This is a genomic window from Pseudomonas sp. HMSC066A08 (genome assembly GCF_001813025.1).
GTDB classification, from domain to species: domain Bacteria; phylum Pseudomonadota; class Gammaproteobacteria; order Pseudomonadales; family Pseudomonadaceae; genus Pseudomonas; species Pseudomonas aeruginosa.
Genome location: NZ_KV811281.1, coordinates 1 through 55,670, shown reverse-complemented (window position 1 = coordinate 55,670; position 55,670 = coordinate 1). Strand labels below are relative to the sequence as shown.

The following is a 55,670-nucleotide window of genomic DNA, read 5'->3' as shown; positions in this document are numbered from 1 at the left end:
CAGCATCACCCAGCCGATCGGCGAGGCGCTGCGAGTGGCCGAGGTGATCGCTTCCGGCGACCTCACCAGCCGCATCGACACCTCTGGCCGCGACGAACCGGCCAAGCTGCTGGTCGCCCTCCAGGGCATGCAGGCACAACTGCGCCAGACCATCCAGCAGATCGGCAGCTCGGCGACCCAACTGGCCTCCGCCGCGGAGGAACTCAGCGCCGTCACCGAGCAGGGCAACCGCTCGCTGACCCAGCAGAACGACGAAATCCAGATGGCCGCCACCGCGGTCAACGAGATGACCGCCGCCGTCGAGGAAGTGGCGCGCAACGCCAGCTCCACCTCGGACGCCTCGTCCGCCTCCGAGCAATCGGCGCAGAACGGACGCCAGCGGGTACTGGAGACGGTCCAGGCGATCCGCCTGATGAGCGAAGAAGTGGACAATACCTCGGCGCTGGTCGGCGGCCTGGCGGAAAAGGCCCAGGACATTTCCAAGGTCCTCGACGTGATCCGCGGTATCGCCGAACAGACCAATCTCCTGGCACTCAACGCGGCCATCGAGGCGGCTCGCGCCGGCGAGCAGGGCCGCGGTTTCGCCGTGGTCGCCGACGAGGTTCGCGCCCTCGCCCATCGCACCCAGGAATCCACCCGCGAGATCGAGCAGATGATCGCCAACATCCAGGAAGGCACCGGCGCCGCGGTCGGCGCCATGGACAGCAGCAGCGTACGCGCCCGCAACATGCTGGAGATCGCCGAAGCCGCCGGCCTGGCGCTGAACGAGATCGCGGAGCGGGTCGGCCAGATCAACGAGCGTACCCTGGTGATCGCCAGCGCCTCCGAGCAGCAGGCCCAGGTGGCCCGCGAGGTCGACCGCAACCTGGTGAACATCCGCGACATCTCGCTGCAGACGTCCGCCGGCTCCAACCAGACCGCCGCCGCCAGCCAGGAACTGTCGCAACTGGCCATCGACCTGAACAACATGGTCACCCGCTTCGTCGTCTGAGCATGCCGTGCGCCGTCTCACGGCGGCGCACTTGCTCCGGTTGCCCAGCGTGGAGCCCGGGTTTTACCATGAAACCCGATCCTCTCCCCTCCGGAGCCGCGCAGATGGTCAAGCGTACCAGCCACAAGCAAGCCAGTTGTCCAGTCGCCCGCCCGCTGGACGTGATCGGCGACGGCTGGTCGATGCTCATCGTGCGCGATGCCTTCGAAGGACTGGCGCGCTTCGGCGAATTCCAGAAGAGCCTCGGCCTGGCCAAGAACATCCTGGCGGCGCGCCTGCGCAACCTGGTGGAGCACGGCGTGATGGTGGCGGTCCCGGCCGAAAGCGGCAGTCACCAGGAATACCGCCTGACTGACAAGGGACGCGCGCTCTTCCCCCTGCTGGTGGCGCTTCGGCAGTGGGGCGAGGACTATTTCTTCGACCCGGACGAATCCCATGTCCGCCTGGTCGAGCGCAGCAGCGGCCAACCGGTGCCGCGCCTGCAGGTACGCGCCGGCGACGGCAGTCCGCTCGCCGCGGAAGATACCCGGGTCAGCAGGGACTGATCGAAGGACGAACAGGCTACCGTCGGCATCCGCGCGCACGCCGCCAAAACGGCGGATAACCGCAGGCGGTTATCCGCCCTAGCGCACGCAGGCAACCCTGCCCGGTAGAGCGAATGGCGCCCCCGCGTTATCCACGCCACACAAGAAAACCAGCGCCTTGCATGGCTCGCGCTCAGCGCACGTCGAAGGATTTCTCCGCCAGCAGGCGATCGCCCTGGAACACCATCAACCGCCATTCGCCCTTCACCACTTCGTGCGGCTCGGTGAATTCGTAGGCCATGACATCGGTCGGCGCACCCGGCACCAGCTTCTGCACCACTTCGAACTTGTCATGCCGCTGGCCATCCGGAGTGACCACGCCCGGGGTGAGGTAGAGCAGCGTCAAAGGCGTATCGCCTTCCTGCTTGCCGCTGAGTTGATAACGCATGCCGAACTTGGTGCCGAGCTTGGCCGGGACTTCGGTGGTCCGCTGGATGTTCTGCTCGCTACGGGTCAATACCCGTTCGCCGGGCTGGAAATCCTGGTAGCGGCTTTCGAACACGCCATATTCGATGGGGCCGTCGATACGCACCTCGGCCTGCGCCGCCACGGCGACGCCGGCGCCGAGCAGGAAGACGGAACGACTGATGCAAGAACGGATGAAGGACATGACTCACTCCTGGATGGGACTGGCGCGAGCCTATGACACCGGCATGACAGACTGATGACGAATCCGGGTTATTCGCCTCGCGGATCGGCGGGCTGGCGCGGCAGCACCGCCAGGAAGTTGTCCCGCGCCACCTGGCGAGCGACCTGCTCGGGCAAGGCATCGAGGAACGGGTCGAAACTCGCCATCAGCTCGGGCAGGCTGTCGAACTGGCCGACCACATCGGAACCGAGCATGAAGCGTTGCGGAAACCGCTCGACCAGTGCCAGCCACTGCGGGTCGGGTTTGCCCTGCTCGTCCAGCAGGTACGGGCGCAACACCGACCAGGACAGGTCGATGTAGAGGTTCGGGTAGCGCTGCAGCAGACGCCGAAGGGTCGGCAGGAGGAAGTCCAGTTTCTTCTGGTGGCGATGGATCTCCATGCTGGTCCCGGCATGGGCCCAGATGAACCGTACATGCGGGTGATTGCGCAGGGGCTCCTCGATTTCCGCCAGGTACAGCGGGTTGCGTTCGCGCTTGGAAGTGACGTTGGCGTGCAGCAACACCGGCAGGTCGAATTCGGCGGCCAGGTGATAGACCCGCGCCAGCGCCTCGTTGTTGGCCCTCGGCACGTCGCCGTAGGTCAGCGCGGTGAGGTCGTCGTGACGGGTAAATATCTCGCCGATGCCCTGCCAGAGTCCCGGGTCCAGCTCCAGCATGCGACGGATGTGCGCGTCGGCGTTCTTGTCGGTCGGGTTGAAACCGCTCAGGAACGGATGCACGCGCCGCCGCTGCTCGGCTGGCAGGGATTTCACCGCCGCCGCCACGATCACGTCGGTGGCGCTGTACCAATAGGCTCCGGCATCGTCGCCAGCATAGTAGCGCGGCCGCTTCGGCTCGTCCTCGTGCCATTTCTTGGCGACCGCGACGCCGCTGAGCATCACGTGGTCGACCCGGCCTTTGTCCATTGCCTCCAGCAGGCGCGGCATGCCTTCGCTTTCCTGGAAGAAATCCACATAGTGCACGTGAGCGTCGCTGTAGCGATAATCCCTGGCATGGGTCAAGGATGTCACCAGGGACAGGGCGAACAATGTCGAAAACAGGGCACGAGTACGGGGGCCAGCCATGGCATTCCTCCTGATAGGCCTGAGTGAACATAGACCGCTGCCGCTCGGCCAGGGTTCGCCGCTCCGCTGGCTGGCCCTGCTGTTCGGCCTGCTGGCCTGGCATGCCGGGGCTGGCGAACGGGTGATCTATCCGCGCCATTCCGAAGGGCGCAACCCCGAACCCTACGTCGTCGAGCTGCTGCAACTGGCGCTGGCCAGGAGCGGCGGCGACTACCGCCTGGAGCCCAGCGCGCAGCCCATGCCGCAGTCCCGTGCGCAGCTGCGCCTGGAGCAGGACGATCCGGGCCTGCAGGTGATGTGGGCGCAGACCCGCGACGACCTGGAAGACACCCTGCTGCCGATCCGCATTCCGATCTATCGCGGCCTGATCGGCTGGCGCATTCCCCTGGTCAGCGCGGCCAACAAGGATCTCCTGGCCTCGGTGCGGACCCTCGACGATCTCCGCCGCCTGCGCTTCGGCCAGCGTCAGGACTGGGCCGACACACCGATCCTGCGCGCCAACGGCCTGGAGGTGAAGACCAGCCAGAACTACGAGAGCCTGTTCCGCATGCTCGATGCCGGCCGCTTCGAGGTCTTCCCCCGCGAGGTCGTAGTGATCGACGGAGAACTGGAGGACGCCTCCCGCGCCGGGCTGCACCTGGCGATCGACCAGCACGTGGCCCTGCACTACCCCGCGGCCTTCTATTTCTTCGTTTCGCGTCAACGCCCGGAACTGGCCGAGGCCATTCGCCAGGGCCTGGAGAAGGCGATTGCCGACGGTAGCTTCGAACGGCTGTTCGAGCGACATTTCAAGACGCGGCTGGGCAAGCTTGCCCTTCGGCAGCGGAGAATAATCGAGCTGAAAAACCCCTATCTTCCAGGAAAAACTCCTTTTCAGCGCGAGGCACTCTGGTACCGGCCGTGAGCTAGAATGAAGCCCTCACGCCACCATCGATGTCCAGCATGTCCCGTACCGCCCCGTACCGCCTCGACGACCAGATCGGCTTCATCCTGCGCCAAGCCAACCAGCGCTATGCGGCGTTGTTCGCCAATGGCATCGGCAACGGCCTGACACCCACCCAGTGGGCCGCCCTGGTCCGCCTCGGCGAGACCGGACCCTGCCCGCAGAACCAGCTCGGCCGGCTCACCGCCATGGACGCCGCGACCATCAAGGGCGTCGTCGAGCGCCTGGACAAACGGGGACTGATCCAGCGCAGCGCCGATCCGGACGACGGCCGGCGCCTGCTGGTCAGCCTCAGTCCTGCCGGACGCGCCGAACTCGAGGCCGGCCTGGCGGCCGCTCGCGAGATCAACCGGCAGGCCTTGGCCCCCCTCTCCCCGCCAGAACAGGAAACCCTGCGCGCGTTGCTCGCTCGCCTGATCTGAGGCCTTTGCGGTCTATCCTTTTGTCCGCGTTGCGTCGCCCGTAGCTGCGCCTTTCGTCGTAGCGGCCTGCCATTGACAGTTCGCCGCAGGCGTCCATAACATGTTTGTATACAAACAAACTCCCGCATAGCCGCACGCTACCAGGCACGGCCGACGGGATATCCGCCTGATGAACAGCCATGCCGCCGGCATGGGGAGAAACCGCCATGAGCGATGCCCTTGCCCTGACCGTCAACGGTCAGTCCCTGCGCCTCGATGTCGCCCCCGATACCCCCCTGCTCTATGTTCTGCGCAACGACCTGCAACTGAACGGTCCCAAGTTCGGCTGCGGCCTCGGCGAGTGCGGCGCCTGCACCGTGGTGATGGACGGCGTCGCCACCCGCTCCTGCATCACCCCGGTGGAAGCCGCCGTGGGCCGCCGGGTGGTTACCCTCGAAGGACTCGGCGATGCCGCCCATCCCCATCCGCTGCAACAGGCCTTCATCGACGAACAGGCCGCCCAATGCGGCTACTGCATCAACGGCATGGTGATGACCGCCAAGGCGCTGCTGGATCGCAACCCGAACCCCAGCGACGGCGAGATCCGCCAGGAACTGGCCTACAACCTGTGTCGCTGCGGCACCCATGTGGAAATTCTCAAGGCCGTGCGGCGTGCCGCCGAGAGCCTGAAGGAGCGTCAGGAGGAGCATCCGGCATGAGCCTGGCCAATCCCTCGCGACGCGGCTTCCTCAAGACCGGCGGCCTGCTGCTGGTCACCGTCAACCTGCCCGCCCCGCTGCTCGCCCTCGCCGAGCAGGGCGCCACCGACCTGCCGCTGGACCAGGTCGACTCGTTCATCGCCATCGCCGCGGACGGCAAGGTCACCGCCTTCTGCGGCCACGTCGACCTTGGTACCGGCATCCGCACGGCACTGGCGCAGATCGTCGCCGAAGAGTTGGACGTCGCGTTCGAACAGGTCGAGATGATCCTCGGCGACACCCGTCGCACGCCGGACCAGGGGCCGACCATCGCCAGCGCCAGCATCCAGGTCAGCGCCGTGCCGCTGCGCCAGGCCGCCGCCGAAGCCCGGCGTTTCCTCCTGCGCCAGGCCGCAAGCCATTTCCCGGTGCATCCGGACAGCCTGCGCAGCGAAAACGGCCAGGTCTTCGCCGCCGCCAATCCGCAGCGGCGGATCGGCTACGGCGAGTTGCTGCGAGGCCAGCGCTTCAACCTGAACATCGACGGCAAGGCGCCGCTCAAGCCGCGCAGCGAGTACCGCCTGGTCGGCAAGCCGGTGCGTCGGGTGGACATTCCGGCGAAGCTGACCGGCCAACTGACCTATGTCCACGACATGCGCTTGCCCGGCATGCTGCATGGGCGAGTGGTACGCCCGCCCTATACCGGCGCGGATGTCAGCGCCCCGCTCGGCAGCGGCCTGCTGGCGGTGGACGAAAGCTCGGTGGCCGGGCTGCCGGGGCTGGTCAAGGTGGTCGTGATCGGCGACTTCGTCGGCGTGGTCTGCGAACGCGAGGAGCAGGCGATCCGCGCCGCGCGCCAGCTCAAGGTGCGCTGGAAGGACTGGCAGGGCCTGCCGCCACTGCAGCCCGACCGGCTCGAGGACACGCTTCGCCGGCACCCGAAGAAGCCACGCACGCTGCACGACTCGCCCGGTCTCGAGCAGCACCTCGCGGGCATCGCCCGGCCGCTGTCGGCCACTTATGTCTGGCCCTACCAGTTGCACGCATCCATCGGCCCTTCCTGCGCCCTCGCCGAGGTCGATGCGCAGCGCGCTCGCGTCTGGTCCGGCACGCAGAACCCGCACGACCTGCGCAACGACCTGGCCAGGCTGCTGCAGCGCGAGACCGGGGACATCGAGGTGATCCGCATGGAAGCCGCCGGCTGCTACGGACGCAACGGCGCCGACGACGTCAGCGCCGACGCCGTGCTCCTGGCGCAGGCGGTGGGCCGGCCGGTGCGGGTACAACTGATGCGCGAACAGGAACATGGCTGGGAACCGAAAGGCACCGCGCAACTGATCGAGGTCCGCGGTGGCCTCGACGAGCAAGGCCAGGTGGCGGCCTACGACTTCGCCACCTGCTACCCCTCCAACGGCGCGCCGACCCTGGCCCTGCTCCTCACCGGGCGGATCCAGGCCACCCCACAGGTGGCCGACATGGGCGACCGCACCGCGATCCCGCAATACCGCTACCCGCGGATGCGGGTGGTGGCCAACGACGCCGCCCCCATCGTCCGCGCGTCCTGGATGCGCGGCGTCTCGGCGCTGCCGAACGTGTTCGCCCATGAGTCCTACGCCGACGAACTGGCGCACCTGGCCGGCATCGACCCCATCGTCTTCCGCCGCCGCTACCTGGACGACCAGCGCGCCCTGGCGCTGATCGACGCCCTGGTCGCCCGCGCCGGCTGGCAGCCACGCACCTCCCCCAACCCAGAGGCGCGCCGGGACGGCTTGCTGAAGGGACGCGGCTTCGCCTATGCGCGCTACTTCCACAGCAAGTTTCCCGGTTTCGGCGCCGCCTGGGCCGCCTGGATCGTCGACGTCGAGGTGAACCCGGAGAACGGCGCGGTGCGCGTCGCCAAGGTCTGGGTCGCCCATGACTGCGGGCAGATGGTCAATCCCGATGGGGTCAGGCACCAGGTCCATGGCAACGTCATCCAGTCCACCAGCCGGGTACTCAAGGAGTTCGCCACCTTCGACCGCCGCGGCGTCACCAGCCTGGAATGGGGCGGCTACCCGATCCTCGGGTTCCCCGAACTGCCGGAGATCGACGTGCTGCTGCTCGACCGACCCGAGCAGCCGCCGATGGGCGCTGGCGAGTCAGCCTCGGTGCCCAGCGCCGCGGCCATCGCCAATGCGATCTTCGACGCTACCGGGGCGCGCCTGCGACAGGTGCCGTTCACTCCGGAACGCGTACTCGCGGCGCTGCGCAGCGCGCAGGCCTGATCCTTTTCCCCGGGGCGCCGCGGCGCCCCGCGCAGTGGATGACTGACAGATGAAAAAGGCAACACGCATCGGCCTCTGGGCCTCCGGCAGCCTCGTCGCGCTCGCCGCCCTCGCCCTCGGCTACGCCTGGCAACCGGCCATCGCGCCACTGGAAGGCACACCCGGTCCCTTCAGCGCCGAGCAGATCGCCCGCGGCGAACGCCTCGCCGCCCTCGGCGACTGCGCGGTCTGCCACACTCGCGAAGGCGGCCCGCGCAACGCCGGCGGACGGGCCTTGCCGACGCCGTTCGGGACGATCTACAGCAGCAACCTCACGCCGGACCGCGCGAGCGGCATCGGCAGCTGGCCCTACCCCGCCTTCGAGCGGGCCATGCGGCACGGCGTGGCCCGCGACGGCAGCTACCTGTATCCGGCGTTTCCTTACACCGCCTTCACCAGGACTCGCGACGAAGACCTGAAGGCCCTGTACGCCTACCTGATGAGCCAGCCGGCGGTGCACAGCGAAACGCCTGCCAACCAGCTGCCGTTCCCCTTCGACCAACGCCAATTGATGGCCGGCTGGAACCTACTGTTCCTGAAGCCCGGCGCCTACCGCGACGAGCCAACGCGCAACCGGCAATGGAACCGCGGCGCCTATCTCGCCGAAGCCCTTGGCCATTGCAGCGCCTGCCACTCGCCGCGCAATGCGCTCGGCGCGGAAAAGTCCGGCAGCGCGCACTTCGCCGGCGGCGAGGCGGAGGGCTGGACCGCGCCAGCCTTGAACGCCAGTTCGCCGGCACCCATCGCCTGGAGCGAGGAGGCCCTCTACGCCTACCTCCGCCACGGCTATTCGGCCTACCACGGCGTCGCCAGTGGGCCGATGGCGCCAGTGGTCGGCGAAGGTCTGGCCAAGCAGTCGGACGAGGACTTGCGGGCCCTGGCCCATTATCTTGCCTCCTACGCCGCTGCCCCGGCCGGGGAAACCGATCAGCAACAGGCGCAACGCCTCGACCGGCAGGGCTACGGCCGCGTGCAGCCGCCCAGCGGCAGCGGCGCGCGCCTGTTCGCCGGGGCCTGCCTGGCCTGCCACCATGACGGCGACGGACCGCGGTTCTTCGGCGTGCGCCCATCCCTGGCGCTGAACAGCAATGTGCATGCGGATAGCCCGGACAACCTGCTGCGGATCATCCTCGACGGCATCCACAGCCCGGCCACCGGCGACCTCGGCTATATGCCCGGCTTCCGCCACAGCCTCGACGACCAGCAAGTCGCCGCCCTGGCCAACTACCTGCGCGAGCGTTTCGCCGGCAAGCCCGCCTGGCCGGACCTCGCGGCCAAGGCGGCAAGCCTGCGCCGACAGGCGGCACCCTGAAGCATGCGGCTCAGTTGGGCAAGCGCAGGGAGCGGGCGAAGCAACCGGGGGTCTGGCCGAAATGACGCTGGAACAGGCTGATGAACGCCGAGGTGGAGTCGTAGCCAAGGTCGCTGGCCACCCGCGTCACGCTGGCGCCCTCCTCCAGCGCGGCCACCGCGTTGAGCAGACGCAGGCGCTGGCGCCACTCGCGAAAAGACAACTGGGTCTGCTCGCGGAACAGCCGCGCCAGGGTCCGCCGGGAAGCCCCCACCAGTCCCGCCCAATCCTCGATGCCACGCGGATCGGCGGGATCCGCCTGTAGCGCGTCGGTGATCCGGCGCAAGCGCGGGTCGCCAGGCAACGGCAGGTTCAGCGGCGCCTCGCGAAGGCGTCCGACCTCATCGGCGACCACCTGCATGAGACGCTCGGCCTCGCCACCCGGCGGATATTCACGGGGAAACTCCGCCGCCCGCAGCAACAGTTCGCGCAGCAGGCCGGACACCTCCAGTACCCGGCAACCGCCGGGCAGCGAACGATCCAGGTAGAGACTGCGGAACAGCACAGGGTTGCAAGCCTCCGCGGCGTGCCGGACGCCCGGCGGAATCCACAGCGCCCGCTGCGCCGGCACCAGATAGCTGTGCCGCTCGGTGCTGGCGCGCAAGGTGCCGCTGGCGGCGTACATCAGTTGGCCCCAGGGGTGGTCGTGCATCTCCACCCGGTGCCCGGCGGGCATCTCGAAGGCGCGCAGGTACACCGCGCAGGGCAGGCTGCGGAATCGCGGCAGGTCGCGTTCTTGTCCCGTTTGCGGCATCGGTTGTCCCCATCCGTCGAGTGAGCGGTGCGCGGCCGATGGTAGCGTGTGGCTCCCCATAGACAAACCGGAGCCACGCCATGAGCAGTCATCGCCCGCAACATCGCCTGTCCGTTCCCGATATCCAGCGCCGCAAGGGTGCCGGCAGCCTGGTGGCGCTGACCGCCTACAGCACGCCCATGGCCCGCCTCCTCGATCCGCACGCCGACCTGCTGCTGGTCGGCGATTCGCTGGGCATGGTGCTCTATGGCATGCCCAGCACCCTGGGAGTGAGCCTGGAGATGATGGTCGCCCACACCCTGGCGGTGATGCGCGGCAGCCGGCGCGCCTGCGTGGTGGCCGACTTGCCGTTCGCCAGCTACCAGGAATCGCCCCGACAGGCGTTCCGCAACGCCGCACGCCTGCTGGCCGACAGCGGCGCCCAGGCGGTGAAGCTGGAAGGCGGTGAGGAAATGGAAGAAACCGTGGACTTCCTGGTACGCCGTGGCATACCGGTGCTCGCCCACATCGGCCTGATGCCGCAGCAGGTCAACGCCATGGGCGGCTTCAAGGCCCAGGGGCGTGACCCGGAAAGCGCCGAACGGGTACGCCGCGACGGCCTCGCCATGCAGCGCGGCGGCGCCTTCGCGGTGGTCATCGAAGGCGTAGGCGAACCGCTGGCCCGTCGCCTTAGCGAAGAACTGGCGATCCCCTGCATCGGTATCGGCGCCTCGCCGGCCTGCGACGGCCAGGTACTGGTCAGCGAGGACCTGCTCGGGCTAAGCGGCGAACAGGTACCGCGCTTCGTCGAACGCTACGCGCGCCTCGACCGGGAAATCGACGAGGCGGCCCGGCGCTTCGCCGAGGACGTGCGCGAAAGGCGCTTCCCCGAGGCCAGGCATTGCTTCGCCATGCGCGAGTGAGCCGGCGGTCTCAGGCGAAGACTTCCGCCAGCAGGTCGTCCATCGCCTGGAAGGCACGCCGGGAGGTCCTGGCGTCATAGTGCATCTTGCCCGGCAGCTTGGCGTTCGGATCGGTGAAGGAATGCACCGCGCCGCCGTAGCTGGTCAGTTGCCAGTCGACGCCGGCATCGGTCATCTCCCTGGCGAAGGCCGGCAACTGCTCGCGCGGCACCAGCGGATCGGAGGCGCCGTCGAGGACCAGGACCGCGCCCTTGATGTTCCTGGCATGCGCCGGGTCCGGCGTATCCAGGGTGCCATGGAAGGACACGAAGGCCTTCAGCTCGGCGCCGTCGCGAGCCAGCTCCAGCGCGCAGCAACCGCCGAAGCAGAAACCGAAGGCGGCCTGGCGGGTCGTATCGACCGCCGCGAGCGCCTGTCCGCGCAAGGCCGCCAGCGCTGCCTGCATGCGCTTGCGCAGCAGGGCCCGGTCGTTCTTCAGCGGCATCATCGCCGCGCCCGCCTCGTCGCCGTTCTGCGGACGCACGTCCCTGCCGTAGAGGTCCGCGACCAGCACCACGTGCCCACGGCCGGCGACCTGCCGGGCGATGTCCAGCGCGGCGGCGCTCACGCCCATCCAGTTCGGCGCCATCAGCAGGCCCGGGCGCGGCCCCGCGTGGCTGGCGTCGTACACCAGTTGACCTTCGTACGGCTGCCCATCGATGTCGTAGGCGACCGGCTCTACACGAATCTCACTCATGGGTACTGCTCCTGCGAGAGTTGGAAAAGACAAAGCCCGCCGAAGCGGGCTTTGTCGGGGCTACTGCTTAAGCGGACAGCTCCACCAGCAGCTTGTTCAGTCGGCGTACGTAGGCGCCCGGATCCTTGAGGCTGTCCCCCGCGGCCAGGGCGGCCTGGTCGAAGAGAATATGCGACAGCTCGCCGAAGCGGTCCTCGTCCGGCTCCGCATCCAGCTTCTCGATCAGCGGATGCTGCGGGTTGATCTCGAAGATCGGCTTCGAGTCCGGCACTTTCTGCCCGCTGGCCTCGAGGATCTGGCGCATCTGCAGGCCAAGGTCCTGTTCGCCGATGGCGAGGATCGCCGGCGAATCGGTCAGGCGGTGGGAAACGCGGACTTCGCTGACCTGCTCGTCGAGCACCTTCTTCAGGCGCTCGATCAGGCCTTCCTTGCTCTTGGCGACTTCTTCCTGGGCCTTCTTGTCCTCTTCCGAGTCCAGGCTGCCCAGGTCCAGGTCGCCGCGGGCGACATCGACGAACTGCTTGCCGTCGAACTCCGGCAGGTAGCTCATCAGCCACTCGTCGATGCGGTCGGTGAGCAGCAGCACCTCGATGCCCTTCTTGCGGAAGACTTCCAGGTGCGGGCTGTTCTTCACCTGCGAATAGCTCTCGCCGGTGAGGTAGTAGATCTTGTCCTGGCCTTCCTTCATCCGACCGATGTAGTCGGCCAGCGCTACGCTCTGCTCGCCCGAATCGTCGCCAGTGGAGGCGAAGCGCAGCAGTCCGGCGATCTTCTCCTTGTTGCCGAAGTCCTCCGCCGGACCTTCCTTGAGAACCTGACCGAAGTTCTTCCAGAAGGTCTTGTACTGCTCCGGCTCGTTCTTCGCCAGCTTCTCCAGCATGTCCAGCACGCGCTTGGTCAACGCCGACTTCATGGAGTCGATCACCGGATCCTTCTGCAGGATTTCCCGGGAGACGTTCAGCGACAGGTCATTGGAGTCGACCACACCCTTGATGAAGCGCAGGTACAGCGGCAGGAACTCGTCGGCCTGGTCCATGATGAACACGCGCTGTACGTACAGCTTCAGGCCCCGTGGCGCTTCGCGATGGTACAGGTCGAACGGCGCGCGGCCCGGCACATAGAGCAGCGAGGTGTATTCCAGCTTGCCTTCGACCTTGTTGTGGCTCCAGCTCAGCGGGTTCTCGAAGTCATGGGCGACGTGCTTGTAGAACTCCTGGTATTCCTCGTCCTTCACCTCGGCGCGCGGACGGGTCCACAGCGCGCTGGCGCGGTTGACCGTTTCCCATTCCGGCTCGGCGGGCTTGTCGGCCTCTTCGCCATGGAATTCCTTGGGCAGTTCGATCGGCAGGGCGATGTGATCGGAGTATTTCTTGATTACGTTGCGCAGGCGCCAGCCATCGGCGAACTCCTCCTCGCCCTTTTTCAGGTGGAGGACGATGCGGGTGCCGCGCTCGGGCTTGTCGATGGTGGCGACGTCGAACTCGCCCTCGCCCTTCGACGACCAGTGCACCCCTTCGCTGGCCGGCTGGCCGGCGCGACGGGAGTAGACATCGACCTTGTCGGCGACGATGAAGGCGCTGTAGAAACCGACGCCGAACTGGCCGATCAGGTGCGAATCCTTCTTCTGGTCGCCAGACAAGTTCTTCAGGAAGTCGGCGGTCCCGGACTTGGCGATGGTGCCCAGGTGGGTCACCACATCCTCGCGGCTCATGCCGATGCCGTTGTCTTCCAGGGTGACGGTGTTGGCTTCCTTGTCGAAGCTGACGCGGATCTTCAGCTCGGCACCGCCCTCGAGCAGCTCGGGATTGGCCAGGGCTTCGAAACGCAGCTTGTCGGCGGCGTCCGAGGCGTTGGAAATCAGTTCGCGGAGGAAGATTTCCTTGTTCGAATAGAGAGAATGAATCATCAGGTGAAGCAGTTGCTTCACTTCAGTCTGAAAGCCCAGTGTCTCTTTTTGGGTTTCCACGCTCATCGCTCCAAGCTCCATCAATGACATAAGCCGCGTACCACGGCGGATGTCCCCTAGGTGGGGCCTTCTCCCGGCTTTTCAAGCGCTTATGCGAAAAAACCGCACACCGTCGTGCGACGACTAGCGTTCGAGCAGTTCGAGACGGGCGATCTCCGCCGGGCGCAACAGGTAGCTCGCCTCCCCCGCACCGGGCATTTCCCGGCGGATCACCAGGCGTCCCTCGCTGTCGAGGCCGGTGAAACGGCCCTCGGCGATACGCCCGCGTACCGTAGTGGCCTTGACCAGGCGCTGGCTGTAGCGCTGCGGTTCGACCTGGACCAGCTCCAGGTCGAGGGTGGCGTTGCCCGGCGCCGGCAGCGCCTGCGGCTCGGGCGGCGCCGCCGCGGCCACGGTCGCAGGCTCCGCCGGCAAGGCGGGGAACGCGTCGCCGCGCACCGTCCACTCCCGCCGGGCGTTCTTCTCCAGCGTCAGCTCCAGCACCTGAGCCTGGCCGGCCACCAGGGCCTCGATACGCAGCGGCCGCGCATGGCTGGCCGCGCGCCAGGACGGCGCCCGCACGAGGCTGACGTCGCGGCTGGCGAAACGTCGCTGCAGATAGTCGCGCAAGACCAGGGCCAGGGTATCGTCGGAGTCGTAGCCCAGGTCGACCTTGCCGTGCCGATAGCGCAGCCGGTCGGTATACAGCTCGACGTGACCGCTGAGGGTGGTCCGGTAGTCGCTCGGCAGGCTCAGGTGGAACTCGCCCTCCAGGCGGTTCGGCGCCTTGGGCCGCAGGTCCAGGTGCAAGGTATAGCCACGCAGGAGACGACGCGCCTCGGGCAGGTCCTGCTCCGGTTGCAGCCAGCTCAGCTCGACTTCTGGCAACGCGCCGCCGTCCTCGGGCAGCACGTCCAGGCGCAGCGCCCCGAGCGGCTGTGCCGGAAGGCGGATCTGCAGCTCGCGCTGGGCGTAGAAATCGTGCCCCTGGCGCAGGCTCAGCACGCCGCCGATCAACTCGCCGCTCTGCGGTGCGAAAGGCTTGCCGTTGAACTCCCCGCTGAGCGCGATGGCCAGTTCCGCCGGCGGCCTGGCCTCCGGCTTCAGCCAGCGCAGGCTGAGGATCGCCTCCAGTCGTGCAGCATCGTGGCTGGCCAGCAGCGCCAGGCCGACCACCAGCGGGATGCAACCCAGCGCGGCCAGTCCGACGCCCTTGCGCGCCGTACGCCAGTGCACGCCGATGTAGGCCAGCGCCACCGGCGGGAAAAGGCTGCCGTAACCCCACAGCAGACCGGTACCGAAGGCCAGGACGATGACCCAGATATAGCCGGCGACCATCAGCAACAGGCCGCCCAGAATCAGCAAGGCATCCATCGCGATATCCTCAGCCCCCTTTCCGCAGCGTACGACTCACGGCTCGTCCACCTTGAAATGCGCCCGCGCGGTGGCGATGGGCTCGCCCTGGGTGGTCTGCCAGGCGTTGATCGCGACGTTCGCCACCCGCCGCCCCTGGCGCCAGACCTGGCATTGCGCATAGGTATCGCGGAAGTGCCCGGCACGCAGGTAATCGATGGAGAAATCGATGATCTTCGGCAGGTGCGGAATGCTCATGAAGGTCAGCAGGTGCAACATCGCCGCATGCTCCATGAAGCCGGCGATCACGCCGCCATGGATGGCCGGCAGGGTCGGGTTGCCGATGTTGTCCTTGTTCGCCGGCAGGCGGAAGACCATGTCGTCGCCCAGGCGCAGGCATTCGATGCCGAGCAGCTTGGCGTACGGGATCAGCTCCACCAGCGGGCTGTAGTCGTTGTTCCGGCGCGCGTCGCGGACCAGTTGCTCGAGGCTGGTCGGGCTCATGCCGCACCTCCCTGCGCGGTCGGCCTGGCCGCCCCGGCACGGGCCGAACCGCCCATGCGCATGAAGGCGCCGACGACATGGGCGATGGGCTGGCCCGGATCATCCTGGTAGGCGAAACCGCGGGTGAAGATCACGTTCGGCGTGACCCGGTAGCACTCGGCGAAGCCATAGACATCCTTGTGCGGTTCGGCGGGATGCATGTAGTCGATGCGCAGGTCGAGCGTCGGGCAGATCTCGAATTCCGGCAGCACGCAGACCGTGGAAATACCGCAGGTGGTGTCCATCAGGGTGGTGATCGCGCCGCCGTGGACGACCCCGCTTTCCGGGTTGCCGATGATCGCCTGGCTGTAGGGCAGGCGCAGGGTCAGTCCTTTCTCGTCGGCGGCCTCGACCGTCAACCCCAGCACCTGGCAATGACGCAAGGCCGAGAGAAAGCGCCGGGCGCGCTCGAGCAGAGGATTTTCCGACATGACGGCGACCTTGCTGGGAGTTTTCTGGAGGGCGAATCATACCTTGCCGCCAAAGCCCCGGCAGCCGGGGTTTTGGACATAACGATCGAAATAGTCGAAGTGTGTGGAACTTCACGCCAGCGCAAATGTTCAAAGGGCTACAACGAGGAAAGCCGCACATGGAGGCTAAACGATGAAAAAGACCGTAACTCTTGCCCTGCTGCTCGCTGCCAGCCTTGGCCTGGCCGCTTGCGACAAGAAAGAGGAAGACAAGGCAGCGGCCCCGGCAGCTCCGGCTACCGAGACCCAGCCGAGCGCTCCGGCTACTCCCCCTGCCGAGCCCAGCGCCCCGGCGCCGTCGAGCGACACTCCGGCAACCCCGCAGACTCCGGCACCGACTCCGGAGCAACCGCAACAGAACCAGCAATAAGTTCTCGTTGACGTACCCTGAAAGAGCCCGCGCAAGCGGGCTTTTTCATGCCCAGGTTCAGCCCCTGGGCACCTCGCCCTCGCCTTCCCGCGGACTTTCGGCGATTGCGGTCTCGGTGTAGACCATCACCTCCAGCACGTCCGAATGGAATTCGCGGCGATACAGGACCAGTACCACGCCGGCCGTCACCAGCATGAAGAACCAAGAATTGATGAACCAGGCGAGCATGGCCAGGCCGAAATAGTACGAGCGCAAGCCGAAGTTGAACTGGTTGGCCGCCAGCGAGATGACCCGGGCGGCACGCTCGGCAAAGGATTTGCGCTCCAGCTCGCCGACGTTGCGCTCGCCGATCATCGGTGCCGAGCCGACCAGGATCGCCGCGAAGTTGTATTGGCGCATGCACCAGCTGAAGGTGAAGAAGGCATAGACGAAGACCACTGCCAGGCACAGCAGCTTCAGTTCCGACAGTCCCCGGCTGGCCTCCTCCACGAACGGCAGGTCGGCCAGTACCGAGACGGCGCGATCGGTGGAGCCCAGCAGGGTGAGGATGCCGGCGAGGATGATCAGCGTGCTGGAGGCGAAGAACGACGCGTTACGCTCCAGGTTGCCGATCACGCTGGCGTCGGCGATACGGTTGTCGCGCAGCAGCAACCGGCGCATCCAGTCCTCCCGGTAGAGGTGCAGGACGCTGGCCAGGCAGGCGGTGTCGCGGCCCTTCCAGGTTGCGTAGCGGGTGTAGCCCACCCAGCAGAACAGGAACCAGAGCGCCGCCAGCAGGTGTTGCAGCAGGTGCCCGTTAAAAATGCCGAGTTCGGCGGTCATGAAAACTCCCTCTTGAGCCGGCCGGGAATCGCCCCGCCGTTGTTTCGCGCCGTTGGGACGCCGCTCGCCGCGGCCAGGACACGACTTTCGTCGGCTCATGAAAAAGGCCGCCCGGAGGCGGCCTTCCTGGGGTTCGCCTGACGTCTCAGGCGACCGCTTCGCGCGGCTTGCCCAGTAGCCGATCGCAAACGACTGCCAGGACCAGCGCAATGGATACCGGCAGCAGCCAGCCAAGGCTCTGATCGGCGAGCGGAAGCTTGGCGAAGACGTCCGGCACCCACCCGTTCAGCTTGGCCGCCCCCAGCCCGTCGACGATGCCGAAGACCAGCGCGACGATCATCACCGGCACGAATACCCGTGGGGCCGACACCCAGAGCCGGTCGAACAGGCTCAGGGCGATCAGCACGATGGCGAGCGGATAAAGTCCCACCAGAACCGGTACCGAAAGGCTGATCAACTGGGTCAGTCCCTGGTTGGCGACCAGCAGGCTGAACAGCGAGAACACGATCACCACTGTCTTGTACGAAACCGGCAGCAGGTCGCTGAAGAACTCGCCGCACGCCGTGATCAGCCCTACCGCCGTGGTCAGGCAGGCCAGGGTGATGACCACCGCCAGCAACAGACTGCCGGAAACGCCAAAGGTCTGCTGCACATAGGCGGTGAGGATCTGTACGCCATTCTGGGCGTCGCCGGCGATGCCCTGGCTGGTGGCGCCAAGATAGAACAGCGCCAGGTAGACCAGCGACAGGCCGGTGGCGGCGATGACCCCGGCGATCATGGAATAGCGCGTGACCAGCCGGCTGTCGCTGATGCCGCGGTCGCGAATGGCGGTGGCGATGACGATACCGAAGACCAGGGCGCCGAGGGTATCCATGGTCAGGTAGCCCTGCAGGAAGCCCTGCACCAGGGGCGCGCTCTGGTACTCGCCGGAACTGCTGCCGATCTCTCCCGCCGGCGCGAAGATCGCCGCGCCGCCAAGGACCAGCAGGGCCGACAGCAGCACCGGCGTGATGACCTTTCCGACCCGGTCGACAAGGCGACCCGGGTTCAGCACCAGGAACAGAACCACGGAGAAGTAAGCGACGGTATAGACGAGCAACGGCGCGCCGCCGTCCCCGGTGAAAGGCGCGACGCCCATCTCGAAGGACACCACGGCTGTACGCGGGGTGGCGAACAGCGGGCCGATGGCAAGATAGACGGCGATGGCGAACGCCACTCCCGCGCGCCGCCCGATCGGCTGGGTCAGGCGGCCAATACCGCCTCCGACCCGGGCCAGGGCGACCACCGTCAGCAACGGCAGGCCGACACCGGTAAGGAGGAAGCCGAAAGCCGCGCTCCATACGTGTTCGCCCGCCGCCATGCCGGCACTGGGAGGAAAGATGATGTTACCCGCGCCGAGAAAAAGCGCGAACGTCATGAAGCCAAGGGCGAGCAGGTCGAACCCTTTCAAATGAGTCATAGGAGGATGTACCACTGGCAGAAGTCTCGGTTGTTCGGGGTTTCCCTTTGGGGGTGTTAGGAAACATCGTCCTTCCGGATGAGGAGGACCGGTCAAGCCGCCCGACCCCTTTTGAGGGCCATGTGGCGTTATAGCTGCAGGCGCGCTGGCCTGCGGGATGATGCTTGGCGCGCCCGGGGTTTTGTCGGACACGAACCGCTGGCAATGATAGCGCATCGCGGCAACATTCGTTTGACGGATGCGATAGAACGACGAAGGCCACCGCTGTGAGGCGGTGGCCTTCGTCCTGGAACTCAGAAAACCCGGGAAATCAGGCCTTCTTCACTTCCCAACCGGTCAGCTCGGCCAGGGCCTTGCCGATGTCGGCCAGGGAACGCACGGTCTTCACACCGGCGTCCTGCAGGGCGGCGAACTTCTCGTCCGCGGTGCCCTTGCCGCCGGAGATGATGGCGCCGGCGTGGCCCATGCGCTTGCCCGGAGGGGCAGTCACGCCAGCGATGTAGGACACCACCGGCTTGGTCACGTTGGCCTTGATGAAGGCCGCGGCTTCTTCTTCGGCGGAACCGCCGATCTCGCCGATCATGACGATGGCTTCGGTCTGCGGGTCTTCCTGGAACAGCTTCAGGATGTCGATGAAGTTGGAGCCCGGGATCGGGTCACCGCCGATGCCCACGCAGGTGGACTGGCCGAAGCCGGCATCGGTGGTCTGCTTCACGGCTTCGTAGGTCAGGGTGCCGGAACGCGACACGATGCCTACCTTGCCCGGCAGGTGGATGTGGCCCGGCATGATGCCGATCTTGCACTCGCCGGGAGTGATCACGCCCGGGCAGTTCGGGCCGATCAGGCGTACGCCCAGTTCATCGCACTTGACCTTGGCGTCCAGCATGTCGAGGGTCGGGATGCCTTCGGTGATGCAGACGATCAGCTTGATGCCGCCGAATGCCGCTTCCAGGATCGAGTCCTTGCAGAACGGAGCCGGAACGTAGATGACCGAGGCTTCGGCGCCGGTGGCTTCCACGGCTTCCTTGACGGTGTTGAACACCGGCAGGCCGAGGTGGGTGGTGCCGCCCTTGCCGGGGGTCACGCCGCCGACCATCTTGGTGCCGTAGGCGATGGCCTGTTCGGAGTGGAAGGTGCCCTGGCTACCGGTGAAGCCTTGGCAGATGACTTTGGTGTCTTTGTTGATCAGGACGCTCATTACTTACCCTCCGCGGCCTTGACGACTTGCTGGGCAGCGTCGGTCAGGCTGGTTGCCGCGATGATGTTCAGGCCGCTTTCGGCCAGGACCTTGGCACCCAGTTCAGCGTTGTTGCCTTCCAGGCGGACGACAACCGGAACCTTCACGCCGACTTCTTTGACGGCGCCGATGATGCCTTCGGCGATCATGTCGCAACGCACGATGCCGCCGAAGATGTTCACCAGGACAGCCTTCACGTTGCTGTCGGACAGGATGATCTTGAACGCTTCGGTCACGCGCTCCTTGGTCGCCCCGCCGCCAACGTCGAGGAAGTTGGCCGGCTTGCCGCCGTGCAGGTTGACGATGTCCATGGTACCCATGGCCAGGCCGGCGCCGTTGACCATGCAGCCGATGTTGCCTTCCAGCGCGACGTAGTTCAGCTCCCACTTCTGCGCATGGGCTTCACGGGCGTCGTCCTGGGACGGGTCGTGCATGGCGCGCAGCTTCGGCTGACGGTACAGGGCGTTGCTGTCGATGTTGATCTTGGCATCCAGGCAGTGCAGGTTGCCGTCTTTCTTGATCACCAGCGGGTTCACTTCCAGCAGGGCCAGGTCGTAGTCCTGGAACAGCTTCGCCAGGCCGACGAAGATATGGGTGAACTGCTTGATCTGGTCGCCCTTCAGGCCCAGCTGGAAGGCCAGTTCGCGGCCCTGGTACGGCTGTGCGCCGACCAGCGGGTCGATGGTGGCCTTGAGAATCTTCTCGGGAGTGTCGTGGGCGACCTTCTCGATGTCCACGCCACCTTCGGTGGAAGCCATGAACACGATGCGGCGGCTGGAACGATCGACGACGGCGCCGAGGTACAGCTCCTTGTCGATGTCGGTGCAGGACTCCACCAGGATCTTGCTGACCGGCTGGCCGTTGGCGTCGGTCTGGTAGGTCACCAGGTTCTTGCCCAGCCACTGCTGGGCGAACGCCTTGGCGTCCTCTTTGCTCTTCACCAGCTTCACACCGCCCGCTTTGCCGCGGCCGCCGGCGTGCACCTGAGCTTTGACGACCCACTCGCTGCCGCCGATCTTGTCGCAGGCTTCTGCGGCCTCTTCGGGGGTGTCTACGGCAAAGCCCTTGGATACAGGCAGGCCGTATTCAGCGAACAGCTGCTTACCCTGATATTCGTGGAGATTCATGCTTGTCTACCGTTATTCGTCTAGGTATTGCGCATTTCGGCGGAGCGCTCGTGGCGCCCCACCACCTGTGACCGTCGTTTCGCGAACCACCCGGCTCGCGAAAAAACAGTCCGGCGGCATACGCCCGCGGCCACCTCGCAACGGTCGCCGGCGCTCACCCGCCGTGGTTCTTCTGAAAGTCTGCCGCCTGCGGCATCCCGACGCAGGCGGCAAACCGTGGATTCTACAGAACCCGGACCCGACAAGGCCAGGAACCTGTCCTGGCCTGACGGACGACGCGTCCCGCGTCGCTGTGACGCCCCTGGCGTGAACCGGGGCGTCGGATCACTCAGCGCTTCTTGCGGTTGGCGATGTGGATGGCATGGCCATTCACCGCCAGGGCAGCTTCGTGCAGGGCTTCGGACAGCGTCGGGTGGGAGAAGACCATCATGCCCAGGTCTTCGGCGCTGGTGCCGAATTCCATGCCGATCGCGCCTTGCTGTACCAGCTCGGCGGCGCTCGGGCCGATCACGTGGACGCCCAGCACGCGGTCGGTCTTCGCATCGGCGATGACCTTGACCAGGCCGGTGGTGTCGTTGGCAGCCATCGCGCGACCGCTGGCGGCGAACGGGAAGGTGCCGACGTTGACTTCGACGCCCTCGGCCTTGAGGGTCTGCTCGGTCTTGCCGACCCAGGCAATTTCCGGGTGGGTGTAGATGACCGACGGAATCAGGTCGTAGTTCATCTGCGCCTTGTGGCCGGCGATGCGCTCGGCGACCATCACGCCCTCTTCCGAGGCCTTGTGCGCAAGCATCGCGCCGCGAACCACGTCACCGATGGCGAAGACGCCCGGAACGCTGGTCTTGCAGTGGTCGTCGACGTAGATGAAGCCACGCTCGTCCAGGGTCACGCCGCTGTCGGCGGCCAGCAGGTCGGTGGTCACCGGGCGACGGCCGACCGCGACGATCAGCTTGTCGAAGGTTTCCTTCTGCTCGCCGTTGGCGTCGGTGAAGGTCACGGTGACCTGCTTCTTCTTCACTTCCGAAGCGGTCACGCGGGCACCCAGGCGAATGTTCAGGCCTTGCTTGGTCAGGACCTTCAGGGCTTCCTTGGCGATCTGCTCGTCGGCAGCCGGGAGGAACTTGTCCAGGGCTTCCAGCACGGTCACCTCGGCACCCAGGCGGGCCCATACCGAACCCAGCTCCAGGCCGATGACGCCGGCGCCGATCACACCCAGCTTCTTCGGCACGGCCTGGAATTCCAGGGCGCCGGTGGAATCGACGATGATGTCGTCGGTCAGCGGGGCCGGCGGGATCTCCACCGGGCGGGAGCCGGAAGCGATGATCACGTTCTCGGCTTCCAGGACCTGGGTCTTGCCGTCCAGGCCGGTCACTTCCACCTGCTTGTTGGCCAGCAGCTTGCCGTGGCCTTCGAAGGAGGTCACGCCGTTGGCCTTGAACAGGGTGGCGATGCCACCGGTCAGGTTCTTGACGATGTTGGCCTTGCGCGCAACCATCGCCGGAACGTCGATGGTGACGCCCTTGGCTTCGATACCATGGACTTTGAAGGCCTCTTTGGCCTCATGGTACTTGTAGGAGCTGTCCAGCAGCGCCTTGGACGGGATGCAGCCAACGTTCAGGCAGGTACCGCCGAGCGCCACCTTGCCTTCCTTGCCGATGTACTTCTCGATGCAGGCGGTCTTCAGGCCCAACTGGGCAGCGCGGATGGCGGCAACGTAACCGCCGGGGCCGGCACCAATCACTACCACGTCGAATTTCTGGCTCATATCTCAATCCTTATTCGGGTGAAACCGGACGGCCCCACGAGGGGGCCGCCGTGAAGAGAAACGCTAAATCAGACGTCCAGCAGCAGGCGAGCCGGATCTTCCAGCAGGTCCTTGATCGCCACCAGGAAGCTCACCGCTTCCTTGCCGTCGATCAGACGGTGGTCGTAGGACAGCGCCAGGTACATCATCGGCAGGATCACCACCTGGCCGTTCACGGCCATCGGGCGCTCCTGGATCTTGTGCATGCCGAGGATGGCGGTCTGCGGCGGGTTGACGATCGGAGTCGACAGCAGGGAACCGAACACGCCACCGTTGGAGATGGTGAAGGTGCCGCCGGTCATGTCTTCGATGGTCAGCTTGCCTTCCTTCGCCTTCTTGCCGAAGTTGGCGATGCCGCCTTCGATCTCGGCCAGGCTCATGAACTCGGCGTTACGCAGTACCGGGACCACCAGGCCACGGTCGCTGGAAACGGCAACGCCAATGTCCTGGTAGCCGTGGTAGACGATGTCGTTGCCGTCGATGGAAGCGTTGACCCCCGGGAAGCGCTTCAGCGCCTCGGTGGCGGCCTTGACGAAGAAGGACATGAAGCCCAGGCGCACACCGTTGTGCTTCTTCTCGAACAGGTCCTTGTACTTCGAACGCAGGTCCATGATCGGCTTCATGTTGACCTCGTTGAAGGTGGTCAGCATGGCCATGGCGGACTGCGCCTCGACCAGGCGCTCGGCGACCTTGGCTCGCAGGCGGGTCATCGGCACGCGCTTCTCGACACGGTCGCCGGCGGCGAAGATCGGCGCCTCGGCAGCCGGGGCGGCAGGCTTGGCCGGGGCGGCCGGGGCGTTCTTCTTCGCTTCGACCGCAGCGACCACGTCTTCCTTGGTCACGCGACCGCCCTTGCCGGTGCCGGCGATGCTGTTCGGATCGATGCCGGCTTCCTCGGCCAGCTTGCGTGCGGCCGGGGACAGGATGGCGTCGTCGCCGCCAGCGGCGGCCGGAGCGGCGGCCTGGGCAGCCGGAGCGGCAGCGGGTGCAGCGGCAGCCGGAGCGGCCGGAGCGGCGGCGCCGCCTTCGTTCAGCTTGCCGAGCAGCTCGTTGCTCAGAACGGTGTCGCCTTCGTTCTTGATGATCTCGGCCAGCACGCCGTCAGCCTCGGCGAGAACCTCGATGACCACCTTGTCGGTCTCGATGTCGACGATCAGTTCGTCGCGCTTGACTGCTTCGCCCGGCTTCTTGTGCCAGGTGGCGACGGTGCCGTCGGCGACCGATTCCGGGAAGGTTGGGGCTTTGATTTCGATAGCCATTGTGTGCGTTTCCTTAAATTCGGTTTCTTCAGCGCGTAGGCGTTAAACAGTAAAGGCGTCTTGCAGCAGTTTTTCCTGCTGCTCGGCGTGCATCGAGGCGTAGCCGCAAGCCGGAGCAGCGGAGCCTTCGCGGCCGGCGTACTCGAGATTGAGACCCTTCTTGTGCGCGGCGATGACACGACGCATGTGATGCTGGCTGCAGAACCAGGCGCCCTGGTTCATCGGCTCTTCCTGGCACCAGACGATGTGCTTGAGGTTCTTGTACGGAGCCAGAACTTCCGCCAGGTCGTCTTCCGGGAACGGATACAGCTGCTCGATACGGACGATCGCGGTATCTTCGCGCCCTTCCGCACGACGCTTCTCCAGCAGGTCGTAGTACACCTTGCCGCTGCACAGCACGACGCGGTCGACCTTCTTCGGATCCAGGCTGTCGATTTCCGGGATCACGGTCTGGAAGGAACCGTTGGCCAGATCTTCCAGGGTCGAGATGGCGAGCTTGTGACGCAGCAGGGACTTCGGCGTCATCACCACCAGCGGCTTGCGCAGCGGGCGGATCACCTGACGGCGGAGCATGTGGTAGACCTGGGCCGGGGTGGTCGGCACGCAGACCTGGATGTTCTGCTCGGCGCAGAGCTGCAGGTAGCGCTCCAGGCGCGCGGAGGAGTGTTCCGGACCCTGCCCCTCGTAGCCGTGCGGCAGCAGCATGGTCAGGCCGCAGAGTCGGCCCCATTTGCTTTCGCCACTGGTGATGAACTGGTCGATGACTACCTGGGCGCCGTTGGCGAAGTCGCCGAACTGGGCTTCCCAGATCACCAGCGAATTCGGCGTGGTGGTGGCGAAACCGTATTCGAACGCCAGCACGGCCTCTTCCGAAAGGAAGGAATCGTAGATATCCAGGCGCGGCTGGCCGTCGAACAGATTGGCCAGCGGTACGTAGACCGAGTCGTCCTTCTGGTTGTGCAGCACCGCGTGACGGTGCGAGAAGGTGCCACGGCCGACGTCCTGGCCGGTCATCCGTACCGGATGGCCTTCGAACAGCAGGGTCGCGTAGGCCAGGGTCTCGGCGAAGCCCCAGTTGATCGGCAGGCCACCGGCCGCCATCTTCTGGCGATCTTCGTAGATCTTCGAAACCTGGCGCTGAACCACGAAGCCTTCCGGCACTTCCAGCATCTTGCTGGACAGCTCCTGCAGAGTCTTCAGGTCGAAGCGGGTGTCGTGACGCGCGGTCCAGGCATGGCCTAGGTACGGACGCCAGTCGACGAACAGTTCCTTGTTGGGCTCCTTGACCAGGCTCTTCACCACGTGCAGGCCGTTGTCCAGGGCGTCGCGGTAGTCGTCGATCTTCGACTGAACCTGCTCGGCGCTGAGCACGCCGGCGCTCACCAGGGCATCGGCGTACAGCTCGCGGGTAGTACGCTGCTTGGCGATCTGCTGGTACATCAGCGGCTGGGTGCCGCTCGGCTCATCCGCCTCGTTGTGGCCGCGGCGACGGTAGCAGACTAGGTCGATGACCACGTCACGCTTGAACTGCATGCGGTAGTCGACGGCCAACTGGGTGACGAACAGCACGGCTTCGGGATCGTCGCCGTTGACGTGGAAGATCGGCGCCTGAATCATCTTCGCCACGTCGGTGGCGTACTCGGTGGAACGCGCATCGTCCTGGCGGCTGGTGGTGAAACCGACCTGGTTGTTGATCACTAGGTGGATGGTGCCACCGGTCTTGTAGGCGCGGGTCTGCGACATCTGGAAGGTTTCCATGACCACGCCCTGCCCCGCGAAGGCGGCATCGCCGTGGATGGAAATCGGTACCACCTTGTCGCCGGAGCTGTCCTTGCGGCGGTCCTGGCGGGCACGAACGGAACCCTCGACCACCGGGGAAACGATTTCCAGGTGGGACGGGTTGAACGCCAGCGCCAGGTGGACTTCGCCGCCGCTGGTCATCACGTTCGAGGAGAAGCCCTGGTGGTACTTCACGTCACCGGAGCCCAGCTCGACGATCTTCTTGCCTTCGAACTCGTCGAACAGGTCGCGCGGGTTCTTGCCCAGGGTGTTGACCAGGACGTTCAGGCGACCGCGGTGGGCCATGCCGATGACGATTTCCTTGGCGCCGTAGGAACCGCAGCGCTGGATGATCTCGTCGACCATCGGGATCAGGCTTTCGCCGCCTTCCAGACCGAAACGCTTGGTACCCGGGTACTTGGTGCCCAGGTACTTCTCCAGGCCTTCGGCCGCGGTCAGGCGCTCGAGCAGGTGCGCACGCGCCTCGGCGGAGAAGCCGGGACGGCCACGCACGCTTTCCAGGCGCTGGAGGAACCACTTGCGCTGCTCGGAATCGACGATGTGCATGAACTCGGCGCCGAAGGTACCGCAATAGGTGCTCTTCAGGCTGTCGACGATTTCACGCAGGGTCGCCTCTTCCTTGCCGATGTAAAGCTCACCGGTGCGGAAAGTGGTATCCAGGTCGGCACCCGTCAGACCGTAGTGGTCGATCGACAGGTCGGCAGGCGCGGGACGCTGCCACAGGCCGAGCGGGTCGAGGGTGGAAGCCTGGTGGCCGCGGAGACGGTAAGCGTGAATGAGACGAAGGACTTCGACCTGCTTCTTCTCGTGCTCGCTGCTCACGCTACCGGCGGAAACCGGCTGGGCACGGCGCTGGTTCTTGGCCAGCAGGACGAAATGATCGCGCACCGTGGAGTGCGAGACGTCGGGGGCGGGATTGCCATCGGCGGGAAGCTTCTGGAAATACGTGCGCCACTCTTCTGGCACAGCGTTAGGGTCGTGCAGGTAGAGCTCGTAGAGCTCTTCGACGTAGGCAGCGTTACCACCGGATAGATGGGCACTGTTCCACATCCGCTGCATTACGCTTTCGTGCATGCTAGGTCACCCTCGGTAAGGGGACAACCACCTGGCGAAACCTTGAAGGCTCCGAAGTCCTCAGGCAGCGACATCGGTATGGCCACTACAGATCCCGCAGATAGTCCGGGTACCAGCCCGGATGCCCCTGCTGGTCATATTTTTCAAATCTGGGCCATGGCTTTGTGAGCTTGGCCCGCTTAGTTGCTGCGACGCCGGAAGAACTCCGGCGCCACAGGTGTTGCTAGGTACAACTCATATAACAACTGCGAGAAGATCAGGTTCCGCTCTGCAGCAGCATATTACGCACGTGGCCGATCGCCTTGGTCGGGTTCAGACCTTTCGGGCAAACGTTCACGCAGTTCATGATTCCGCGGCAGCGGAACACACTGAACGGGTCGTCCAGCGAAGCCAGGCGCTCTTCGGTCTTGGTGTCACGGCTGTCGGCCAGGAAGCGATAGGCTTGCAGCAGTGCGGCCGGACCGAGGAACTTGTCGGGGTTCCACCAGAAGGACGGGCAGGAGGTCGAGCAGCAGGCGCACAGGATGCACTCGTACAGGCCGTCCAGCTTCTCGCGCTCTTCCGGGGTCTGCAGACGCTCGATGGCAGGGGCCGGCGTATCGTTCTGCAGGAACGGTTTCACCTTCTCGTATTGCTTGTAGAAGATGCTCATGTCCACGACCAGGTCACGAATGACCGGCAGGCCGGGCAGCGGACGGATCACCAGCTTGCCGCCCTTCAGGCCGGCGGCCGACAGCGGGGTGATGCAGGCCAGGCCGTTCTTGCCGTTGATGTTCATGCCATCGGAGCCGCAGACGCCTTCACGGCAGGAACGACGGTAGGAGAAGCCCTCGTCCTGTTCCTTGATCAACGCCAGCACGTCGAGGACCATCACGTCCTTGCCGTTGGTGTCGACCTGGAAATCCTGCATGTACGGCGCAGCATCTTTGTCGGGGTTGTAACGATAAACACTCACTTGCAACATGGCGGGCACCCTTAGTAAGTCCGAACCTTGGGTTCGAATGCCGGAACGGTCTTCGGCGCGAAGTTGACGGAACGCTTGGATACGCGCTTCTCACCCGGGAAGTACAGGGTGTGGCACAGCCAGTTCTCGTCGTCGCGCTCCTCGAAGTCTTCACGGGCGTGGGCGCCACGGGACTCCTTGCGGTGCTCGGCCGCGATCGCGGTGGCCTCGGCCACCTCGAGGAGGTTTTGCAGTTCCAGCGCTTCGATGCGCGCGGTGTTGAATGCCTGGCTCTTGTCGTTGATCTTGACGTTGGCGATACGCTCGCGCAGGTCCGCCAGCTGGGCGATACCCTTCTGCATGTACTCGCCGGTGCGGAACACACCGAAGTAGTTCTGCATGCAGCTTTGCAGCTCGCGCTTGAGCGGAGCGACTTCTTCGCCGCTGGTGCGCTCGTTCACGCCGTTCAGGCGCTTGAAGGAGGCTTCCAGGTCGCTCTCGGAAGCGCCGCGGGCGTCGATGCCCTCTTTCAGCGCTTTTTCCAGGTGCAGACCGGCGGCACGGCCGAATACCACCAGGTCGAGCAGCGAGTTGCCGCCCAGGCGGTTGGCGCCGTGTACCGATACGCAGGCCACTTCGCCTACGGCGAACAGGCCTTCGACGATCTGGTCGTTGCCGTTGGCGTCCTGGGTGATGGCCTGGCCATGGATATTGGTGGCAACGCCACCCATCATGTAGTGGCAGGTCGGGATCACCGGGATCGGCGCGACGACCGGGTCGACGTGGGCGAAGGTCTTGGACAGTTCGCAGATGCCGGGCAGGCGGCTGTGCAGGACTTCCTCGCCGAGGTGGTCGAGCTTCAGCAGCACGTGGTCCTTGTTCGGGCCCACGCCGTTGCCGGCCAGGACTTCCTTGACCATGGAACGGGCGACCACGTCGCGGCCGGCCAGGTCCTTCGCGTTCGGCGCATAACGCTCCATGAAGCGCTCGCCGTGGGCGTTGATCAGGTAACCGCCTTCGCCGCGGCAACCTTCGGTGACCAGTACACCGGCGCCGGCGATGCCGGTCGGGTGGAACTGCCACATCTCGATGTCCTGCACCGGCACGCCGGCACGCAGGGCCATGCCCACGCCGTCACCGGTGTTGATCAGCGCGTTGGTGGTGGAGGCGTAGATACGGCCGGCACCGCCAGTGGCCAGGACCACGGCCTTGGAACGGATATAGACGGTCTCGCCGGTCTCGATGCAGATGGCGATGATGCCGACCACCGCGCCGTCCTGGTTCTTCACCAGGTCGACCGCGTACCACTCGTTGAGGAACGAGGTGCCATTCTTCAGGTTGGCCTGGTACAGGGTGTGCAGCAGCGCGTGGCCGGTACGGTCGGCGGCGGCGCAGGTACGGGCGGCCTGGCCACCCTTGCCGAAGTCCTTGGACTGGCCGCCGAACGGACGCTGGTAGATGCGGCCGGTTTCGGTACGGGAGAACGGCAGGCCCATGTGCTCGAGCTCGAACACGGCCTCGGGGCCGACGGAACACATGTATTCGATCGCGTCCTGGTCACCGATGTAGTCGGAGCCCTTGACGGTGTCGTACATGTGCCAACGCCAATCGTCGTTCGGATCGGCCGAAGCGATGGCGCAGGTGATGCCACCCTGTGCGGATACGGTGTGGGAACGGGTCGGGAAGACCTTGGTCACCACGGCGGTCTTGTGGCCGCCCTGGGCCAGTTGCAGCGCGGCACGCATGCCGGCGCCACCGCCACCGACGATGATGGCGTCAAAGGAAAGTGTACGAATGCTAGCCATGGATCACATACCCCAAAGAATCTGCACACCCCAGACGAAGAATGCGAACATCGCCATGCCGCAAACCGCCTGGAAGAGGAAACGCACGACTGTCGCCGCCTTGCCGAGAGCCATCGACGTCAGGTAGTCGGTGGAGATGGTCCACATACCGACCCACGCATGGACGCTCAGGGCAACCAGGGTCAACAGGCTGAAGATGCGCATCCAACCCTGCGAGAACAGGCCGTGCCAGTCCGCGTAGGAAATGTTGGGGTGAGCAATGAGGTAGCCCAGCAGGAAAATGACATAAGCCGCGAGAACGACCGCGGAAACGCGCTGAGCCATCCAGTCGTAGAGGCCGGAGCGCGAGAAGTTTGTGACGTTAGTTACCATACCCATACCCCCGCCAGAACGATCAGCACCACCGCGATGGCGATGACGATTTTGGAGCCACGCTTACCGCCTTCCAGCGTCTCGCCGACGCCAGCGTCCATGACCAGGTGGCGAACACCGGCCACCAGGTGGTACAGCAGCGCAGACAGCAGGCCCCAGATCACCAGCTTGGCCAGGGGACTGGTCAGGCACGCCTTCACCTGCTCGAAGCCTTCTTCCGAACTCAGCGACTTGTCGAGCGCGAACAGCAGCACGGCAATACCGAGGAACAGGATGACGCCAGAGATACGGTGGAGAATGGACGTGTAAGCGGTGACAGGGAGTTTGATGGTCCTTAGGTCTAGGTTTACAGGTCGTTTGCTATTCACGGCTTTTTTCACACTGAGAGCCCTAACGAACAGGGCTAGTTGTCGGGAAGTGCACTTGTCAGGTACCCATCACCAGGGAGTGGCGACCGTCTATGAAAGCGGGCCAGGAATACCCCTTGCGGTCGGACGCCGAGTATAGACAGTTAGGCTACTAATGACAACGAAAACACCCATCGCCAAATGGTTGATTGCGGGCCTTTTATAAAAGGCGTAAATAGCCCCCTTTTTCTGCGAAAACCCCGCAACGGAAGGCTCTACGGCATGGATTCGCGCAAATTGACTTTCGAATTTATCCCTCTATAGTGGTGCGGGCCCTGCGTGGGGGGTACTGATGATTTCAAGCATAAATAGGAGGCCATCATGGCTGACAAAAAAGCGCAGTTGATCATCGAGGGCTCAGCCCCCGTCGAACTGCCCGTCCTATCCGGTACCATGGGTCCCGATGTAGTGGATGTACGGGGCCTCACCGCCACGGGCCACTTCACCTTCGATCCTGGCTTCATGTCGACCGCCTCCTGCGAGTCGAAGATCACCTATATCGACGGCGACAAAGGCGTCCTCCTCCATCGCGGCTACCCCATCGAACAACTGGCGGAGAAATCCGACTACCTGGAAACCTGCTACCTGCTGCTGAACGGCGAGCTGCCCACCGCCGCGCAGAAGGAACAGTTCGTCGGCACCATCAAGAACCACACCATGGTTCACGAGCAGCTGAAGACCTTCTTCAACGGCTTCCGCCGCGACGCCCATCCGATGGCCGTGATGTGCGGCGTGATCGGCGCCCTCTCGGCCTTCTACCACGACTCCCTGGACATCAATAACCCGAAGCATCGCGAAGTCTCCGCGCATCGCCTGATCGCCAAGATGCCGACCATCGCCGCCATGGTGTACAAGTACTCCAAGGGCGAGCCGATGATGTATCCGCGTAACGACCTGAACTACGCGGAAAACTTCCTGCACATGATGTTCAACACCCCCTGCGAGACCAAGCCGATCAGCCCCGTGCTGGCCAAGGCCATGGACCGCATCTTCATTCTCCACGCCGACCACGAGCAGAACGCCTCCACCTCCACGGTGCGTCTGGCCGGCTCCTCCGGCGCCAATCCGTTCGCCTGCATCGCCTCCGGCATCGCCGCCCTGTGGGGACCGGCCCATGGCGGCGCGAACGAAGCGGTGCTGCGCATGCTCGACGAGATCGGCGACGTGTCCAACATCGACAAGTTCGTCGAGAAGGCCAAGGACAAGAACGATCCGTTCAAGCTGATGGGCTTCGGCCATCGCGTCTACAAGAACTTCGACCCGCGCGCCAAGGTCATGAAGCAGACCTGCGACGAGGTCCTCCAGGAACTGGGCATCAACGACCCGCAACTGGAACTGGCGATGAAGCTGGAAGAAATCGCCCGCCACGATCCCTACTTCGTGGAACGCAACCTGTACCCGAACGTCGACTTCTACTCGGGGATCATCCTCAAGGCGATCGGCATTCCGACCAGCATGTTCACCGTGATCTTCGCCCTGGCGCGTACCGTCGGCTGGATCTCGCACTGGCAGGAAATGCTCTCCGGCCCCTACAAGATCGGTCGCCCGCGCCAACTCTATACCGGCCACACCCAGCGCGACTTCACCGCCCTCAAGGATCGCGGCTGAAACCCGTCACGCCCGGCGAGAAAGGCTGCCTCGGCAGCCTTTTTTGTGTCCGCCCCATTTCCGCCGGACACAAAAAAACCGCCCTGGAGGCGGTCTTTTTGCAAGGAAGGCGCGCTCAGCGCTTCTCGGCGGCGCTACGCAGTCCCTTGAGGGTGTTCAGCGGCGCGTCGACCACGAAGCTGTTGGCCAACCAGGAAGGAATGCTGCCACCCGGCTCGGTTTCCACCTGGTAGGTCACTTCCGTCACGCCCTGCCCCTTCGGTTGCAACTTCCACTCGCCGACCAGCTTGGGCACGCGGATCTGGCCCTTTTCCTCGGGGATATAGGTCGGATCGGCCTTCAGGTGACGGATCACAGTGCCATCCGCAGTCTTCTCGGTGGTGACATGGATGACCACGTCGCGACCGGTGACCGGCCAAGGCATGTCGATCTTCGAGTAGGTCCAGGCGTCGGCGCCTTCCTGCTTCAGGAGCTTCATCTCGGCGCAGGCGTGGATCCACTTGCAGGAACCCTTGACGTCCTCCTGCAGCGCCTCGATGGTCGCCACGTCGGCCTTGATGTCGGTAACGCCGCGATAAGCCTTGTACTTGGAGCCCTGGACACTGCTGAGGTAGACCTTCACGCCATCCTCGTCCTTGGCCAGCTTCCAGTCTTCGGCCAGCACATTGCCGGCCACCCCGAGCACTGCGGCAGCCAGCACGGTCATACGCAAAATGCCACGCATCGTTCCTGTTCCTCTCTTTATGGTTATTTTCGGTTCGCCGGCCGGGCGGTCGACGCCCTGCAAGCCGCGATCCTGAGCCTTCGGCGCAGGATGCGCAGCAGTATGGCGTGAGACAGCCAGACTTCCAACCCGTTCACGCGGCAGTGATGACTTCCCACTCCGCGATCAGGGCCAGCGCCTGCTCACGGCTGTCGCCGCAGATTTCCGGATCGGCGCCGAACTGGCCGCATACGGCCGGTCGCTCCGGTCGGCCGAACAGCCCGCAGAGATGGTTTTCGTCCAGGTGCAGGCAGCGTACGCCCGCGGGCTTGCCGGCCGGCATGCCCGGCAGCGGAGAGGAAATCGACGGTGCTATGCAGCAGGCGCCGCAGCCGGCTCTACATTGCATGGGAAGGATCTCGCCCGAAAGTTGACAGCGGAGCGGCCAGGACAGCCGTCCAGAACGGGCGCAAAGAATACGGAGCGGCCAGGCCGCCGCCAAGCCCGGCGGATCAGCGGCGCGTTTCCGCCTCGAGACGCGCGCTGCGAAGCTGCCACTGCTCGCGGTTGCCGGCAGCGAACAGCCAGGCCCTGGCCGACTCCGTCGCAGCCCGCCATTGCACGCGGCCCGGCTCGCGCAGGTCGAGGGATTGCGCCGCCGTCGAGTAGCCGAGGAAGGCGTTGCCAGCGGAGCTCCAGTAGCCGGCGACCCCGCCCGGCAAGCCCCAGGAGCGACCTTCCGCCTGGTCATCGACGATACCGGACAAGCGCTCCCCCGCTCCACGCCGCCAGGACAGGGCGACCCGGTTCAGCTCGCTGTCCGCCAGCGCGACGCGCACCTCCACGCCGCCCTGGCGCGGCTCGAACGACAGCTCGTAGGCGCTGAGCCGGCCATCGGCGCAGCGCAGGTGCCCCTTCAGGGACAAGCGTCGACCGACCAGTTCGAAGCTCTCCAGGCTCTGCTCCTGGCAGCGCAACTGCAGGCGACCGGCGCTTTCCCGCCCGGCCCCGAGAAAACCGCCCTCGCTCTCCCACAACGGCGGCCGAGCGCTACCCGCCACTGACAGGGCGAGGCTCTTGCCGCCCCAGCTCAAGCGGTATTCGCCCAGGTCGAAATCGCGCGGGATGGCAAACGCCGGCGGCACCCGCAGCTCGCTCCACAGAGCCGGCTCCCGCGACGCCCGGCTCGCCCACCAGGCGGCCGCCAGCACGACGGCCAGCCCGCTCAAGGCGAGCCCCCAGACCAGCGAGCGTTTGTGCAACCGCATACCTTTCATCCTTTTCCGAGCACCTGCCCCTACCGGTCGATGCCTGCCCACTTGGATTTATCGCCGCAGCCAATTAGGCTGCGGCGCCGTCCCAATCCCCCGGAGCCCACCCATCATGCCCGTCTGGCTGCAAACCGCCTTGTTGCTAGCCTGTTCCAACCTGTTCATGACCTTCGCCTGGTATGGTCATCTGAAGACTCTCAACAGCAAGCCCTGGATCATCGCCGCCCTGATCAGTTGGGGTATCGCGCTGTTCGAATACCTGCTGCAGGTACCGGCCAACCGCATCGGCTACACCGAACTCTCGGTCGGCCAACTGAAGATCATGCAGGAAGTCATCACCTTGGCGATCTTCGTCCCGTTCAGCGTCTACTTCATGCAGCAGCCGCTGAAACTGGACTACCTCTGGGCCGGCCTGTGCCTGCTCGGCGCGGTGTACTTCATCTTCCGCGCCTGAGCTGCGTCACGAACGCAGCCGGGCGATCAGGCTGGAGGTATCCCAACGACCGCCGCCCATCGCCTGCACTTCGGCGTAGAACTGGTCGACCAGCGCCGTGACCGGCAACTGCGCGCCGTTGCGCCGCGCCTCGGCGAGCAGGATCGACAGGTCCTTGCGCATCCAGTCCACGGCGAAACCGAAGTCGAACTCTCCGGCCAGCATGCTCTGGTGGCGGTTTTCCAGTTGCCAGGACTGGGCCGCGCCCTTGCCGATCACCTGCATCGCCGCCTCGCCATCGAGACCGGCGCACCGGGCGAAGTGCAGCGCCTCGGCCAGGCCCTGGAGCAGCCCCGCGACGCAGATCTGGTTGACCATCTTGGTCAATTGCCCGCTACCCACGTCGCCCATTCTCCGGACCATCCGCGCATAGCTGCGCAACAGCGGTTCGGCGCGTCGATAGAAGGCCTCCTCGCCACCGACCATCACCGTCAGGGCGCCGTTGACCGCGCCCGCCTGGCCGCCGGAGACCGGCGCGTCGAGAAAGCCCAGCTCACGCTCGGCAGCCAGCAGCGACAGCTCGCGGGCGACTTCCGCCGAAGCGGTGGTATGGTCGACGAACAGGCTGCCCGGCGCCATTCCGGCGAAGGCGCCCTGCTCGCCCAGCGCCACGGCACGCAGGTCGTCGTCGTTACCGACGCAACAGAACACCAGCTCGGCGCCAGCACAGGCCTCGCGCGGCGTATCGGCGCGCCGTCCGGCGTACTCCTCGACCCAGCGCAGCGCCTTGGCCGACGAGCGATTGTAGACACAGACGTCGTAGCCCTCTCGTTGCAGGTGCCCGGCCATCGGGTAACCCATCGTGCCCAGGCCGAGAAATGCGACCGCAGTCATTCCGTCATCTCCTCGAAATCCGACCCCGCAGCCTAGCACAGCGGTTTGCCGAGGTCCGGAAGCCCCGCCATACTCAGCGCGGACCCTGATATGGATAGCTCCGATGCCTCACTGGCTGGTAATCGACCTGGAGGCCACCACCGCGGAAGGCGGCTGGCCCCTGGAGGAAATGGAAATCATCGAGATTGGCGCCACCCTGGTCGCCGCCGCGGACGCCCGCGAACTGGACCATTTCCAGCGTTTCGTACGGCCGGTCAGGCGGCCGCTGCTGACCCACTTCTGCCGCGACCTCACGCATATCAGCCAGGCCAGCGTCGATGGCGCAGCCCATCTCGATACGGTCTGGGAAGCCTTCGAGCGCTGGCTCGCCCAGCATCGTCCGCGACTGGCCGGCTGGGCCAGCTGGGGCGACTACGACCGCCGCCAGCTGGAGCAGGAATGGCGCCAGCACGGGCTGACCAGCCAGCTCAGCGAAGTGCCGCACGTCAATCTCAAGCAACGCTTCGGCGAAGTCCGCCAGTTGCCCCGCCCAGTCGGCCTGAACGCGGCCCTGCAACTGGCCGGGATGAGTTTCCAGGGCCAGCAGCACCGCGCCCTGGAGGATGCCCGCAATACCGCACGGCTGCTGCCGCTGGTACTGCCGGTGGAGCATTGAAGGAGGCCCGCGCCGCCTAGTGACGCCTTTCCGAGGCTTGGGCATACTGGCGGGCCTTTTCAAACCCGCCTGTTCACCCCTTCAGGAGAAGCCCATGTTCAAGGTCAACGAATACTTCGACGGCACCGTCAAATCCATCGCCTTCGACATGACCGCCGGCCCGGCCACCATCGGCGTGATGGCGGCAGGCGAATACGAGTTCGGCACCAGCCAGCTGGAGATCATGCATGTGGTCGCCGGCGCGCTGACGGTCAAGCTGCCGGGCAGCGACGAGTGGCAGGAATACGCCAGCGGCAGCCAGTTCACCGTCCCGGCGAACAGCAAGTTCCAGCTCAAGGTCGCCCAGGACACCGCCTACCTCTGCGAATACCGCTGAGCCCGGGCAGACAGGAAAACCGGCCGCAGGCCGGTTTTTTCTTGCCCGTCGTCCAGCGGCTGTGGCGGAGGAATCGAGCTGCGCTCATCCGCCGCTGGAGCGGCTTGCCCAGCCCATTCAGCCCTGCGGGAAGCGGTAGTGGCCGATGACCTGGTAGCGGAACAGCAGGTCTTCTTCCCGCACGCCGGCACCGATGTTGTGCAACACCAGCGGCCTGCCATCCAGCCTGCGATCGGAAAGCACGCCGATATGCAGCAGGCCGTTGTCCAGGCGCCAGGCGACTATGTCTCCGGCCCGGTAGGCGGAAGCGTCGCGGCTCGGCGCCAGGGCCAGGCCCTGGCGGCCGAACCAGGTCATCAGGTTCGGTACGCGGCGGTGATCGATGTTGCGGTCGGTACCTTTCATCCCCCATTGCTGCGGGTAGGCCGCGAAGTGGCGACGCATGTCCTCGTGCACCGCCTTCTGTAGATCCAGCCCCTGTCCGCGCAGCGCACGGATCACCACGTCGGTGCAGACCCCGGTCTGCAGCGGCACGTCGCCGCCCGGATAGTCCAGTTGCCGGTAGGCCGGGTCGTAGCCCAGGGTCACGCCCACCTGGGCACGCGCCGCATCCACCAGTCGCTGCGGTTCGACCGCAGCGGCCGCCGCCAGCGGCAGTCCGAGCATAGCGAGCAGCAACAGGCGGCGCAGCGCGCCGGATACGTCCTTGTCCATCCTTCTCCTCCTAGGCGCCCGCGGGCGCGTCCTGATCCTTCGCGTATCCCAGCGGATACAGCAGTTCTTCCTTGTAGCCGGCCCAGACCCGGATGGCGTCCGGGAAGCTGTCGTCCAGCACCGGGTCGCCGCTGTCGACCAGCAACGGCCGGCCCCCGAGGGTCCCCAGCTTGCGCTTGGTGGCGACCACCCGCATGCGCTCCAGGCCGATGGCGCGCAACACCCGGGGACTGATCTGCTGGTTGCCGCGACCGATCACGTGGCCCTGGCCGCCGATGGCGGTGACCAACAGGAACGCCGGATGACCGTCCACCAGTTCGAACAGCCGCGCCTCGTCGACGTCGCGGGCGATCACCGCGCCATTCTCCAGCACGTCGACGCCCAGCAGGGTGGTTTCCAGGCCGAGGTTGCGCGCCAGGCCGTGCAGGGTCGAGCCCGGTCCGAGCACATAGCGCACGCCGTCTTCCCAGCTTTCCGCCAGCCAGTCGGCGAGATCCACCAGCACCAGCTCCTCGGACTCCATCCCTGCCTGCTTCACGTGCTGCATGAAGTGGCCCTCCTCCGGCACCGTCATCTCGCCGTACCAACGCGCGGCGACGCGGCCGGCGCGCAGCGCCTCTTCGTCGAGGTCGCGCACCTCGCCGCTGGCCAGGCGCACCAGGCCGCCCTCCACCAGGCGCCTGGCCAATTCGCCGGCCGCGCGTGGACTGATGGCGTAGACCCCGGAGTGGATCTTCACCCCGGCCGGAATGCCGAGTACCGGCTGTTGCTCGCACACCACTCCGGCAACATCCCGTGCTGTGCCATCACCACCGGCGAACAGGATCAGGGCGACGCCGGCCTCCTGCAGGCGCTCGATCGCCAACCGGGTATCAGCCGCGCTGCTGACCGCTCCCTGCAATTCGCCGAGCAAGCGATGGCGGAAGCCCATGCGCTCGAGCAACTCGCCGCCCATGGCCCCGGGAAAGGTCAGGAACTCGATCTTCTCGACCAGCGGCAACAGGCACTCCAGGGCTACCCGGGTGCGCTCCAGCGCACGTGGCTCGGCGCCTCTGGCCAGGGCCTCGGCGGCCACCCCGTCGCTACCCTTCAAGGCGACCGGGCCACCCAGCCCGGCCAGGGGGTTGACCACCAACCCCAGGCGAAACATGTCCATACTCATCCTCGGGCGAACTCCAGGGCGCCCATACCGGTCGGACCACTATAACCAGAAAAACCCAGCGGTAGCCGGCAAGCTGGCACGCCGGCTGCAAGATTGCTATGGTCCATGGCTTTCGCGTTGGAGCGACACGACATTCGCCGTTTGTCACGGCGGTTTCATCTGCGCTCCCTAGACTGCCGATAAACCTGATGAGGAGACGGGCAATGAATTCGCAACACACCGATACCGCCAAGCGCCGCGTGATCCCCTTCAATACGCAGCAGCACACCGGTGGCGCCATCATCGACGCCCAGGGCCGGGAAATCCCGATCACCGAGGTGATGATCCAGCGCGCCTGCCGCGAGCTGGACAGGTCCCTGGAGCAGGAACAGAAGCAGGCCTGAGCGCCCGCCAGCACGACTTCGAAGCCCGGCCTCCGCCGGGCTTTTTTTCGCTTGCGCGAAGCCGCGCCCTAGCGGGGCGCCGGCAGGTCCTCGCCGACCAGGTCGAGGAAGGTCTCGACGATCCGCCGCGAACGCTGTTCGCGCAGGCACACCAGGGTCTCGGTCAGGCGTCGCTGGCAATCGACGATGGGTAGCGCATGGACCCGCGCGTCGGCGCCGAACTCCGCGGCCGACACCACCCCCACGCCGATCCCCGCCACCACCGCCTCGCGCGAGGCCTCGCGGCCCTCGACCTGGATCGCCGGACGGATCCGCAGGCCGGCGCGGCTCATCTCCTCCTCCAGGGTCTGGCGGGTCACCGAGCCCTGCTCGCGCAGCACCAGCGGCATGTCGTCGAGATCGGCGAGCCGGATCGACTCGCGCCCGGCCCACGGATGGCTGAGCGAAACGAAGGCGACGATCGGGTCGTTGCGCAGGGTCAGCGAAAGCAACCGCTCGTCGCTGACATCCCGGCCCAACAGGGCCAGGTCGGCCTGGTAGCTGAACAGTCGCTGCAGAGACTCGTCGGTATTGCCGGTCTCCACCCGCACCGCAATGCCCGGATAGCGCTCGCAGAAACGCGCGATCTGCGGCAATACGTGCACCGGCGCATCCACCGCCAGGGTCAGGGTGCCGGTCTGCAGGGCGCTGGAGGCGGACAACAGCTCCTCCGCCTCGGACTCGATGGCGAACAGCCGCTGGGTCACCGCGAGCAGGCGCTCGCCCAGTTCGCTCAGGCGCACCGAGCGCTTGTTACGGTGGAACAGCAGCACGCCGTAACGCTCCTCCAGCTTGCGCACCTGGTCGGAAACCGCCGGCTGGGTGAGAAACAGGCGCTCGGCGGCGCGCGTGAAGCTGCCGTACACGGCGACCGCATGGAAAGCCTTCAACTGCGCATGGGATACCGACATGGACCTTCACCATTCCAGACAGGACAAGGGGTTTCGCGCCATGGGCGGCGCACACGGGAATGACCGTTCGGTCAACTTCCTCGACCCACGCCGCGCCAGGCTTACGGATAAACAAGTAAAACTTATATTTAAAATTTGATAAATCGATTTCATTTATTTATCCGGAATTGTTTCCATCGCTTCACCACAGCGCGCCAGCGCCTCGGCAGCCAGCCCCTGCCAGGGCAGCCGCAACCCTTACCCAGGAGGTGAAGCCGACTCCAGACCCCTCTGACCAGGCACCGCGACATGGCGGTGCGGAAGTGCTCATCAGAACAACAACAAGGCGTGTTCCCCTCACACCTGCCGGCACCGATAACAAGATCGAGGTCAGAACCATGAATCAACGTCCCGGGACGGCGCTGCCGTCCTCTCCCGTGTCCAGCTTCCAGCGCTGGCGCCTGCAGATATTCGCGATCACCTGGCTGGCCTACGCCGCCTTCTATTTCACCCGCAAGGCCTTTTCCGTCGCCAAGCTCGGCATCGCCGAAGACCCGGGCTTCCAGTTGGACAAGATGGCGATGGCCGACCTCGACGCCATCTACCTCGCCGCCTATGCCGTCGGCCAGTTCACCTGGGGCGTGCTGGCCGACCGCTTCGGCCCGCGCATCGTGGTGTCCGGCGGCCTGCTGATCTCCGCACTGGCCGCGCTGGTCATGGGCACCTTCGCCACCCTGCCGATCTTCGCCACCTGCATGGTGGTCCAGGGACTGGCGCAGTCCACCGGCTGGTCGGGGCTGTGCAAGAACATCGGCAGTTTCTTCGCCACCCACGAACGCGGTCGGGTGCTCGGCCTGTGGAGCACCTGCTACGCCTTCGGCGGCCTGGTCGCCTCGCCGTTCGCCGGCTGGTGGGCGTACAGCGTGTTCGGTACCTGGCACGCGGCGTTCTACTCCAGCGCCGCGGTGGTCGGCGGCGTGGCCCTGCTGTTCCTGTTGTTGCAGCGCAACCGCCCGGAGGACGTCGGCCATCCACCCGTCGAACCGCAGGTCGCGAGCGAGGCCGTGCGCTATGCCGGCTTCAGGCCGGAAGGCGGCAACGGCGGCAGCCTGCAGGTGCTCGCCAAGGTGGTGCGCAACCGCACGGTGCTCTGCCTCGGTCTGGCCTACTTCCTGCTCAAGCCGGCGCGCTACGCGATCCTCCTGTGGGGCCCGGTGATCGTCTACGAACGCATGCCGGCGCTCGGCAAGGTCGGCGCGGCGATCGTTCCGACCGCCTTCGAGGTAGCCGGCCTGCTCGGCCCGATCCTGATCGGTTTCGCCTCGGACAAGCTGTTCGGCGCACGGCGCATGCCGGCCTGCGTCATCAGCCTGCTGGCGCTGACCGTCTGCCTGGCGCTGTTCGTCCCGGCGATGGCCACCGGCAGCATTCCGGTGGTGGTCGGCCTGCTGTTCATGATGGGACTGACCCTGTACGGCCCGGACTCGATGATCTGTGGCTCCGCCGCCATCGACTTCGGCACCAGCGAGGCCGCCGGCACCGCCTCCGGCTTCGTCAATGGCTGCGGTTCGGTGGGCGCGATCCTCGGCGGTCTGTTGCCCGGCTATTTCGACACCTACACGGTGTTCATCGGCTTCACCATCGCAGCCCTGATCGCCACCGCAGTGCTCCTCCCGCACTGGAACAGCCGGCCCGGCGGCGCACGGGAAAGCCTGCGGAATATCCCCAGCCTGGCGGACTTCCGTCCCATCCGCTCCTGACCGTCCGCGGCGGGAACCTCCGCCGCGCCCTTCTCCACGAACCGGGAACCCCCTCATGCACATCGAACGTTTCGAAGTCGTCAAGCGTCGGGCCGAGATGGCCCTGCACGGCAACACGGTCTACATCGGCGGCCAGGTCGCAGACGACCCCAGCGGTGACATCCAGGACCAGACCCGCCAGGTCCTGGAGAACATCGACCGGCTGCTCCAGAGCGTCGGCAGCGACCGCGGCCAGGTGCTCTCGGTACGCATACTGCTAGCCCACCGGGAGGACTACGCCGGTCTCAACCAGGTCTGGGACCAGTGGTTTCCCGAAGGCCGGGCGCCGACCCGCGCCTGTAGCCTGGCCGAGTTGATCGACCCGCGCTGGCGGGTGGAAATGATCGTCGTCGCCGCCCGCCCGCAGTGAGAGCACAACCATGACCTTCCGACCCTTCTGGCTGGACCAGGCCCTACGCTCCGAACATGCGGCCCCCTGCCCGCCGCTGGCCGGGGATACCCGCGCCGACCTGTGCATCGTCGGCGGCGGCTACACCGGCCTGTGGACCGCCATCATGCTCAAGGAGCACGATCCCGGGCTCGACGTGGTGCTGGTCGAGGCCGACCTCTGCGGCGCCGGCGCCAGCGGCCGCAACGGCGGCTGCGCGCTGTCCTGGTCGGCCAAGTTCTTCACCCTGGAACGACTGTTCGGGCTAACCGAGGCGATCCGCCTGGTCAAGGCCTCCGAGGACAGCATCCGGGCCATCGGCGCCTTCTGCCAGCGCTACGACGTCGAGGCCGACTACCGGCTGGACGGCACCCTCTATACCGCCACCAACCCGGCCCAGGTCGGCAGCACCGACAGCGTGATCGCCGCCCTGGAGCGCCACGGCATCAACTCCTTCGCCAAGCGCCCGCTGGCCGACGTGCAGCGCCTGGCCGGCTCGCGCAGGCACCTGGAAGGCTGGTTCTCGCCGGCTGCCGCGACGGTGCAGCCAGGCAAGCTGGTTCGCGGTCTGCGCCGGGTCGCCCTGCAACTGGGGGTACGCCTGTACGAAGGCACGCCGATGCGAGGACTGGAGCACGGCCGCCCGGCGGAAGTGGTCACCCCCCACGGGCGGGTCGTCGCCGACCGCGTGGTGCTGGCGCTGAACGCCTGGATGGCGAGGGCCTTCCCGCAGTTCGAACGCAGCGTGGCGATCGTCTCCAGCGACATGCTCATCACCGAGCCACGACCGGACCTGCTGCAGGAGATCGGACTGACCAGCGGGGTCAGCGTGCTCGACTCGCGGATCTTCGTGCATTACTACCACAACACACCGGACGGCCGGCTGATGCTCGGCAAGGGCGGCAACACCTTCGCCTACGGCGGACGCATGCTGCCGGTGTTCGACCGCCCCTCGCCGTATCTCGGGCAACTGCGCGGCAGTTTGCGGGAGTTCTTCCCCGAGTTCGCCGAGGTCGCCATCGAGGCCAGTTGGAACGGCCCATCGGATCGCTCGGTGACCGGCCTGCCGTTCTTCGGCCGGCTCGACGGCCGCGACAATGTGTTCTACGGCTTCGGCTACTCCGGCAGCGGCGTCGGCCCATGCCACATGGGCGGGCAGATCCTTTCTTCGCTGGCGCTCGGCCTGGACAATCCCTGGACCCGTTCGCCGCTGACCCAGGGGCCGCTCGGCCGCTTCCCGCCGGAGCCGATCCGCTATGTCGGTTCGCTGATGGTGCGCAACGCGATCCGTCGCAAGGAGCACGCCGAAGACGCCGGCCGGCGCCCGCGTCATCTCGACGTACGCCTGGCCAGGTTCGCCGCCGCCGCGGGCAAGGCCGACAAGGGTTGAGCCGCTTTCCGGGCGCCTCTTCAGCCCATTCGGGGGCGCCCTTCTTTTTCCTTCGGTTTCGATTTCGCTCAAGCAAAGGTCGTAAAAAGCGCATTTAATTCACCCGTCAGCCTGTGCGAGGCTGTTCCAACCCCTGGCCCAGTTTTCCTTCATGCACCTACCGACGACGCGCACCCTGCCCTACCAGCCTTCCGCCAACCCGGCCGGAACGCCCGCGTGTCTACCCCGCAAGCACAGCCGCTGGCTGGAACTGGAGCCGCTCTCCCTCCCTCTCGAACTGGCCTTCTGGGCGCTCTGGCATTGCCGTCACGCGCGTCCGCCGGACGCTCGTCACGCCTGATATCCCTCCGGCCCCGCGCAACGGTGGGGCCGGCCTGCCGCTTGCATGCCGTTCCGCGACGCTGCCGTCGCCGGAGCGACGCTGCGAGCGTCGCGACGCTACCGGACAAGACCGACAAGAGAGCCCCATGAACTTCGCCTGCGAACAAGAAGCCCAGGATTTCCTGGCCGCCAATCCCGATATCGAACTCTTCGAACTGTTCATCCTCGACGCCAATGGCGTGCCACGCGGCAAGCTGCTGCACCGCGACGAACTGCTGGCCGTCTACCGCAGCGGCCGGCCGCTGCCGAGCACCATCCTGGGGCTGACGATGAACGGCGAGGATGTCGAGGACTCCGGCCTGGTCTGGGACGTCGGCGACATCGACTGCCGCGCCTACCCCCTGTCCGGCAGCCTGGTGCGCCTGCCCTGGCGACAGATCCCGACGGCGGCGGTGCAGGTCAGCATGCACCCGAGCGAGGGCCTGCCCGCCAGCGTCGCCGATCCGCGACACCTCCTGGTGCGAACCATCGACGCGCTGAAGAGCGAGGGCTATCACCCGGTGATGGCTGCCGAGCTGGAGTTCTACCTGCTCGACCGTGAGCGCGACGCCAACGGCCGCCCGCAACCGGCCCGCGACGCCGATGGCGGCCGCCCGCGGGCGACCCAGGTCTACGGCCTGCGCGAACTGGAGCAGATCGAGCCGTTCCTCGCCGACCTCTACGCTGCCTGCAAGGCGCAGGGCCTGCCGGCGCGCACGGCGATCTCGGAATACGCCCCGGGCCAGGTGGAAATCACCCTCGACCACGGCGACGCCCTAGTCGCCATGGACCAGGCGATCCGCTACAAGCGCCTGGTCAAGGGCGTCGCGCACAAGCACGGGATGCTCGCCTGCTTCATGGCCAAGCCGTTCGACGATCTGGCCGGCACCGGCATGCACCTGCACGTCAGTCTGGCCGACGAACAAGGCAACAACCTGTTCGCCAGCGACGACCCCGCCGGCACGCCTTTGCTGCGCCAGGCGGTCGGCGGCATGCTCGCCAGCCTGCTCGACTCGCTCCTGCTGTTCTGCCCCAACGCCAACTCCTACCGGCGCTTCCAGGCCAACAGCTACGCGCCGCTGGCGCAGACCTGGGGCGTCGACAACCGCACCGTGAGCCTGCGCGTGCCGGGCGGCCCGGCCTCCAGTCGGCATATCGAGCACCGCATCTGCGGCGCCGACGCCAACCCCTACCTGGCCGCCGCGGCGCTCCTCGCCGGAATCCACCGCGGCATCCGCGAAGGCATCGATCCGGGCGCGCCGGTGGAGGGCAATGGCTACGCCCAGGCCGGCAAGCGCCTGCCCACCGACTGGCTGACCGCCCTCGACGCCCTGCAAGGCTCCGAGTGGGCGCGGGAAGCCTTCGGCGAGCCGTTCCTCGGCGTCTACCTGGCGGTGAAGCGCGCGGAATACCGGCAATTCATGGGCGAGGTCGGCGAGCAGGACTGGCGCTGGTACCTGACCCAGGCCTGAGATCCCCGCCCCGCCCGCATACGGCGGCGCGCCGGCAGGACGCGCCGCACCGGAACAAGGAATACCCGATGAACGCAGCAATCCATCCCCGTCCGGCCGCGGAACGCGCGCCGTCCTACTACGCCGCCACGCTCAACGAGGAAACCGACTATCCGACCCTGCTGGGCGCGGTGACGGTCGACATCGCCATCATCGGTGGCGGCTTCACCGGCGTCGCCACGGCGGTCGAACTGGCCGAGCGTGGCTACAAGGTTGCCCTGGTCGAGACCCATCGCATCGGCTGGGGCGCCAGCGGGCGCAACGGCGGTCAGGTCACCGGCAGCCTGTCCGGCGACGCGGCGATGCACAAGCAGATGCGCCGATGGCTGGGCGCCGAGGTCGAGGACTTCATCTGGCACCTGCGCTGGCGTGGCCACGAGATCATCCGCCAGCGGGTGGAGAAGTACGGCATCGCCTGCGACCTTCGCCATGGCCACCTGCACGCGGCGATGAAGGCCAGCCACATGGGCGAGCTGCAGGCCTCCTACGAGGAAGCGGTGCGCCGCGGCATGGGCGACCAGGTGGTCCTGCTGGACAAGGCCGGCGTCCAGGCCCACCTGGAGACCGAGCTGTACTGCGGCGCGCTGAAGAACACCCGCAACATGCACCTGCACCCGCTCAACCTGTGCATCGGCGAGGCCAGGGCGGCGGCCGGCCTCGGCGCGCTGATCTTCGAACATTCCGAGGTGCTGGATATCGTCCACGGCCCGCGGCCGGCGGTGATCACCCGCGAGGGAAGGATCGAGGCGCAGCAGATCCTGCTTGCCGGCGATGTCTACCACAAGCTCGAACGCAGGCAGCTCAAGGGCATGATCTTCCCGGCCATGGGAGGGATCGTCACCACCCGCCCGCTGGGCGAGCTGGCACGGGAGATCAACCCGCAGGGGCTGGCGGTCTACGATTGCCGCTTCGTCCTCGATTACTACCGCCCCACCGCCGACGGCCGCCTGCTGTTCGGTGGCGGCGCCAACTACTCGGGCCGCGACTCGCGGGACATCGCCGCCGAGCTGCGACCATGCATCGAGCGCACCTTCCCGCGCCTGAAGGGCGTGGAGATCGAGTTCCAGTGGAGCTGCGCCATGGGCATCGTGATGAACCGGATCCCCCAGCTCGGCAAGCTCTCCGACAACGTCTGGTACTGCCAGGGCTACTCGGGGCATGGCGTGGCCACCAGCCACATCATGGGCGAGATCATGGCCAAGGCGATGAGCGGGAACCTGGAGCAGTTCGACACCTTCGCCCGTTGCAAGCACCTCAGGGTGCCGCTGGGCGACCTCTTCGGCAATCCGATGCTGGCCGCCGGTATGTGGTACTACCAGCTCATGGAGAAGCTGCGCTGAAGCGCGAGGGATGGCGGGGTCCACGGAAGGCCTAGTCGGCCTTCTTGCGGATCCAGTAGAGATAGGTGCCCGCCTCTTCCTGCTGCTCGACCAGCTCGTGGCCGAGGAACACGCAGAACTTGGGGATGTCGCGGCGGGTCGAGGGATCGGTGGCGATCACCTTGAGCAGGCCGCCGGGCGCCAGGTCGCGGACCTTGTTGTGCAGCATCATCACCGGCTCGGGACAGTTCAGGCCGGTGGCGTCGAGAATGGCGTCGACAGAATGGGTCATCGGGAAACTCCGCAACAGAATCCGCGCATTGTCGCGCATGCGGCGCGGCCGGTCACCTGTCCCCGACCGGAACGCCGCCGCCTCTCAGCGTTCGAGGCGGCGCAGATGGCAGGTCACTTCCTCGCGATCGTGATACAGCTGCTTGCAGCCGATCGCCACCTTCAGGCCGCGCGCGTCGAAGCTCTCGCGCAGGCGCTGGAGGATCTTGCGCACCTCGGCGTAGCGCTGCTTCATCGGCAGCTTGAGGTTGACCACCGCCTCGCGGCAAAGCCCTTCGCCGATCCAGGTCTCGATCAACGCACCGGTGCGTGCCGGTTTCTCGACGATGTCGCAGACCATCCAGTCGACCCGCTGGCGCGGGCGGTACTGGTAGCCGTCGACCTTCTGGTGGTCGACCAGCCCGGAATACATCAGGTTCTCCGCCATCGGCCCGTTGTCCACGGCGGTCACCCGCATCTCCCGGTTCACCAGTTGCCAGGTCCAGCCGCCCGGCGCCGCGCCGAGGTCCACGGCGAGCATGTCCGGCGCCAGGCGCTTGTCCCATTCGCTGCGCGGGATGAACTGGTGCCAGGCTTCCTCCAGCTTCAGCGTCGAACGGCTCGGCGCCTCGCGGGGAAACTTCAGGCGCGGGATGCCCATCGGCCAGAGCGCGCTGTTGCGCGGCTCGGCGAGGCCGACGAAGACTTCCCGGCCGGAGCGGAAGGTCAGCAGCAGGCGCGGCAGCGCCGGATCCTCCTGCAACCGTCCGGCCTTCACCAGCGCGGCGCGCAGCGGTTTCTCGAACTTGCGGCAGAAGGTCGAGACCTCCTTGCCGGCATTGGTGTCCAGCACCTCCAGCCAGAGGCTGCCGCAGACCGGATAACTCGCCAGTTCCGCCAGCAGCACCTCGATGCGCTGGCTTTCCGGCAATTCGATGAAGCCGGGCCCGCGCGCCCACTGGCGCGGGAAGATCAAGTCGGCGAAACGCAGGCGGCGCATCAGGCGCTCGGCGCCGTCGGCGTCCTGGCAGACGAACTCGACGTGGGCGCTGGCCGGCTTGCTCTTGGCGTAGCCGGGAATCTCGAGAGTGGCTGCATGCTCGGCGATTTCGGCGCAGACTTCACCTTCGAAGCCTGGCCGGCAGTGCATCAACAGGGTATTCATGGGGTTGTCTCCTTGGCCGCGCACTATAGTGCCGGGCATGCCTCAAGGGAACTGCAGCGACCGTTCGTCGGTCCAGTGTATATGGCAGGAGCCCTCGAGCCGGTCTAGCTTGAAGGTTTCGAACAACGCTATCCCAAAGTCTGACTCTCGCCAGCGGCCGGTACCGATGGGATCGGGCCACCGCGCATTACCAAGGTAACGGCACCCTGGCGTCCGCGGACGCCGCGGGTCCCGGGCGAAGCCAGGCACTATCGGCTCGACGACGGGCCTGGCGTCAGGACGAGGCCAGGCCCGCCGCCCCCGGGCCCGCCGTGAGGAAATCAGAAATGCCTGCTTTGGACAGCCTGAAAACCCTTCGCAGTCTCGCTGTGGACGGCAAGACCTACCACTACTACAGCCTCCCGGAAGCCGCCCGGACCCTGGGCGATCTCGGCAAGCTGCCGATGTCGCTGAAGGTCCTGCTGGAAAACCTCCTGCGCTGGGAGGACGGCAGCACCGTCACCGGCGACGACCTCGAGGCCCTCGCCGGCTGGCTCAGGGAGCGCCGCTCCGACCGCGAGATCCAGTACCGCCCGGCGCGGGTCCTGATGCAGGACTTCACCGGGGTTCCCGCGGTGGTCGACCTGGCCGCCATGCGCGCGGCCATGGCCAAGGCCGGCGGCGACCCGCAGAAGATCAACCCGCTGTCGCCGGTGGACCTGGTCATCGACCACTCGGTGATGGTCGACAAGTTCGCCAGCGAATCGGCCTTCGAACAGAACGTCGAGATCGAGATGCAGCGCAACGGCGAACGCTACGCCTTCCTGCGCTGGGGCCAGAACGCCTTCGACAACTTCAGCGTGGTACCGCCGGGCACCGGCATCTGCCACCAGGTCAACCTGGAGTACCTGGGTCGCACGGTCTGGACCAAGGAAGAGGATGGCAGGACCTACGCCTTCCCCGACACCCTGGTCGGCACCGACTCCCACACCACCATGATCAACGGCCTCGGCGTGCTCGGCTGGGGTGTCGGCGGCATCGAAGCGGAAGCCGCCATGCTCGGCCAGCCGGTGTCGATGCTGATCCCCGAGGTCATCGGCTTCAAGCTCACCGGCAAGCTGCGCGAGGGGATCACCGCCACCGACCTGGTGCTGACCGTCACGCAGATGCTGCGCAAGAAGGGCGTGGTGGGGAAATTCGTCGAGTTCTACGGCGATGGCCTGGCCGACCTGCCCCTGGCGGACCGCGCCACCATCGCCAATATGGCCCCGGAATACGGCGCCACCTGCGGCTTCTTCCCGGTGGACGAGATCACCCTCGGCTACCTGCGCCTGTCCGGGCGCCCGGAAAGCACGGTCAAGCTGGTCGAGGCGTACAGCAAGGAACAGGGCCTGTGGCGCGAGAAGGGCCACGAGCCGGTATTCACCGACACCCTGCACCTGGACATGGGCGAAGTCGAGGCCAGCCTGGCCGGACCGAAGCGCCCGCAGGACCGCGTGGCCCTGCAGAACGTCGCCAGCGCCTTCAACGAGTTCCTCGGCCTGCAGTTGCAGCCGTCCAGCACCGAGGAAGGCCGCCTGCTCAGCGAGGGCGGCGGCGGCACCGCGGTCGGTGCCAACGCCGCCTTCGGCGAGATCGACTACCAGCACGACGGCCAGACCCACCGCCTGAAGAACGGCGCGGTGGTGATCGCCGCCATCACCTCCTGCACCAACACCTCCAACCCCAGCGTGATGATGGCCGCCGGCCTGCTGGCGAAGAAGGCGGTGGAGAAAGGCCTGCAACGCAAGCCCTGGGTGAAGAGCTCGCTGGCGCCGGGGTCCAAGGTGGTCACCGACTACTTCAAGGCCGCCGGCCTGACCCGCTACCTCGACGAACTCGGCTTCGACCTGGTCGGCTACGGCTGCACCACCTGCATCGGTAACTCCGGTCCGCTGCTGGAGCCGATCGAGAAAGCCATCCAGCAGGCCGACCTGACCGTCGCCTCGGTACTCTCCGGCAACCGCAACTTCGAAGGCCGCGTGCACCCGTTGGTGAAGACCAACTGGCTGGCCTCGCCGCCGCTGGTGGTGGCCTACGCCCTGGCCGGCAGCGTGCGGATCAACCTCAGCGAGGAACCGCTGGGCACCGGCAAGGACGGCCAGCCGGTCTACCTGAAGGACATCTGGCCGAGCCAGAAGGAAATCGCCGAGGCGATCCAGAAGGTCGACACCGAGATGTTCCACAAGGAGTACGCCGAGGTCTTCGCCGGCGACGAGAAATGGCAGGCGATCCAGGTGCCGCAGTCGGACACCTACGAGTGGCAGGCCGACTCCACCTACATCCAGCATCCACCGTTCTTCGAGCACATCGCCGAGGCGCCGCCGGCCATCGCCGACGTCGAGCAGGCGCGGGTGCTGGCGGTGCTGGGCGACTCGGTGACCACCGACCACATCTCCCCCGCCGGCAACATCAAGGCCGACAGCCCGGCCGGCCGCTACCTGCGCGAGCACGGCGTGGAACCGAAGGACTTCAACTCCTACGGCTCCCGTCGCGGCAACCATGAGGTGATGATGCGCGGCACCTTCGCCAACATCCGCATCAAGAACGAGATGCTCGGCGGCGAGGAAGGCGGCAATACCCTGTACGTGCCCAGCGGCGAGAAACTGGCGATCTACGACGCGGCCATGCGTTACCAGCAGGACGGCACCCCGCTGGTGATCGTCGCCGGCAAGGAATACGGCACCGGCTCGTCGCGCGACTGGGCGGCCAAGGGCACCAACCTGCTGGGCGTGAAGGCGGTGATCGCGGAGAGCTTCGAGCGCATCCACCGCTCCAACCTGGTCGGCATGGGCGTGCTGCCGTTGCAGTTCGAGAACGGCCAGGACCGCAAGAGCCTGAAGCTGACCGGCAAGGAGGTGCTGAACATCCGCGGCCTCGGCGGCGAACTCAAGCCGCACATGCCGCTCAGCGTGGAAGTGACCCGCGAGGACGGCAGCCAGGACAGCTTCAAGGTCCTCTGCCGCATCGACACCCTCAACGAGGTCGAGTACTTCAAGGCCGGCGGCATCCTCCACTACGTGCTGCGCAGCATGCTCTGAGGCAGCGGCGGTACGCGCGCAGGGGTGGCTTCGGCCACCCCTTTTTCATTCCGGCGCCCGGGGCGGCGGGCGCTTCGCAGGACGAACGCCGCCCCGGCGTCATCCGCCGATACCCCGCAGGACCGGCGGATGACCGCCTCGCACTAGTCCGCCCGCGCTGCTCCCAGCCCATGTGCGCCGCCGGAAACGACACGAAACCGTAACGCATTGACCTCCATCAGCGAATCCGCCATCTATCCGACCAGGCGGTCGGTTCTCATGCTTTGGGTCAATAGCTATCTGTTTTTCCTCGTGAAAGCATTCACAAATCCCTCATGTGAAAGGCGTTTTCGCCGATGCAGAGGTAAATGCTTCACTTGTTTTGGAAGGCCCATGCGCAACAATCAGCCCATCACCCAGCACGAGCGCGTCTATCCGGCGGAACAACGCCTGATCACCACCACCAATCTCAAAGGCATCATTACCTACTGCAACGAAGCCTTCATCGACATCAGCGGCTTCAGTCGCGAGGAGCTGATGTCCGCGCCGCACAACCTGATCCGTCACCCCGACGTCCCGCCGGCGGTGTTCGCCCACATGTGGACCACTCTCAAAGCCGGCCGCCCGTGGATGGGGATCGTCAAGAACCGCTGCAAGAACGGCGATCACTACTGGGTCAGCGCCTATGTCACGCCGATCTACGACCAGGGCGCGGTGGTCGGCTACGAGTCGGTGCGGGTCAAGCCGACCGCCGAACAGATCCAGCGCGCCGAGGCCCTCTACCGTCGCCTCGGCGCCGGCAAGCCGGCGATCCCCCGGCGCGACCGCTGGCTGCCGGTACTGCTCGACTGGCTGCCGTTCATCCTGATCAGCCAGATCGGCTTCCTCATCGGTATCTGGCTGAACTCCTGGTGGGGCTTCATCCTCGCCGGCCTGCTCGCCATTCCGCTCGGCCTGGCCGGACTGCGCTGGCAGAAGCGCGGGCTGAAGCGCCTGATGCGGCTCGCCGAACAGACCACCTCCGACCCATTGATCGCGCAGATGTACACCGACAGCCGCGGCGACCAGGCGCGCCTGGAAATGGCCATCCTCAGCCAGGACGCGCGCCTGAAGACCTGCCTGACGCGCCTGCAGGACACCGCCGAATACCTCACCGAGCAGGCGCGCCAGGCCGACACCCTGGCCCACCACAGCTCCGCCGGTCTGGAACAGCAGCGCGCAGAGACCGAGCAGGTAGCCACCGCGGTCAACGAGATGGCCGCCACCACCCAGGAAGTGGCGAACAATGTCCAGTTGACCGCCGACGCCACGCAGAAGGCCAACGAACTGACCTCGCGCGGCCGCGACATCGCCGCGGAGACGCGCAACGCCATCCAGCGCCTGTCGGAGTCGGTGGGCGAGACCGGGGCCGCGGTGAGTCGCCTGGCCCAGGACAGCAACGAGATCGGCGGCGTGGTCGATGTGATCAAGGGCATCGCCGATCAGACCAACCTGCTCGCCCTCAACGCCGCCATCGAGGCGGCGCGGGCCGGCGACCAGGGACGCGGCTTCGCCGTGGTGGCCGACGAAGTGCGCTCGCTGGCGCAACGCACCGCGGCCTCCACCGAGCAGATCCACCACCTGATCGCCAAGTTGCAGAACACCGCCAACGATGCGGTACATACCATGGAGAGCGGCCTGCAGCAGGCCGAGGCCGGGGTCCAGCGGGTGTTGGAAGCCGACAGCGCGCTGGTCGGCATCAGCGAGGCGGTCAGCAACATCACCGAGATGACCACCCAGATCGCCGCCGCCGCGGAGGAACAGAGCGCGGTGGCCGAGGAAATCAACCGCAACATCAGCACCATCGCCGCCCTGGCCGAGCAGACCTCCGACGAGGCGCTGCGCACGGCGAAACTGAGCGAGGAACTGACCACCACCGCGCAGAGCCAGTATTCCCTGGTCGAGCGCTTCAACCGCTGAGATCAGGCCGCGGGGAGGAAGCTCCCCGCGCCTGCCGTCACTTGAAGTCCCATTGCATCTGCGCCGGGATGCTCACCGCGCTGGACGACTGCACGCAGACGTCGAGGTAGTCGGTGAAGCGCGGCGGCGCGGAGATCCCCTCCTCCAGCAGACGGCTGTTGTCGAACAGGTAGTTGAGGTCGGCAAAGCCGCTGTACAAGCGCAACGCGCGCAGGACCAGACGCGGATTGGCCGGGCCGATGCGCGACTCGAAGCTTTTCGCCAGTTCCTTGAGGTCGTCCACCTCCACCTTGCGGTAGCGTTCGCCTACCGGCGCAGCCCCGTTGGCGCGGGCGAAGGCCTCGTCGATCTCGCCGAATGTGCAGGCGGCACGATGGCCGGCGGAGATATGGTAGAGGCTGTGCCCCAGGCACGGCTTCAGCGCCAGGCCGATCAACGCCTCGGCGCAGTAGTCGACCGGAATCACGTCGATCTGCTCGTCCAGACCGCAGGTGAAGCTTTCCAGGGCGAAGCCCATGCGGAAGACCCAGAAGATGCTACCGGAGGCCTGGCAGCCAAGGGTACGGTGGCCCACCACGATGGATGGCCGCGCTACCACCAGGGGCAGACCCGGCAGTTCCTCACGCATGCGCCGCTCGATTTCCGCCTTGGACGCGGTGTAGTCCACCAGTTGCTGCTCAGCCGCCGGGAATTCCCAGGACTCGCTGATCGGCGACTCTCGCTGCGGTCCGCAGCACATCGCGGTACCGACGTGGAGGAAACGCTTCAGTCGCTTCGAACGGCTCAGCACGTCGGCGAAGGCGAAAGTGCCGTCGACGTTGACCGGCCAGATGGTCGGGTTCTTCGAGAACGACGCTACGGCGGCGCAATTGATCACCCGCTCCACCTGCATCAGGCGCGGCGTCTCGCGGGCCAGCCAGGAGGTGTCGAGGAAATCGCCGCAGAGGATCTGCTCCGCCCGCAGTGCCAGGCAGTCGGCTTCATCGACGCCATGCATCAGCAGGTTGCCGCGCAGGCGTTCGAGCCCCTGCTGGCGGGATTCGGCGCGGACCAGGAAGGACAGGTTGGCGCCGTGCCCGGCGGCGATCAGTTGGGCGGCGACCGAACCGCCGAGAAAGCCGGTGGCGCCCGTCAGCAGGATGCGTTCGCGGGTATCGATAGCGGTGATCTGCTCACCGTCGGCATGCATGTTCATGTCTTCCCCCCTCAGAGAAGTCAGTCGCCCACGCCTCGATGCGAGGGTGGTTGCGCCGCAGCTTATGAGGGGATGCCTTAAGGAACCGTTAATGGCCCTGGAGCCCGCCAAGGAAACCGGCCACCTCCCGCGCCGTTGCCGCCAGGTGCTGCTCGTGGGTCAGGCCGGAGGCCTTCAGCGGCTTGAGGTCATGGTCCGCCGCGGCCAGCCAGTGCAGGCGGATCGTCGGCGCCAGCGCATAGCCCGCCACCGCCTCGCGGTTGCCCAGGGCATCGCGCTCGCCCTGGACGATCAGGGTCGGCGTGCGCAGCCCGGCGAGGTGCGCGACCCGCGGCTTCTCCGGCTTGCCGGCGGCGTAGAACGGGTAGCCGAGGCAGACCAGGGCATCCGCGTCCAGCTCGTCGGCCAGCAGGCTGGCCATGCGCCCGCCCATCGACTTGCCGCCCAGGGCCAAGGGCCCGTCCAGGGTCTCGCGGACCTGTGCATGGACTCGCCGCCAGCAGTCGAGCAACTGCGCCTGCGGGTTCGGCGGACGCTTGCGGCCGTCCTCGCGGCGCTGGGCCATGTAGGGAAACTCGAAGCGCGCGACGGCGATGCCCTGGGCGGCGAGCAGTTCGGCGATGCGCTCCATGAACGGGCTGTCCATCGGCGCCCCGGCGCCATGGGCGAGAATCAGGGTGGCCGACAGCGAGCCGGCCGGGCGGTTCCATTTCAGCGACAACTTGCCACACCTCGTATGCAGTGGGGGTCGGGAAGCCAATTGATCCCGATCAATATTTCATAACGGCCCATTATCCATGCTTCCTCTCGCTAATTACGCCAATTAGACCAGCCCCAATGGGGGGACGCCCGGCATCCCAACTGCCGGAAAAGCCATAGCGTATAACCGTGGATGGAAGCCCATAGCATGAGCACCACTAACCCAGAGTCCGCCTATAACTACAAGGTGGTCCGCCAATTCGCCATCATGACCGTGGTCTGGGGCATCGTCGGCATGACCGTCGGTGTCCTGATCGCCGCCCAGTTGGTATGGCCCGACCTGAACTTCGGCTTGCCGTGGACGAGCTTCGGCCGCCTGCGCCCGCTGCACACCAACGCGGTGATCTTCGCCTTCGGCGGTTGCGCACTGTTCGCCACCAGCTACTACGCGGTGCAGCGCACCTGCCAGGTGCGACTGTTCTCCGACACCCTCGCCTCCTTCACCTTCTGGGGCTGGCAACTGGTGATCCTGCTGGCCGCCATCAGCCTGCCGCTGGGCTACACCTCGTCCAAGGAGTACGCCGAGCTGGAGTGGCCGATCGACATCCTGATCACGGTGGTCTGGGTCGCCTACGCGGTGGTGTTCTTCGGCACCCTGGTCAAGCGCAAGGTCAAGCACATCTATGTGGGCAACTGGTTCTTCGGCGGGTTCATCCTCACCGTCGCCATGCTCCACGTGGTGAACAACCTCGAGCTGCCGGTGACCTTCACCAAGTCCTACTCGCTGTACGCCGGCGCCACCGACGCCATGGTCCAGTGGTGGTACGGCCACAACGCCGTGGGCTTCTTCCTCACCGCCGGCTTCCTCGGCATGATGTACTACTTCGTGCCCAAGCAGGCCGAGCGTCCGGTCTACTCCTACCGCCTGTCCATCGTCCACTTCTGGGCGCTGATCGCGGTGTACATCTGGGCCGGCCCGCACCACCTGCACTACACCGCGCTGCCGGACTGGGCGCAGTCGCTGGGCATGGTGATGTCGCTGATCCTCCTGGCACCGAGCTGGGGCGGCATGATCAACGGCATGATGACCCTCTCCGGGGCCTGGCATAAGCTGCGCGACGACCCGATCCTGCGCTTCCTGGTGGTGTCCCTGGCCTTCTACGGCATGTCCACCTTCGAAGGCCCGATGATGGCGATCAAGACGGTCAACTCGCTGTCCCACTACACCGACTGGACCATCGGCCATGTCCACGCCGGCGCCCTCGGCTGGGTGGCGATGATCT

General features: G+C 66.1%; 53 protein-coding genes (1 of these 53 running past the window's edge). 23 read left to right on the top strand and 30 right to left on the bottom strand.

The genetic code is table 11. From position 1 onward, the window contains the following. Window positions 1–991, top strand: the 3' portion of a protein-coding gene (locus tag HMPREF2886_RS07065; protein WP_070747007.1) for a methyl-accepting chemotaxis protein. Its footprint begins 635 nt before the window's first position; the window shows 991 of its 1,626 coding nt (coding positions 636–1,626); its start codon lies beyond the left edge, outside the window; the stop codon is at window positions 989–991. Window positions 992–1,095: 104 nt separating this feature from the next. Then, window positions 1,096–1,536, top strand: coding sequence for a biofilm oxidative stress transcriptional regulator BosR (locus HMPREF2886_RS07060; protein ID WP_058178082.1), 441 nt, complete (start codon window positions 1,096–1,098; stop codon window positions 1,534–1,536). Window positions 1,537–1,708: 172 nt separating this feature from the next. On the opposite strand, the gene HMPREF2886_RS07055 is transcribed toward HMPREF2886_RS07060, so the two are convergent. Together HMPREF2886_RS07055 and HMPREF2886_RS07050 are read right to left on the bottom strand one after the other, a co-directional pair. Further along, window positions 1,709–2,185 (bottom strand): DUF3859 domain-containing protein, encoded by a 477-nt coding sequence (locus tag HMPREF2886_RS07055; protein WP_033973245.1) that lies wholly within the window; start codon window positions 2,183–2,185, stop codon window positions 1,709–1,711. 68 nt (window positions 2,186–2,253) lie between these two features. Beyond that, window positions 2,254–3,288: an amidohydrolase family protein gene (locus HMPREF2886_RS07050; RefSeq protein WP_033973246.1), complete on the bottom strand. Its 1,035-nt coding sequence runs from the start codon at window positions 3,286–3,288 to the stop codon at window positions 2,254–2,256. Between HMPREF2886_RS07050 and HMPREF2886_RS07045 the strand changes: the two genes are divergently transcribed. The 5 genes from HMPREF2886_RS07045 (at window position 3,287) to HMPREF2886_RS07025 (ending at window position 8,945) form a co-directional block, all read left to right on the top strand. After that, the gene (locus HMPREF2886_RS07045) at window positions 3,287–4,192 is read left to right on the top strand and encodes a substrate-binding periplasmic protein (protein WP_033973247.1); all 906 of its coding nucleotides are present in this window, start codon (window positions 3,287–3,289) and stop codon (window positions 4,190–4,192) included. The two genes, HMPREF2886_RS07050 and HMPREF2886_RS07045, sit on opposite strands and share 2 nt — an antisense overlap. A 38-nt stretch (window positions 4,193–4,230) precedes the next feature. Then, complete coding sequence (locus tag HMPREF2886_RS07040; protein ID WP_033973284.1) at window positions 4,231–4,653, top strand: MarR family winged helix-turn-helix transcriptional regulator; 423 nt, start codon at window positions 4,231–4,233, stop codon at window positions 4,651–4,653. Window positions 4,654–4,859: 206 nt separating this feature from the next. Then, the gene (locus HMPREF2886_RS07035) at window positions 4,860–5,351 is read left to right on the top strand and encodes a (2Fe-2S)-binding protein (protein WP_033973249.1); all 492 of its coding nucleotides are present in this window, start codon (window positions 4,860–4,862) and stop codon (window positions 5,349–5,351) included. Next, on the top strand, window positions 5,348–7,594 hold the full coding sequence (locus HMPREF2886_RS07030) for a xanthine dehydrogenase family protein molybdopterin-binding subunit (protein ID WP_070747005.1): 2,247 nt from the start codon (window positions 5,348–5,350) through the stop codon (window positions 7,592–7,594). The genes HMPREF2886_RS07035 and HMPREF2886_RS07030 overlap by 4 nt, the downstream gene beginning before the upstream one ends. A gap of 49 nt (window positions 7,595–7,643) precedes the next feature. Beyond that, window positions 7,644–8,945: a cytochrome c gene (locus HMPREF2886_RS07025; protein ID WP_070747003.1), complete on the top strand. Its 1,302-nt coding sequence runs from the start codon at window positions 7,644–7,646 to the stop codon at window positions 8,943–8,945. 10 nt (window positions 8,946–8,955) lie between these two features. Here HMPREF2886_RS07025 and HMPREF2886_RS07020 read toward each other — a convergent pair whose 3' ends face one another. Next, window positions 8,956–9,738: an AraC family transcriptional regulator gene (locus HMPREF2886_RS07020; protein ID WP_039027194.1), complete on the bottom strand. Its 783-nt coding sequence runs from the start codon at window positions 9,736–9,738 to the stop codon at window positions 8,956–8,958. Between the two features lie 80 nt (window positions 9,739–9,818). Here HMPREF2886_RS07020 and panB point away from each other — a divergent pair, with 80 nt between their 5' ends. Then, complete coding sequence (gene panB / locus HMPREF2886_RS07015) at window positions 9,819–10,640, top strand: 3-methyl-2-oxobutanoate hydroxymethyltransferase (protein ID WP_003087450.1); 822 nt, start codon at window positions 9,819–9,821, stop codon at window positions 10,638–10,640. A 10-nt stretch (window positions 10,641–10,650) separates the two neighbouring features. Here panB and HMPREF2886_RS07010 read toward each other — a convergent pair whose 3' ends face one another. From HMPREF2886_RS07010 to HMPREF2886_RS06990, 5 genes are all read right to left on the bottom strand, one after another. Then, window positions 10,651–11,376, bottom strand: a complete 726-nt coding sequence (locus HMPREF2886_RS07010) for a dienelactone hydrolase family protein (protein WP_003114260.1) — start codon at window positions 11,374–11,376, stop codon at window positions 10,651–10,653. Between the two features lie 67 nt (window positions 11,377–11,443). Then, on the bottom strand, window positions 11,444–13,348 hold the full coding sequence (gene htpG / locus HMPREF2886_RS07005; RefSeq protein ID WP_003087446.1) for a molecular chaperone HtpG: 1,905 nt from the start codon (window positions 13,346–13,348) through the stop codon (window positions 11,444–11,446). Window positions 13,349–13,465: 117 nt separating this feature from the next. Further along, complete coding sequence (locus HMPREF2886_RS07000) at window positions 13,466–14,695, bottom strand: hypothetical protein (RefSeq protein ID WP_023112541.1); 1,230 nt, start codon at window positions 14,693–14,695, stop codon at window positions 13,466–13,468. 36 nt (window positions 14,696–14,731) lie between these two features. Further along, window positions 14,732–15,178, bottom strand: a complete 447-nt coding sequence (locus HMPREF2886_RS06995) for a PaaI family thioesterase (RefSeq protein ID WP_003087441.1) — start codon at window positions 15,176–15,178, stop codon at window positions 14,732–14,734. Continuing rightward, the gene (locus HMPREF2886_RS06990) at window positions 15,175–15,648 is read right to left on the bottom strand and encodes a PaaI family thioesterase (protein ID WP_033973257.1); all 474 of its coding nucleotides are present in this window, start codon (window positions 15,646–15,648) and stop codon (window positions 15,175–15,177) included. Before HMPREF2886_RS06990 ends, HMPREF2886_RS06995 begins: the two co-directional genes overlap by 4 nt. A 172-nt stretch (window positions 15,649–15,820) precedes the next feature. Here HMPREF2886_RS06990 and HMPREF2886_RS06985 point away from each other — a divergent pair, with 172 nt between their 5' ends. Further along, window positions 15,821–16,057, top strand: coding sequence for a hypothetical protein (locus HMPREF2886_RS06985; RefSeq protein ID WP_003087435.1), 237 nt, complete (start codon window positions 15,821–15,823; stop codon window positions 16,055–16,057). A 57-nt stretch (window positions 16,058–16,114) separates the two neighbouring features. On the opposite strand, the gene HMPREF2886_RS06980 is transcribed toward HMPREF2886_RS06985, so the two are convergent. The 11 genes from HMPREF2886_RS06980 to sdhC form a co-directional block, all read right to left on the bottom strand. After that, window positions 16,115–16,879, bottom strand: a complete 765-nt coding sequence (locus HMPREF2886_RS06980; RefSeq protein ID WP_003106486.1) for a DUF599 domain-containing protein — start codon at window positions 16,877–16,879, stop codon at window positions 16,115–16,117. A gap of 145 nt (window positions 16,880–17,024) precedes the next feature. After that, on the bottom strand, window positions 17,025–18,338 hold the full coding sequence (gene brnQ, locus HMPREF2886_RS06975; protein ID WP_033973265.1) for a branched-chain amino acid transport system II carrier protein: 1,314 nt from the start codon (window positions 18,336–18,338) through the stop codon (window positions 17,025–17,027). A gap of 310 nt (window positions 18,339–18,648) precedes the next feature. Continuing rightward, window positions 18,649–19,536: a succinate--CoA ligase subunit alpha gene (gene sucD / locus HMPREF2886_RS06970; RefSeq protein WP_003087428.1), complete on the bottom strand. Its 888-nt coding sequence runs from the start codon at window positions 19,534–19,536 to the stop codon at window positions 18,649–18,651. Further along, the gene (gene sucC, locus HMPREF2886_RS06965; RefSeq protein ID WP_003087425.1) at window positions 19,536–20,702 is read right to left on the bottom strand and encodes an ADP-forming succinate--CoA ligase subunit beta; all 1,167 of its coding nucleotides are present in this window, start codon (window positions 20,700–20,702) and stop codon (window positions 19,536–19,538) included. Before sucC ends, sucD begins: the two co-directional genes overlap by 1 nt. Window positions 20,703–21,030: 328 nt before the next feature. After that, window positions 21,031–22,467, bottom strand: coding sequence for a dihydrolipoyl dehydrogenase (gene lpdA / locus HMPREF2886_RS06960; RefSeq protein WP_003087422.1), 1,437 nt, complete (start codon window positions 22,465–22,467; stop codon window positions 21,031–21,033). A gap of 68 nt (window positions 22,468–22,535) precedes the next feature. Beyond that, window positions 22,536–23,765, bottom strand: coding sequence for a 2-oxoglutarate dehydrogenase complex dihydrolipoyllysine-residue succinyltransferase (odhB, locus tag HMPREF2886_RS06955; protein ID WP_003114264.1), 1,230 nt, complete (start codon window positions 23,763–23,765; stop codon window positions 22,536–22,538). Between the two features lie 42 nt (window positions 23,766–23,807). Beyond that, window positions 23,808–26,639, bottom strand: coding sequence for a 2-oxoglutarate dehydrogenase E1 component (locus HMPREF2886_RS06950; protein ID WP_031755752.1), 2,832 nt, complete (start codon window positions 26,637–26,639; stop codon window positions 23,808–23,810). A gap of 256 nt (window positions 26,640–26,895) precedes the next feature. Next, complete coding sequence (locus HMPREF2886_RS06945; RefSeq protein WP_003087410.1) at window positions 26,896–27,603, bottom strand: succinate dehydrogenase iron-sulfur subunit; 708 nt, start codon at window positions 27,601–27,603, stop codon at window positions 26,896–26,898. 11 nt (window positions 27,604–27,614) lie between these two features. Continuing rightward, entirely contained in the window at window positions 27,615–29,387 is a 1,773-nt protein-coding gene (gene sdhA, locus HMPREF2886_RS06940; protein ID WP_003087407.1) for a succinate dehydrogenase flavoprotein subunit, read from the bottom strand. A gap of 3 nt (window positions 29,388–29,390) precedes the next feature. Further along, window positions 29,391–29,759, bottom strand: a complete 369-nt coding sequence (gene sdhD / locus HMPREF2886_RS06935; protein ID WP_003104386.1) for a succinate dehydrogenase, hydrophobic membrane anchor protein — start codon at window positions 29,757–29,759, stop codon at window positions 29,391–29,393. Then, complete coding sequence (gene sdhC / locus HMPREF2886_RS06930) at window positions 29,753–30,139, bottom strand: succinate dehydrogenase, cytochrome b556 subunit (RefSeq protein ID WP_003104388.1); 387 nt, start codon at window positions 30,137–30,139, stop codon at window positions 29,753–29,755. The genes sdhD and sdhC overlap by 7 nt, the downstream gene beginning before the upstream one ends. A 348-nt stretch (window positions 30,140–30,487) precedes the next feature. Between sdhC and gltA the strand changes: the two genes are divergently transcribed. After that, complete coding sequence (gene gltA / locus HMPREF2886_RS06925) at window positions 30,488–31,774, top strand: citrate synthase (RefSeq protein ID WP_003087400.1); 1,287 nt, start codon at window positions 30,488–30,490, stop codon at window positions 31,772–31,774. 115 nt (window positions 31,775–31,889) lie between these two features. Here gltA and HMPREF2886_RS06920 read toward each other — a convergent pair whose 3' ends face one another. From HMPREF2886_RS06920 to HMPREF2886_RS06910, 3 genes are all read right to left on the bottom strand, one after another. Continuing rightward, complete coding sequence (locus HMPREF2886_RS06920; RefSeq protein WP_083318529.1) at window positions 31,890–32,498, bottom strand: START domain-containing protein; 609 nt, start codon at window positions 32,496–32,498, stop codon at window positions 31,890–31,892. Between the two features lie 133 nt (window positions 32,499–32,631). Further along, on the bottom strand, window positions 32,632–32,886 hold the full coding sequence (locus tag HMPREF2886_RS06915) for a YkgJ family cysteine cluster protein (RefSeq protein WP_003087397.1): 255 nt from the start codon (window positions 32,884–32,886) through the stop codon (window positions 32,632–32,634). A 103-nt stretch (window positions 32,887–32,989) separates the two neighbouring features. Next, the gene (locus HMPREF2886_RS06910; protein WP_070747001.1) at window positions 32,990–33,745 is read right to left on the bottom strand and encodes a hypothetical protein; all 756 of its coding nucleotides are present in this window, start codon (window positions 33,743–33,745) and stop codon (window positions 32,990–32,992) included. 115 nt (window positions 33,746–33,860) lie between these two features. On the opposite strand from HMPREF2886_RS06910, the gene HMPREF2886_RS06905 reads away from it, so the two are divergent. Continuing rightward, the gene (locus HMPREF2886_RS06905; RefSeq protein WP_003104394.1) at window positions 33,861–34,202 is read left to right on the top strand and encodes a DMT family protein; all 342 of its coding nucleotides are present in this window, start codon (window positions 33,861–33,863) and stop codon (window positions 34,200–34,202) included. 6 nt (window positions 34,203–34,208) lie between these two features. On the opposite strand, the gene HMPREF2886_RS06900 is transcribed toward HMPREF2886_RS06905, so the two are convergent. Then, the gene (locus tag HMPREF2886_RS06900) at window positions 34,209–35,075 is read right to left on the bottom strand and encodes an NAD(P)-dependent oxidoreductase (RefSeq protein ID WP_003104396.1); all 867 of its coding nucleotides are present in this window, start codon (window positions 35,073–35,075) and stop codon (window positions 34,209–34,211) included. Between the two features lie 103 nt (window positions 35,076–35,178). Between HMPREF2886_RS06900 and HMPREF2886_RS06895 the strand changes: the two genes are divergently transcribed. Continuing rightward, complete coding sequence (locus tag HMPREF2886_RS06895; RefSeq protein WP_042168372.1) at window positions 35,179–35,730, top strand: 3'-5' exonuclease; 552 nt, start codon at window positions 35,179–35,181, stop codon at window positions 35,728–35,730. Window positions 35,731–35,824: 94 nt separating this feature from the next. Further along, the gene (locus HMPREF2886_RS06890; RefSeq protein WP_003087375.1) at window positions 35,825–36,106 is read left to right on the top strand and encodes a pyrimidine/purine nucleoside phosphorylase; all 282 of its coding nucleotides are present in this window, start codon (window positions 35,825–35,827) and stop codon (window positions 36,104–36,106) included. Between the two features lie 117 nt (window positions 36,107–36,223). Here the strand turns inward: HMPREF2886_RS06890 and HMPREF2886_RS06885 are convergent, their stop codons facing one another. Continuing rightward, window positions 36,224–36,820: a DUF1287 domain-containing protein gene (locus HMPREF2886_RS06885; RefSeq protein ID WP_070746999.1), complete on the bottom strand. Its 597-nt coding sequence runs from the start codon at window positions 36,818–36,820 to the stop codon at window positions 36,224–36,226. A 10-nt stretch (window positions 36,821–36,830) separates the two neighbouring features. After that, window positions 36,831–37,976, bottom strand: coding sequence for an ATP-NAD kinase family protein (locus tag HMPREF2886_RS06880; protein WP_070746997.1), 1,146 nt, complete (start codon window positions 37,974–37,976; stop codon window positions 36,831–36,833). Window positions 37,977–38,185: 209 nt separating this feature from the next. Here HMPREF2886_RS06880 and HMPREF2886_RS06875 point away from each other — a divergent pair, with 209 nt between their 5' ends. Beyond that, window positions 38,186–38,365, top strand: coding sequence for a PA1571 family protein (locus tag HMPREF2886_RS06875; RefSeq protein ID WP_003104406.1), 180 nt, complete (start codon window positions 38,186–38,188; stop codon window positions 38,363–38,365). Between the two features lie 68 nt (window positions 38,366–38,433). On the opposite strand, the gene HMPREF2886_RS06870 is transcribed toward HMPREF2886_RS06875, so the two are convergent. Beyond that, entirely contained in the window at window positions 38,434–39,315 is an 882-nt protein-coding gene (locus HMPREF2886_RS06870) for a LysR substrate-binding domain-containing protein (RefSeq protein WP_058017179.1), read from the bottom strand. Between the two features lie 377 nt (window positions 39,316–39,692). On the opposite strand from HMPREF2886_RS06870, the gene HMPREF2886_RS06865 reads away from it, so the two are divergent. From HMPREF2886_RS06865 to HMPREF2886_RS06845, 6 genes are all read left to right on the top strand, one after another. Continuing rightward, window positions 39,693–41,054, top strand: coding sequence for an MFS transporter (locus HMPREF2886_RS06865; RefSeq protein ID WP_042168363.1), 1,362 nt, complete (start codon window positions 39,693–39,695; stop codon window positions 41,052–41,054). Window positions 41,055–41,109: 55 nt separating this feature from the next. Continuing rightward, window positions 41,110–41,463 (top strand): RidA family protein, encoded by a 354-nt coding sequence (locus HMPREF2886_RS06860; RefSeq protein WP_023086403.1) that lies wholly within the window; start codon window positions 41,110–41,112, stop codon window positions 41,461–41,463. Window positions 41,464–41,473: 10 nt separating this feature from the next. Beyond that, entirely contained in the window at window positions 41,474–42,871 is a 1,398-nt protein-coding gene (locus tag HMPREF2886_RS06855; protein WP_033974516.1) for an FAD-dependent oxidoreductase, read from the top strand. A gap of 151 nt (window positions 42,872–43,022) precedes the next feature. Next, a complete protein-coding gene (locus HMPREF2886_RS33010) occupies window positions 43,023–43,211 on the top strand; it encodes a hypothetical protein (RefSeq protein ID WP_071546606.1) in 189 nt (62 codons plus the stop codon). Between the two features lie 127 nt (window positions 43,212–43,338). Next, window positions 43,339–44,703, top strand: coding sequence for a glutamine synthetase family protein (locus HMPREF2886_RS06850; protein ID WP_039028174.1), 1,365 nt, complete (start codon window positions 43,339–43,341; stop codon window positions 44,701–44,703). Between the two features lie 68 nt (window positions 44,704–44,771). Continuing rightward, on the top strand, window positions 44,772–46,082 hold the full coding sequence (locus HMPREF2886_RS06845; protein ID WP_033976287.1) for an NAD(P)/FAD-dependent oxidoreductase: 1,311 nt from the start codon (window positions 44,772–44,774) through the stop codon (window positions 46,080–46,082). A gap of 31 nt (window positions 46,083–46,113) precedes the next feature. Here HMPREF2886_RS06845 and tusA read toward each other — a convergent pair whose 3' ends face one another. Both tusA and rlmM read right to left on the bottom strand, forming a co-directional pair. Continuing rightward, the gene (gene tusA, locus HMPREF2886_RS06840) at window positions 46,114–46,353 is read right to left on the bottom strand and encodes a sulfurtransferase TusA (RefSeq protein ID WP_003105999.1); all 240 of its coding nucleotides are present in this window, start codon (window positions 46,351–46,353) and stop codon (window positions 46,114–46,116) included. An 84-nt stretch (window positions 46,354–46,437) separates the two neighbouring features. Further along, window positions 46,438–47,496, bottom strand: coding sequence for a 23S rRNA (cytidine(2498)-2'-O)-methyltransferase RlmM (rlmM, locus tag HMPREF2886_RS06835; protein WP_003087345.1), 1,059 nt, complete (start codon window positions 47,494–47,496; stop codon window positions 46,438–46,440). Window positions 47,497–47,822: 326 nt separating this feature from the next. Here rlmM and acnA point away from each other — a divergent pair, with 326 nt between their 5' ends. Together acnA and HMPREF2886_RS06825 are read left to right on the top strand one after the other, a co-directional pair. Then, a complete protein-coding gene (gene acnA, locus HMPREF2886_RS06830) occupies window positions 47,823–50,555 on the top strand; it encodes an aconitate hydratase AcnA (RefSeq protein ID WP_039028173.1) in 2,733 nt (910 codons plus the stop codon). 372 nt (window positions 50,556–50,927) lie between these two features. Further along, complete coding sequence (locus tag HMPREF2886_RS06825) at window positions 50,928–52,493, top strand: methyl-accepting chemotaxis protein (protein WP_039028172.1); 1,566 nt, start codon at window positions 50,928–50,930, stop codon at window positions 52,491–52,493. A 37-nt stretch (window positions 52,494–52,530) separates the two neighbouring features. On the opposite strand, the gene cprA is transcribed toward HMPREF2886_RS06825, so the two are convergent. Both cprA and HMPREF2886_RS06815 read right to left on the bottom strand, forming a co-directional pair. After that, window positions 52,531–53,688, bottom strand: a complete 1,158-nt coding sequence (gene cprA, locus HMPREF2886_RS06820) for a cationic peptide resistance protein CprA (protein ID WP_003087328.1) — start codon at window positions 53,686–53,688, stop codon at window positions 52,531–52,533. Window positions 53,689–53,776: 88 nt separating this feature from the next. Further along, a complete protein-coding gene (locus tag HMPREF2886_RS06815; RefSeq protein ID WP_039028171.1) occupies window positions 53,777–54,409 on the bottom strand; it encodes an alpha/beta hydrolase family protein in 633 nt (210 codons plus the stop codon). 186 nt (window positions 54,410–54,595) lie between these two features. On the opposite strand from HMPREF2886_RS06815, the gene ccoN reads away from it, so the two are divergent. Continuing rightward, a partial coding sequence (ccoN, locus tag HMPREF2886_RS06810; RefSeq protein ID WP_070603727.1) for a cytochrome-c oxidase, cbb3-type subunit I occupies window positions 54,596–55,670 on the top strand: 1,075 nt, incomplete at its 3' end.

Coding starts and splice junctions, on each gene's coding strand:
- HMPREF2886_RS06945 (WP_003087410.1), bottom strand. CDS start 27,603: ATGTTGCAAGTGAGTGTTTATCGTTACAACCCCGACAAAGATGCTGCG.
- HMPREF2886_RS06950 (WP_031755752.1), bottom strand. CDS start 26,639: ATGCACGAAAGCGTAATGCAGCGGATGTGGAACAGTGCCCATCTATCC.
- HMPREF2886_RS06895 (WP_042168372.1), top strand. CDS start 35,179: ATGCCTCACTGGCTGGTAATCGACCTGGAGGCCACCACCGCGGAAGGC.
- HMPREF2886_RS06890 (WP_003087375.1), top strand. CDS start 35,825: ATGTTCAAGGTCAACGAATACTTCGACGGCACCGTCAAATCCATCGCC.
- HMPREF2886_RS06865 (WP_042168363.1), top strand. CDS start 39,693: ATGAATCAACGTCCCGGGACGGCGCTGCCGTCCTCTCCCGTGTCCAGC.
- HMPREF2886_RS06885 (WP_070746999.1), bottom strand. CDS start 36,820: ATGGACAAGGACGTATCCGGCGCGCTGCGCCGCCTGTTGCTGCTCGCT.
- HMPREF2886_RS07045 (WP_033973247.1), top strand. CDS start 3,287: ATGGCATTCCTCCTGATAGGCCTGAGTGAACATAGACCGCTGCCGCTC.
- rlmM (WP_003087345.1), bottom strand. CDS start 47,496: ATGAATACCCTGTTGATGCACTGCCGGCCAGGCTTCGAAGGTGAAGTC.
- brnQ (WP_033973265.1), bottom strand. CDS start 18,338: ATGACTCATTTGAAAGGGTTCGACCTGCTCGCCCTTGGCTTCATGACG.
- HMPREF2886_RS06985 (WP_003087435.1), top strand. CDS start 15,821: ATGAAAAAGACCGTAACTCTTGCCCTGCTGCTCGCTGCCAGCCTTGGC.
- HMPREF2886_RS06900 (WP_003104396.1), bottom strand. CDS start 35,075: ATGACTGCGGTCGCATTTCTCGGCCTGGGCACGATGGGTTACCCGATG.
- HMPREF2886_RS06825 (WP_039028172.1), top strand. CDS start 50,928: ATGCGCAACAATCAGCCCATCACCCAGCACGAGCGCGTCTATCCGGCG.
- HMPREF2886_RS33010 (WP_071546606.1), top strand. CDS start 43,023: ATGCACCTACCGACGACGCGCACCCTGCCCTACCAGCCTTCCGCCAAC.
- HMPREF2886_RS07035 (WP_033973249.1), top strand. CDS start 4,860: ATGAGCGATGCCCTTGCCCTGACCGTCAACGGTCAGTCCCTGCGCCTC.
- HMPREF2886_RS07060 (WP_058178082.1), top strand. CDS start 1,096: ATGGTCAAGCGTACCAGCCACAAGCAAGCCAGTTGTCCAGTCGCCCGC.
- HMPREF2886_RS06990 (WP_033973257.1), bottom strand. CDS start 15,648: ATGTCGGAAAATCCTCTGCTCGAGCGCGCCCGGCGCTTTCTCTCGGCC.
- HMPREF2886_RS06875 (WP_003104406.1), top strand. CDS start 38,186: ATGAATTCGCAACACACCGATACCGCCAAGCGCCGCGTGATCCCCTTC.
- HMPREF2886_RS06905 (WP_003104394.1), top strand. CDS start 33,861: ATGCCCGTCTGGCTGCAAACCGCCTTGTTGCTAGCCTGTTCCAACCTG.
- panB (WP_003087450.1), top strand. CDS start 9,819: ATGAGCAGTCATCGCCCGCAACATCGCCTGTCCGTTCCCGATATCCAG.
- HMPREF2886_RS07050 (WP_033973246.1), bottom strand. CDS start 3,288: ATGGCTGGCCCCCGTACTCGTGCCCTGTTTTCGACATTGTTCGCCCTG.
- HMPREF2886_RS07040 (WP_033973284.1), top strand. CDS start 4,231: ATGTCCCGTACCGCCCCGTACCGCCTCGACGACCAGATCGGCTTCATC.
- HMPREF2886_RS07025 (WP_070747003.1), top strand. CDS start 7,644: ATGAAAAAGGCAACACGCATCGGCCTCTGGGCCTCCGGCAGCCTCGTC.
- HMPREF2886_RS06995 (WP_003087441.1), bottom strand. CDS start 15,178: ATGAGCCCGACCAGCCTCGAGCAACTGGTCCGCGACGCGCGCCGGAAC.
- sucC (WP_003087425.1), bottom strand. CDS start 20,702: ATGAATCTCCACGAATATCAGGGTAAGCAGCTGTTCGCTGAATACGGC.
- acnA (WP_039028173.1), top strand. CDS start 47,823: ATGCCTGCTTTGGACAGCCTGAAAACCCTTCGCAGTCTCGCTGTGGAC.
- HMPREF2886_RS06920 (WP_083318529.1), bottom strand. CDS start 32,498: ATGCGTGGCATTTTGCGTATGACCGTGCTGGCTGCCGCAGTGCTCGGG.
- htpG (WP_003087446.1), bottom strand. CDS start 13,348: ATGAGCGTGGAAACCCAAAAAGAGACACTGGGCTTTCAGACTGAAGTG.
- HMPREF2886_RS06845 (WP_033976287.1), top strand. CDS start 44,772: ATGAACGCAGCAATCCATCCCCGTCCGGCCGCGGAACGCGCGCCGTCC.
- HMPREF2886_RS06870 (WP_058017179.1), bottom strand. CDS start 39,315: ATGTCGGTATCCCATGCGCAGTTGAAGGCTTTCCATGCGGTCGCCGTG.
- sdhD (WP_003104386.1), bottom strand. CDS start 29,759: ATGGTAACTAACGTCACAAACTTCTCGCGCTCCGGCCTCTACGACTGG.
- tusA (WP_003105999.1), bottom strand. CDS start 46,353: ATGACCCATTCTGTCGACGCCATTCTCGACGCCACCGGCCTGAACTGT.
- odhB (WP_003114264.1), bottom strand. CDS start 23,765: ATGGCTATCGAAATCAAAGCCCCAACCTTCCCGGAATCGGTCGCCGAC.
- HMPREF2886_RS07000 (WP_023112541.1), bottom strand. CDS start 14,695: ATGGATGCCTTGCTGATTCTGGGCGGCCTGTTGCTGATGGTCGCCGGC.
- HMPREF2886_RS06860 (WP_023086403.1), top strand. CDS start 41,110: ATGCACATCGAACGTTTCGAAGTCGTCAAGCGTCGGGCCGAGATGGCC.
- HMPREF2886_RS07030 (WP_070747005.1), top strand. CDS start 5,348: ATGAGCCTGGCCAATCCCTCGCGACGCGGCTTCCTCAAGACCGGCGGC.
- sdhA (WP_003087407.1), bottom strand. CDS start 29,387: ATGGCTAGCATTCGTACACTTTCCTTTGACGCCATCATCGTCGGTGGC.
- HMPREF2886_RS07020 (WP_039027194.1), bottom strand. CDS start 9,738: ATGCCGCAAACGGGACAAGAACGCGACCTGCCGCGATTCCGCAGCCTG.
- lpdA (WP_003087422.1), bottom strand. CDS start 22,467: ATGAGCCAGAAATTCGACGTGGTAGTGATTGGTGCCGGCCCCGGCGGT.
- HMPREF2886_RS06915 (WP_003087397.1), bottom strand. CDS start 32,886: ATGCAATGTAGAGCCGGCTGCGGCGCCTGCTGCATAGCACCGTCGATT.
- HMPREF2886_RS07010 (WP_003114260.1), bottom strand. CDS start 11,376: ATGAGTGAGATTCGTGTAGAGCCGGTCGCCTACGACATCGATGGGCAG.
- HMPREF2886_RS07055 (WP_033973245.1), bottom strand. CDS start 2,185: ATGTCCTTCATCCGTTCTTGCATCAGTCGTTCCGTCTTCCTGCTCGGC.
- sucD (WP_003087428.1), bottom strand. CDS start 19,536: ATGAGCGTCCTGATCAACAAAGACACCAAAGTCATCTGCCAAGGCTTC.
- HMPREF2886_RS06910 (WP_070747001.1), bottom strand. CDS start 33,745: ATGCGGTTGCACAAACGCTCGCTGGTCTGGGGGCTCGCCTTGAGCGGG.
- HMPREF2886_RS06980 (WP_003106486.1), bottom strand. CDS start 16,879: ATGACCGCCGAACTCGGCATTTTTAACGGGCACCTGCTGCAACACCTG.
- HMPREF2886_RS06880 (WP_070746997.1), bottom strand. CDS start 37,976: ATGGACATGTTTCGCCTGGGGTTGGTGGTCAACCCCCTGGCCGGGCTG.
- HMPREF2886_RS06850 (WP_039028174.1), top strand. CDS start 43,339: ATGAACTTCGCCTGCGAACAAGAAGCCCAGGATTTCCTGGCCGCCAAT.
- gltA (WP_003087400.1), top strand. CDS start 30,488: ATGGCTGACAAAAAAGCGCAGTTGATCATCGAGGGCTCAGCCCCCGTC.
- cprA (WP_003087328.1), bottom strand. CDS start 53,688: ATGAACATGCATGCCGACGGTGAGCAGATCACCGCTATCGATACCCGC.
- HMPREF2886_RS06855 (WP_033974516.1), top strand. CDS start 41,474: ATGACCTTCCGACCCTTCTGGCTGGACCAGGCCCTACGCTCCGAACAT.